Annotated in this window: 51 protein-coding genes and 1 pseudogene; 36 read left to right on the top strand and 16 right to left on the bottom strand. The window is 75.2% G+C overall.

Going from position 1 to position 55,931, the window contains the following annotated elements:
* The first annotated feature begins 65 nt into the window (after positions 1-65).
* A complete protein-coding gene (locus tag ACIQVT_RS25215; protein ID WP_403758227.1) occupies positions 66-830 on the top strand; it encodes a GNAT family N-acetyltransferase in 765 nt (254 codons plus the stop codon).
* Positions 831-942: 112 nt separating this feature from the next.
* Here ACIQVT_RS25215 and ACIQVT_RS25210 read toward each other — a convergent pair whose 3' ends face one another.
* Positions 943-1,377, bottom strand: a complete 435-nt coding sequence (locus ACIQVT_RS25210) for a MarR family winged helix-turn-helix transcriptional regulator (protein ID WP_403758658.1) — start codon at positions 1,375-1,377, stop codon at positions 943-945.
* 125 nt (positions 1,378-1,502) lie between these two features.
* Here ACIQVT_RS25210 and ACIQVT_RS25205 point away from each other — a divergent pair, with 125 nt between their 5' ends.
* Both ACIQVT_RS25205 and ACIQVT_RS25200 read left to right on the top strand, forming a co-directional pair.
* Entirely contained in the window at positions 1,503-2,615 is a 1,113-nt protein-coding gene (locus ACIQVT_RS25205; RefSeq protein ID WP_403758224.1) for a hypothetical protein, read from the top strand.
* Between the two features lie 269 nt (positions 2,616-2,884).
* Positions 2,885-3,670, top strand: a complete 786-nt coding sequence (locus tag ACIQVT_RS25200; RefSeq protein WP_403758221.1) for a putative protein N(5)-glutamine methyltransferase — start codon at positions 2,885-2,887, stop codon at positions 3,668-3,670.
* A gap of 50 nt (positions 3,671-3,720) precedes the next feature.
* Here ACIQVT_RS25200 and ACIQVT_RS25195 read toward each other — a convergent pair whose 3' ends face one another.
* Positions 3,721-5,820: a SpoIIE family protein phosphatase gene (locus ACIQVT_RS25195; RefSeq protein WP_403758218.1), complete on the bottom strand. Its 2,100-nt coding sequence runs from the start codon at positions 5,818-5,820 to the stop codon at positions 3,721-3,723.
* Between the two features lie 310 nt (positions 5,821-6,130).
* Here ACIQVT_RS25195 and ACIQVT_RS25190 point away from each other — a divergent pair, with 310 nt between their 5' ends.
* The gene (locus ACIQVT_RS25190) at positions 6,131-7,009 is read left to right on the top strand and encodes a hypothetical protein (protein WP_403758214.1); all 879 of its coding nucleotides are present in this window, start codon (positions 6,131-6,133) and stop codon (positions 7,007-7,009) included.
* Positions 7,010-7,105: 96 nt separating this feature from the next.
* Positions 7,106-7,474, top strand: coding sequence for a hypothetical protein (locus tag ACIQVT_RS25185; RefSeq protein WP_403758211.1), 369 nt, complete (start codon positions 7,106-7,108; stop codon positions 7,472-7,474).
* A 10-nt stretch (positions 7,475-7,484) separates the two neighbouring features.
* Here ACIQVT_RS25185 and ACIQVT_RS25180 read toward each other — a convergent pair whose 3' ends face one another.
* Complete coding sequence (locus tag ACIQVT_RS25180) at positions 7,485-7,880, bottom strand: tautomerase family protein (RefSeq protein ID WP_403758208.1); 396 nt, start codon at positions 7,878-7,880, stop codon at positions 7,485-7,487.
* Positions 7,881-8,040: 160 nt separating this feature from the next.
* On the opposite strand from ACIQVT_RS25180, the gene ACIQVT_RS25175 reads away from it, so the two are divergent.
* A complete protein-coding gene (locus ACIQVT_RS25175) occupies positions 8,041-10,056 on the top strand; it encodes an FAD-dependent oxidoreductase (protein WP_403758205.1) in 2,016 nt (671 codons plus the stop codon).
* Between the two features lie 110 nt (positions 10,057-10,166).
* Entirely contained in the window at positions 10,167-10,730 is a 564-nt protein-coding gene (locus tag ACIQVT_RS25170; RefSeq protein WP_403758202.1) for a PadR family transcriptional regulator, read from the top strand.
* 16 nt (positions 10,731-10,746) lie between these two features.
* Here the strand turns inward: ACIQVT_RS25170 and ACIQVT_RS25165 are convergent, their stop codons facing one another.
* Positions 10,747-11,382, bottom strand: coding sequence for a MerR family transcriptional regulator (locus tag ACIQVT_RS25165; protein WP_403758199.1), 636 nt, complete (start codon positions 11,380-11,382; stop codon positions 10,747-10,749).
* Positions 11,383-11,465: 83 nt separating this feature from the next.
* On the opposite strand from ACIQVT_RS25165, the gene ACIQVT_RS25160 reads away from it, so the two are divergent.
* On the top strand, positions 11,466-11,987 hold the full coding sequence (locus ACIQVT_RS25160) for a DUF4188 domain-containing protein (RefSeq protein WP_403758194.1): 522 nt from the start codon (positions 11,466-11,468) through the stop codon (positions 11,985-11,987).
* A 132-nt stretch (positions 11,988-12,119) separates the two neighbouring features.
* On the opposite strand, the gene ACIQVT_RS25155 is transcribed toward ACIQVT_RS25160, so the two are convergent.
* Positions 12,120-12,659, bottom strand: a complete 540-nt coding sequence (locus tag ACIQVT_RS25155) for a hypothetical protein (RefSeq protein ID WP_403758191.1) — start codon at positions 12,657-12,659, stop codon at positions 12,120-12,122.
* Positions 12,660-12,834: 175 nt separating this feature from the next.
* Positions 12,835-13,809: a fibronectin type III domain-containing protein gene (locus tag ACIQVT_RS25150; protein WP_403758189.1), complete on the bottom strand. Its 975-nt coding sequence runs from the start codon at positions 13,807-13,809 to the stop codon at positions 12,835-12,837.
* 429 nt (positions 13,810-14,238) lie between these two features.
* On the opposite strand from ACIQVT_RS25150, the gene ACIQVT_RS25145 reads away from it, so the two are divergent.
* Positions 14,239-14,988, top strand: a complete 750-nt coding sequence (locus ACIQVT_RS25145; protein WP_403758186.1) for a glycoside hydrolase family 75 protein — start codon at positions 14,239-14,241, stop codon at positions 14,986-14,988.
* A 220-nt stretch (positions 14,989-15,208) separates the two neighbouring features.
* On the opposite strand, the gene ACIQVT_RS25140 is transcribed toward ACIQVT_RS25145, so the two are convergent.
* The 3 genes from ACIQVT_RS25140 to dhaK form a co-directional block, all read right to left on the bottom strand.
* A complete protein-coding gene (locus tag ACIQVT_RS25140) occupies positions 15,209-15,616 on the bottom strand; it encodes a PTS fructose transporter subunit IIA (RefSeq protein WP_403758184.1) in 408 nt (135 codons plus the stop codon).
* The gene (dhaL, locus tag ACIQVT_RS25135; protein WP_403758181.1) at positions 15,609-16,217 is read right to left on the bottom strand and encodes a dihydroxyacetone kinase subunit DhaL; all 609 of its coding nucleotides are present in this window, start codon (positions 16,215-16,217) and stop codon (positions 15,609-15,611) included. The genes ACIQVT_RS25140 and dhaL overlap by 8 nt, the downstream gene beginning before the upstream one ends.
* 66 nt (positions 16,218-16,283) lie before the next feature.
* On the bottom strand, positions 16,284-17,276 hold the full coding sequence (dhaK, locus tag ACIQVT_RS25130) for a dihydroxyacetone kinase subunit DhaK (protein WP_403758178.1): 993 nt from the start codon (positions 17,274-17,276) through the stop codon (positions 16,284-16,286).
* Between the two features lie 572 nt (positions 17,277-17,848).
* Between dhaK and ACIQVT_RS25125 the strand changes: the two genes are divergently transcribed.
* Positions 17,849-18,187 (top strand): DUF3040 domain-containing protein, encoded by a 339-nt coding sequence (locus tag ACIQVT_RS25125; RefSeq protein ID WP_403758175.1) that lies wholly within the window; start codon positions 17,849-17,851, stop codon positions 18,185-18,187.
* 104 nt (positions 18,188-18,291) lie between these two features.
* On the opposite strand, the gene ACIQVT_RS25120 is transcribed toward ACIQVT_RS25125, so the two are convergent.
* Positions 18,292-18,855 carry a hemerythrin domain-containing protein gene (locus ACIQVT_RS25120; protein WP_403758172.1) on the bottom strand — a complete coding sequence of 188 codons (564 nt, stop codon included), beginning with the start codon at positions 18,853-18,855 and terminating at the stop codon, positions 18,292-18,294.
* A gap of 1,695 nt (positions 18,856-20,550) precedes the next feature.
* Here ACIQVT_RS25120 and ACIQVT_RS25115 point away from each other — a divergent pair.
* The 15 genes from ACIQVT_RS25115 to ACIQVT_RS25045 all read left to right on the top strand — a co-directional run bounded on the left by ACIQVT_RS25115 (position 20,551) and on the right by ACIQVT_RS25045 (position 35,686).
* On the top strand, positions 20,551-21,558 hold the full coding sequence (locus ACIQVT_RS25115) for an NAD-dependent epimerase/dehydratase family protein (protein WP_403758170.1): 1,008 nt from the start codon (positions 20,551-20,553) through the stop codon (positions 21,556-21,558).
* A 28-nt stretch (positions 21,559-21,586) separates the two neighbouring features.
* The gene (locus tag ACIQVT_RS25110; RefSeq protein ID WP_403758167.1) at positions 21,587-23,221 is read left to right on the top strand and encodes a carbamoyltransferase; all 1,635 of its coding nucleotides are present in this window, start codon (positions 21,587-21,589) and stop codon (positions 23,219-23,221) included.
* Complete coding sequence (locus ACIQVT_RS25105) at positions 23,218-24,213, top strand: glycosyltransferase family 2 protein (protein WP_403758164.1); 996 nt, start codon at positions 23,218-23,220, stop codon at positions 24,211-24,213. Before ACIQVT_RS25110 ends, ACIQVT_RS25105 begins: the two co-directional genes overlap by 4 nt.
* The gene (locus ACIQVT_RS25100; protein WP_403758161.1) at positions 24,210-24,857 is read left to right on the top strand and encodes an HAD-IIIA family hydrolase; all 648 of its coding nucleotides are present in this window, start codon (positions 24,210-24,212) and stop codon (positions 24,855-24,857) included. The genes ACIQVT_RS25105 and ACIQVT_RS25100 overlap by 4 nt, the downstream gene beginning before the upstream one ends.
* Positions 24,854-25,864 carry a glycosyltransferase family 9 protein gene (locus tag ACIQVT_RS25095; RefSeq protein ID WP_403758158.1) on the top strand — a complete coding sequence of 337 codons (1,011 nt, stop codon included), beginning with the start codon at positions 24,854-24,856 and terminating at the stop codon, positions 25,862-25,864. Before ACIQVT_RS25100 ends, ACIQVT_RS25095 begins: the two co-directional genes overlap by 4 nt.
* The gene (locus tag ACIQVT_RS25090) at positions 25,861-26,823 is read left to right on the top strand and encodes a glycosyltransferase (RefSeq protein ID WP_403758155.1); all 963 of its coding nucleotides are present in this window, start codon (positions 25,861-25,863) and stop codon (positions 26,821-26,823) included. The genes ACIQVT_RS25095 and ACIQVT_RS25090 overlap by 4 nt, the downstream gene beginning before the upstream one ends.
* Positions 26,820-28,052 (top strand): glycosyltransferase, encoded by a 1,233-nt coding sequence (locus tag ACIQVT_RS25085; RefSeq protein WP_403758152.1) that lies wholly within the window; start codon positions 26,820-26,822, stop codon positions 28,050-28,052. Before ACIQVT_RS25090 ends, ACIQVT_RS25085 begins: the two co-directional genes overlap by 4 nt.
* A complete protein-coding gene (locus ACIQVT_RS25080; RefSeq protein WP_403758149.1) occupies positions 28,049-28,816 on the top strand; it encodes an SIS domain-containing protein in 768 nt (255 codons plus the stop codon). The genes ACIQVT_RS25085 and ACIQVT_RS25080 overlap by 4 nt, the downstream gene beginning before the upstream one ends.
* On the top strand, positions 28,813-30,231 hold the full coding sequence (locus ACIQVT_RS25075) for a PfkB family carbohydrate kinase (RefSeq protein WP_403758146.1): 1,419 nt from the start codon (positions 28,813-28,815) through the stop codon (positions 30,229-30,231). The genes ACIQVT_RS25080 and ACIQVT_RS25075 overlap by 4 nt, the downstream gene beginning before the upstream one ends.
* Positions 30,228-31,232, top strand: coding sequence for a glycosyltransferase family 9 protein (locus ACIQVT_RS25070; RefSeq protein WP_403758143.1), 1,005 nt, complete (start codon positions 30,228-30,230; stop codon positions 31,230-31,232). The genes ACIQVT_RS25075 and ACIQVT_RS25070 overlap by 4 nt, the downstream gene beginning before the upstream one ends.
* Positions 31,222-32,166, top strand: a complete 945-nt coding sequence (locus ACIQVT_RS25065; protein WP_403758140.1) for a glycosyltransferase family 2 protein — start codon at positions 31,222-31,224, stop codon at positions 32,164-32,166. The genes ACIQVT_RS25070 and ACIQVT_RS25065 overlap by 11 nt, the downstream gene beginning before the upstream one ends.
* A complete protein-coding gene (locus tag ACIQVT_RS25060; protein ID WP_403758137.1) occupies positions 32,163-33,098 on the top strand; it encodes a glycosyltransferase family 2 protein in 936 nt (311 codons plus the stop codon). The genes ACIQVT_RS25065 and ACIQVT_RS25060 overlap by 4 nt, the downstream gene beginning before the upstream one ends.
* Before the next feature lie 126 nt (positions 33,099-33,224).
* Positions 33,225-33,686: an STAS domain-containing protein gene (locus ACIQVT_RS25055; protein ID WP_403758134.1), complete on the top strand. Its 462-nt coding sequence runs from the start codon at positions 33,225-33,227 to the stop codon at positions 33,684-33,686.
* 169 nt (positions 33,687-33,855) lie between these two features.
* Positions 33,856-35,166, top strand: coding sequence for an ANTAR domain-containing protein (locus tag ACIQVT_RS25050; RefSeq protein WP_403758130.1), 1,311 nt, complete (start codon positions 33,856-33,858; stop codon positions 35,164-35,166).
* A gap of 64 nt (positions 35,167-35,230) precedes the next feature.
* A complete protein-coding gene (locus ACIQVT_RS25045; protein WP_403758126.1) occupies positions 35,231-35,686 on the top strand; it encodes an RpiB/LacA/LacB family sugar-phosphate isomerase in 456 nt (151 codons plus the stop codon).
* A 124-nt stretch (positions 35,687-35,810) separates the two neighbouring features.
* On the opposite strand, the gene ACIQVT_RS25040 is transcribed toward ACIQVT_RS25045, so the two are convergent.
* A complete protein-coding gene (locus ACIQVT_RS25040; protein ID WP_403758123.1) occupies positions 35,811-36,176 on the bottom strand; it encodes a DUF6479 family protein in 366 nt (121 codons plus the stop codon).
* A gap of 146 nt (positions 36,177-36,322) precedes the next feature.
* Between ACIQVT_RS25040 and ACIQVT_RS25035 the strand changes: the two genes are divergently transcribed.
* From ACIQVT_RS25035 to ACIQVT_RS25025, 3 genes are all read left to right on the top strand, one after another.
* Positions 36,323-36,697 (top strand): ferredoxin, encoded by a 375-nt coding sequence (locus ACIQVT_RS25035; RefSeq protein ID WP_403758120.1) that lies wholly within the window; start codon positions 36,323-36,325, stop codon positions 36,695-36,697.
* Positions 36,698-36,799: 102 nt separating this feature from the next.
* Positions 36,800-38,365 carry a phytoene desaturase family protein gene (locus tag ACIQVT_RS25030; protein ID WP_403758117.1) on the top strand — a complete coding sequence of 522 codons (1,566 nt, stop codon included), beginning with the start codon at positions 36,800-36,802 and terminating at the stop codon, positions 38,363-38,365.
* Between the two features lie 100 nt (positions 38,366-38,465).
* Entirely contained in the window at positions 38,466-40,046 is a 1,581-nt protein-coding gene (locus tag ACIQVT_RS25025; RefSeq protein ID WP_403758114.1) for an acyl-CoA synthetase, read from the top strand.
* 30 nt (positions 40,047-40,076) lie between these two features.
* Here the strand turns inward: ACIQVT_RS25025 and paaK are convergent, their stop codons facing one another.
* Complete coding sequence (gene paaK, locus ACIQVT_RS25020; RefSeq protein ID WP_403758111.1) at positions 40,077-41,393, bottom strand: phenylacetate--CoA ligase PaaK; 1,317 nt, start codon at positions 41,391-41,393, stop codon at positions 40,077-40,079.
* Between the two features lie 187 nt (positions 41,394-41,580).
* Between paaK and ACIQVT_RS25015 the strand changes: the two genes are divergently transcribed.
* The 5 genes from ACIQVT_RS25015 (at position 41,581) to ACIQVT_RS24995 (ending at position 46,836) form a co-directional block, all read left to right on the top strand.
* Positions 41,581-42,447, top strand: coding sequence for an alpha/beta fold hydrolase (locus ACIQVT_RS25015; protein ID WP_403758108.1), 867 nt, complete (start codon positions 41,581-41,583; stop codon positions 42,445-42,447).
* Positions 42,448-42,578: 131 nt separating this feature from the next.
* Positions 42,579-42,824 (top strand): DUF397 domain-containing protein, encoded by a 246-nt coding sequence (locus ACIQVT_RS25010; RefSeq protein ID WP_403758105.1) that lies wholly within the window; start codon positions 42,579-42,581, stop codon positions 42,822-42,824.
* Positions 42,825-43,406: 582 nt separating this feature from the next.
* Positions 43,407-44,678 carry an alpha/beta hydrolase family esterase gene (locus ACIQVT_RS25005; RefSeq protein ID WP_403758102.1) on the top strand — a complete coding sequence of 424 codons (1,272 nt, stop codon included), beginning with the start codon at positions 43,407-43,409 and terminating at the stop codon, positions 44,676-44,678.
* A gap of 154 nt (positions 44,679-44,832) precedes the next feature.
* Positions 44,833-46,263 carry a 3-hydroxybutyrate oligomer hydrolase family protein gene (locus ACIQVT_RS25000; protein WP_403758099.1) on the top strand — a complete coding sequence of 477 codons (1,431 nt, stop codon included), beginning with the start codon at positions 44,833-44,835 and terminating at the stop codon, positions 46,261-46,263.
* A 75-nt stretch (positions 46,264-46,338) separates the two neighbouring features.
* Complete coding sequence (locus ACIQVT_RS24995) at positions 46,339-46,836, top strand: hypothetical protein (protein WP_356819675.1); 498 nt, start codon at positions 46,339-46,341, stop codon at positions 46,834-46,836.
* Positions 46,837-46,851: 15 nt separating this feature from the next.
* Here ACIQVT_RS24995 and ACIQVT_RS24990 read toward each other — a convergent pair whose 3' ends face one another.
* Both ACIQVT_RS24990 and ACIQVT_RS24985 read right to left on the bottom strand, forming a co-directional pair.
* A complete protein-coding gene (locus tag ACIQVT_RS24990) occupies positions 46,852-48,822 on the bottom strand; it encodes an N-acetylmuramoyl-L-alanine amidase (protein ID WP_403758094.1) in 1,971 nt (656 codons plus the stop codon).
* Between the two features lie 260 nt (positions 48,823-49,082).
* A complete protein-coding gene (locus tag ACIQVT_RS24985) occupies positions 49,083-50,228 on the bottom strand; it encodes an aminoglycoside phosphotransferase family protein (protein WP_403758091.1) in 1,146 nt (381 codons plus the stop codon).
* 329 nt (positions 50,229-50,557) lie between these two features.
* On the opposite strand from ACIQVT_RS24985, the gene ACIQVT_RS24980 reads away from it, so the two are divergent.
* Positions 50,558-52,054, top strand: coding sequence for a hypothetical protein (locus ACIQVT_RS24980; RefSeq protein WP_403758086.1), 1,497 nt, complete (start codon positions 50,558-50,560; stop codon positions 52,052-52,054).
* Positions 52,055-52,078: 24 nt separating this feature from the next.
* Here the strand turns inward: ACIQVT_RS24980 and ACIQVT_RS24975 are convergent, their stop codons facing one another.
* Complete coding sequence (locus ACIQVT_RS24975) at positions 52,079-53,509, bottom strand: PP2C family protein-serine/threonine phosphatase (protein ID WP_403758080.1); 1,431 nt, start codon at positions 53,507-53,509, stop codon at positions 52,079-52,081.
* A 338-nt stretch (positions 53,510-53,847) separates the two neighbouring features.
* Between ACIQVT_RS24975 and ACIQVT_RS24970 the strand changes: the two genes are divergently transcribed.
* On the top strand, positions 53,848-54,261 hold the full coding sequence (locus ACIQVT_RS24970) for an SsgA family sporulation/cell division regulator (protein ID WP_403758077.1): 414 nt from the start codon (positions 53,848-53,850) through the stop codon (positions 54,259-54,261).
* 120 nt (positions 54,262-54,381) lie between these two features.
* On the opposite strand, the gene ACIQVT_RS24965 is transcribed toward ACIQVT_RS24970, so the two are convergent.
* Positions 54,382-55,407 (bottom strand): Gfo/Idh/MocA family protein, encoded by a 1,026-nt coding sequence (locus tag ACIQVT_RS24965; protein WP_403758074.1) that lies wholly within the window; start codon positions 55,405-55,407, stop codon positions 54,382-54,384.
* Positions 55,408-55,670: 263 nt separating this feature from the next.
* On the opposite strand from ACIQVT_RS24965, the pseudogene ACIQVT_RS24960 reads away from it, so the two are divergent.
* Positions 55,671-55,857: pseudogene (locus tag ACIQVT_RS24960) on the top strand (hypothetical protein); the annotation flags it as partial.
* Positions 55,858-55,931: the final 74 nt, after the last annotated feature.

The following is a 55,931-nucleotide window of genomic DNA, read 5'->3' as shown; positions in this document are numbered from 1 at the left end:
GAGGAGAGCGAGGAAACGAGGATGTTCCAGCAGTACGTCCCGAGGGCGGCGACCGAGGTGGCCGCGTGAGCATCGTGAGCAGCGGTCCGGGCGGTCCCGGTCAGAGTGCCGCCGAAGTCCCGCACGTCCTCGACAATCCGGCGCTCGCCTCCCTGACCGGCCCGCACGCCCACTTCGCCGAGCGGCGCGGCCGGGTGCTGCGCTACCCCCTCGACGTCTCGCCGTGGCTGGCCCTGCCCGATGTGCCGGACGCCCAGGACTGGGCGGACCTCGCCGAACTGGCGGGGCCGGGCGCCGAGGTCCCGCTGCCCGGCTACCGGGGGGAGGTGCCGGAGGGCTGGGAGATCACCTCCCGGGTGGAGGGCGTGCAGTTGGTCGACGACGGCGTCGCCGCCGCCCCGGACGCCGAAGCGGTGCGCCTGGGCCCGGCGGACGTCCCCGAGATGCTCGACCTCGTGGCCCGCACCGAGCCGGGCCCGTTCCTGCCGCGCACCGTGGAACTCGGCACCTACCTGGGCATCCGGCGCGGCGGCGCGCTCGTCGCCATGGCGGGGGAGCGGCTGCACCCGCCGGGCTGGACCGAGATCAGCGCGGTCTGCACCGATCCGGCCTTCCGCGGCGAGGGGCTGGCCACCCGGCTGGTCCTCGCGGTCGCGCACGGCATCCGGGAGCGCGCCGAGACCCCGTTCCTGCACACCGGCGCGCAGAACACCAGGGCCGTGCGGCTGTACGAGTCGCTGGGCTTCCGGCTGCGCCGCCACACCCTGTTCCTGGCGGCCCGCGCGCCGCAGCGGCTGGTGGACGGGCGGCCGGCGGTTCCGGTGGCGTGACCGCGAGGACCGGCCGGGGCGGTGAGCCGGCCGGAGCCGTGAGCCGGCCGGGCGCCCGGCCGGTGCCCGGTCCGGGTGCGACACCTCCGCGGTGCCGTGTCCGGGCGGGTGCTCAGTCGAGGCCGGTGCCGGTGCCCGGGGCGGAGCCGGTGTCGGTGCTCGTGTCGCCCGGGGCCGCGTTGTACCGCTCCAGGTAGGCCGCGAAGCGCACCAGGTCCTCCTCGGGCCAGTCCGCGAGCCGCTCCCGGAAGGCGGTCCGGCGGCTGCGGGTGACCTGGGCGAGGATGTCCTCGCCGGCCCCGGTCAGGTGCAGCACCTGTACCCGGTGGTCCTCCGGGTCCAGCCGGCGTTCGATCAGCCCGGCCCGCTCCAGCGCGGCCACCTGGCGGCTCACCGTGGACTTGTCCAGGGCGTAGTGGGCCGCCAGGTCGGTGGCCCGGCAGCCGCCGCGCTCCTCCAGGTGGCCCAGCAGGGTGTAGGACACCAGCGACAGCTCGGGGTGCATGCGGCCGGCCGAGGCCCGGGCCCGGCGGGCGAACACGGTCATCTCGCGCTGGATCGTCTCGACGGCCGACTCCGCTGCGCTCACGGGAATACCTCCTCCGGGGTTCTAGTTGTATAGTACAACTAGAAAATGAGTTGTATAAGCCAACCTTTGGAGGGCCGCGCGCGATGAGGTCACCGGCACTGCGCCACGTGCTCACGCACCTGATCACCCCGCTGCTGATGTGCATCGGCATGGGGCTCGCCTACATGGGTGCGTTCGTCACCCCCGAGCCGCACCACCTGCCGGTCGCCGTCGTCGGCACCGCCCCGCAGACCAAGGTCTTCGCGCAGACGGTCAAGGACACCGCGGGGGACGGGCTCGACGTCCGTACCGTCGCCACGCGCGCCGACGCCGTCCGTCTGCTCGACTCCCGAGACGTCACCGGCGCTTATGTGCCCAGCGCGAAGGCCCCCGAGCTGCTGGTCGCCAGTGCCGCCTCCGACATGGGCGCGACCGCCGTGGAGAAGGTCTTCATGCCGGTCGCCGCCGAGCGGGGCCTGCCGCTGAAGGTCACCGACGTGGCCGCGCCCGTCGCCGACGACCCCACCGGACAGGGCCTGTTCTTCCTGCTGGTCGCGGTCAGCATCGGCTCCTACGCCTCGGTCGCCGCGCTCGGCGCCGCGGGTGCCGCGCTCGCGATGCGCGTGCGCGCGCTGCTCGCGCTCGGCGTCTCCGCCGTGGTCGGCGGCATCGGCGCGCTCCTCGCCGGCCCGGTGTTCCACCTCGCCCACCACGACCTCGCGGGCGTGTGGGGCATGGCCTGGCTGTACTCGGCCGGCATCCTCCTCGTCGGCGTCGGCCTGCACACCTTCCTCAAGCGCTGGACGACGCTGGCCATGATGGTGCTGTTCGTGATGCTGAACTTCACCAGCTCCGGCGGACTGTTCCGTCCCGAGCTCCAGAACGGCTTCTTCGGCACCCTGCACGCCTTCTGGAACGGCGCGGGTCTCGTCGAGGGCGCCCGCAGCCTGCTCTACTTCGGTGGCGACGGCCTCGCGCGCGACCTGTGGACCCTCGCGGGCTGGCTGCTGGCCGGTCTGCTGGTGACCGCCGTCGCCGGCCTGTACGAGCGCACCCGCCGCCCGGCGCCGCAGGGGCCTGCCGCCGGGACCGCGACGGAGACCGGGACCGGCGCCGCGTCCGTCGGATCCGCGGTCCGCGCCCGGGACGGGGCGGCGTCCGGGGCGGACGCCGAGGAAGCGGCCGAGGAGGAGATCGAGGAGACGGTCGGGGTCTGACCGACCGCGCCCGAGGCGCCGCCCGCCCGGAGGACGGACTCACGGCCGCGTGACGCACGCGGCCGTTCCCGTTCCCCGGTGCGGTGGGCCGTGGCGGAGCGTTGCGGTAGTGTGACCGTCCGGTCGCGGGGGTCCGCGGCCCCGAGGGCGAGGAGGTGAGTCCCATCACCGCTGTGTCGGCCGGGGTGCTCACCCCTCCTTACGGCGCGGTGCACCGGCAGCGGTGACCGCGGGAGCGCCCTGATGCTTCGCGCTCCCGAAAGGCATCCATGCCCACTCCCGTACCGCCCTCCCCCTCCGCCGTCGTCTCCGCGCTGCGTGCCGCCGGGTGCGTCTTCGCCGAGGACGAGGCGGAACTGATCCTCGCCACCGCCCGCACCCCCGAGGAGACGGCCGCCATGGTGGACCGGCGCGCCGCCGGGCTGCCGCTCGAACAGGTCCTCGGCTGGGCCGGGTTCCACGGGCTGCGCATCGCCGTGGAACCCGGGGTGTTCGTGCCCCGCCGCCGCACCGAGTTCCTGGTCGAGCAGGCGCTCGCCGCGGCGCCGCGCGCCGCCGTCGCCGTGGACCTGTGCTGCGGTTCCGGCGCGCTGGGCGCGGCCCTCGCCGCCCACCTCGGCGGCGCCGAGGTGCACGCCGCCGACATCGACCCGGTCGCCGTACGCTGCGCCCGCCGCAATCTCGGCGCGTTCGGCGGCCGGGCGCACCGGGGCGACCTGTACGACGCCCTGCCGGCCCGCCTGCGTGGCCGGGTCGACGTGCTGATGGCGAACGTGCCGTACGTCCCCACCGCCGACGTGCCCCTGCTGCCGCCGGAGGCCCGCGACCACGAGCCGCTGGTCGCCCTGGACGGCGGCGCGGACGGCCTGGACGTGCTGCGCCGGGTGGCCGCGGGGGCGCCCGGCTGGCTGGCGCCCGGCGGCTGCCTGCTGACGGAGACCAGTGAGCGCCAGGCGGCGGACGCGGTCCGGGTGTTCACCCGGGCGGGTCTGACGACACGTCTGGCGGTGTCGCGGGAGCGGTACGCGCACGTGGTCATCGGCGTGCTCCCCTGACCGCCGCTCCGCCGGCACCGCCCGACGGAGGCCGCACGGCGCGGCGCCGGTCAGGTCCCCGCGGGCGGGCGCTCATCGAGTGACTGCGCGCGGGCGATGAGCAGGGCGACGTCGTCGTGGTTGTCCGGGTGGTGGAGGGTGCGCAGGAGGAGGTCGCAGGTCTCCTCCAGGGGGCGTCCGGGATCGTCGAGCAGGGACAGCAGGAAGTCCAGGCGTTCGTCCAGCGAGTGGCGGCGGGTCTCGACCAGCCCGTCGGTGTAGAAGACCAGCTCGTCACCGGGTTCGAAGTCGACGGTGACCGTGGAGAAGGCGACCCCGCCCACGCCGAGGGGCACGCCCGTGGGCAGGTCGAGCAGCTCCGGCGGGCGGCCGGGCCGGACCCGGGCCGGCGGCAGGTGGCCGGCGTTGGCGATCCGGCAGCGCCGCAGGTGCGGGTCGTGGACGGCGTAGACGCAGGTCGCGATGGAGTGGTCCAGGGCCGACGTGGTCCTGTCCAGCTGTTCCAGCAGCCGGGCCGGGTCGAGGTCGAGCGAGGCGAGGGTGGTGGTCGCGGTGCGCAGCCGGCCCATCGTGGCGGCGGCGCTGATGCCGCTGCCCATCACGTCGCCCACGACGAGCGCCGTCTTGCCCCCGTCCAGCGGGATGACGTCGAACCAGTCGCCGCCGACCTCGCTGGTCGCGCCCGCCGGCTGGTAGCGGGAGGCGACCTCCAGGCCGGTGGTGAGCGGCGGATGGCCGGGCAGCAGACTGCGCTGGAGGGTGAGCGCGGTGTTGCGGGCGTTCTGGTACCAGCGCGCGTTGTCGATCTGCACGGCCGCCCGCGCGGCCAGCTCCCGCGCCAGCAGCACGTCGTCCTCGTCGAACGGCGCGGGATTGCGGGTGCGCTTGAGGTCCAGGGCGCCCAGTACCTCGCCGCGCGCGATCAGCGGCACCGCGAGGTACGAGTGCAGGCCCGCCCGGCCCAGCAGCACGGCCGCCTCGGCGGAGCGGGCGATGCGCGGCAGGTCGTCGTCCTTCACCCGCGGGACCAGGACCGCCTCACCCGTGCGCACGCACTCGGTGACCAGGCGGTCGGACTCGTAGTGGGCGATCTGGCCGGGCGGGTCGGCGGCCCGGACCGCCTCGGTGTCGTCGTCCGGGCGGACCGCGAGCGCCCGGATCACCGCGGACTCCGACGGTCCCAGGGTGCTGGGACGCCCCTCCACCACCGCGTCCAGCAGGTCGACGGCGGCCACGTCCGCCAGCTCGGGCACGGCGACGTCGGCCAGTTCGCGAGCGGTCCGCTCCAGTTCGAGCGTCGTGCCGATGCGCGCGGAGGCGTCGGCGACGACCGCGAGCCGGCGGCGGGCCGCCTCCGCCTCCACGGAGGCCTGGTGCTGTTCGGTGATGTCGACCAGGGAGACCGCCACACCGAGCACGTTGCCCATGGCGTCCTCCAGCCGGTACAGCGAGTGGGACCAGGTGTGGTCCCGGTCCGGGTCCGCCGCGGTACGGCCGACGAGGGTGTCGTCCACCAGCGGCACGCCCGTCTCCAGGACCCGCCGGGTGGCGGCCTCCAGCGCGTCGGCGTCCACCCGGGGGAGTACCTCGCGCAGGGTGCGGCCCACGTGCTCGGCGGCGGGGATGCCGTTGATCCGCTCCAGGGCCGGGTTGACCGAGACGAACCGCAGCCGGGTGTCGAGGACGCCGTAGCCGATGGGGGACTGCTGCACCATCCGCTCGGACAGCGCCACGTCCTGCTCCAGCCGCCGGACGGTCGACTGGTCGGCGGCGAGCCCGAGCGCGTACACGTCCCCGCGGTCGTCCGTCAGGCGCATGTTGCGGAACTCCACCAGACGGGTGCTGCCGTCCTTGTGCTTCACCGGGAAGCCGCCGGCCCAGCTCTGCCCGGTGCGCATCACGTCGGCGAAGAGGTCGCCGACCAGCCGCGTGTGCCGTTCGTGCACCATCAGCCGGGCGGCGTACTGCCCGAGGGCCTCCGGCGCGGTGTACCCGAACAGCTCCTCGGCCTGCGGACTCCACAGGACGATGCGGCCGTCCGTGTCCAGGACCACCGACGCCACCCCCAGCACGTCGAGCAGCCCGCCGGGCCGCAACGGCCCGCGCACGGGTCCGTCGCCCTCGGCCGCCGGAGCCTCGGCTGCACTCATGCCACGCACCGCCTTCGCCCGTCCGCACGGCACGTCGTCCCCCGTGCCGACTCCCCTGGTTCCACCGTGCTCACACCGAGTCTCCGCCGCCTTCGCCGTCCACCTCCACCATCCCTCAACACGGCGCCGGGTGTCCGCCCCGTCGTCGCCGGCGCTCCGCGCGGTGCGGGCCGCTGCCGGGACCGTACCGCGCGGTCCCGCGGCCCGTGAGAGTTCACGCTCATGTTGCTGCATTGGCCTGTACATGACTATCGCGCCACGCCAGACTGTCCGCCGACCGAGTGCCTCCACCCCCCGCCCAGGAGCCCCTATGCCCGCGTCCGTCCGGGAACGCCGTCACGCAGCCCTCGCCGGTCTCATCGCCCTCGCCACCGCCGCCGTCGTCTCCCTCGCCGTGCCCACGCCCGCCGCCGCGGCCGGCACCTGGACCGAGACCGGCTCCGACCGCGCCGACCCGCTGACCGAGAGCCAGGGCCTGGCCTCGGTGGAGGTGCCCGCGAACAGCCCCAACCGCTACACCGGCATCGGCACCGTCCCCGTCGGCCTCTCCGCCCGGGGCTGGAACCACGTGGGCGACCCCGACGCCACCTACGGCGGCTACTACATCGAGCCCTACCAGCGGGACTCCGGCAACTCGAAGATGTTCCGCGTACAGGCCCCCGACGGCACCTGGTCGGAGTACGTCCACACGCTGGGCCCCGACGAGGCCCTGAACAACTCTTGGGCGGCCGTCTCGCCCGACAGCCGGTGGATGCTGTCCGGCGAGTGGGGCACGATGACCCGGCTGCTGGTCTTCCCCACCCCGGGCGCCAACCCGTCCACCTCGCCCTCGGCGAACCTCCCGCAGACCGGCACCGTCCGGCTGGACCACGCCGTCCGCGACGTCCAGGGCTGCGACTTCTCCGGGCCGACCACCCTGCTGTGCTCCTCCGACGACCCGGACGGCTCGCTCTTCGGCTACACCAAGCCGCTGCTGCGCATCGACCTGTCCGCCGCCCCGGACGGCACGGACGTCTCCGGCCACGTCACCGCACTGCGCCAGCTGCCGCTGCGCAGCTCCTGCGCCGGGAACTTCGAGGCGGAGGGCATCGACTACGACCGCCGCAGCGGCGTCCTGCGCGTCATCGTCGTCTCGCCCGGCTTCTGCGTGCTGACGGACAGCAAGACGTACAAGTTCGCCCAGAGCTGAGGTGTGCGCGGCGGCCTGTGATGTTTTCCTGAGGATGGACGCGGTTCGGCGGGATACCCGTTCCACCGCAGCGCGGCTACGAAAGGACTGGCATCAATGACAGACACGGAGCGGTCGAACGCGGAAACCGTCACGGTGGAGCTCAGCGGCTCCGCGGAGGACGCCCGCATCGTCTTCGACGCGCTGGGGTCGTGCTTCGCCTCCGACCGGGGCGCGGACGAGCCGCCTCAGCAGCTGCACGAGTCACGCCCGATGGTGTGGTCCGGCACCTACGACGTCGCGGACAGCCGTGAGGGCGACTGCCCCGAGGTCCGCCTGGGCTCGGCGGTCGAGGCGGACGTCCAGGGCGGCCCCTGGGCCATCAACCGGTTCCGCACCACCCTGGACTCGATGTTCAGCGTGCGGGAGACCTCCGCCTCCGGCGACCAGGAACGGGACCTCCACCTGCGCCTGGAGAGCCGCTGACCCCACGCCCCTACGCCCCGGCCGGTGCTCCACCGGCCGGGGCGTAGTGCGCCAGGCCGTGGCCGAAGGACCAGTCGGCGCAGCCGTTCTCGGTCAGGGTGACGAGCACGTTGCGCGGCTCGGTGCCGGTGCGTTCGTGCACCCGCCGGTACAGCGCCCGCTTGACGTCCGCGTCGCGTCCGGCGCGCAGGGTGATCGCGACGAACACCACCGAGTCGTCGCGGCGCACGCCCGGGTGGTCACCGTGGCGCAGGACGCTGTGGACGCCGTCGTGGCCGGTCAGCACCTGAAAGCGGTCCCCGGACGGCACACCGAGCGCGTCGACCACGGCTTCGTGGACGGCCTCGCCGAGCGCGGCCAGGCGGGCCGGGTCGGTGCCGAGGGTGTCTATACGGACGAGGGGCACGGCGGCGTCCTTCCGGTGGGCGCTGTGATGGCGATCTTCTGTACATACAAGTAGGTACAGAGTGGCTGGTGTCACGTGCGAGTGGTTGTGCAACTAGTTGCATAAAGCGTGGGGCTTCCTCTACAACAGGGAGTGACGACACCGCGCACGGAGGGCCCCGATGAGCCGTTACCCGCACCTGATGACCCCGCTCGACCTGGGGTTCACCACCCTGCCCAACCGCGTGCTCATGGGCTCGATGCACGTCGGCCTGGAGGAGGCGGAGAACGGCTTCGAGCGGATGGCGGCGTTCTACGCGGCCCGCGCGCGCGGGGGAGTGGGACTCATCGTCACCGGCGGCATCGCGCCCAACGACGAGGGACGGCCGTACGAGGGCGGAGCCAAGCTCGTCACCGAGGCGGAGGCCGGACAGCACCGGGTGATCACCGAGGCCGTGCACCGCGAGGGCGGCCGGATCGCCATGCAGATCCTGCACTTCGGCCGGTACGCCTACCACCGGGACCTCGTCGCGCCGAGCCCGCTCCAGGCGCCGATCAGCCCCTTCGTGCCGCGCGAGCTGACCGACGCCGACATCGAGCGGACCATCGGGGACTACGTCCGCGCCGCCCGCCTGGCCCGTGAGGCCGGTTACGACGGCGTGGAGATCATGGGCTCCGAGGGCTACCTGATCAACGAGTTCATCGCCGCGCAGACCAACCGGCGCACCGACCGCTGGGGTGGCTCGTACGAGAACCGCATGCGGTTCCCCGTCGAGATCGTCCGGCGGGTGCGCGAGGCCGTCGGTGAGGACTTCATCGTCATCTACCGGCTGTCCATGCTGGACCTCGTCCCGGGCGGCTCCTCGCTGGCGGAGGTCGTCACCCTCGGCCGGGCCGTGGAGGCCGCCGGGGCGACACTCATCAACACCGGCATCGGCTGGCACGAGGCCCGCATCCCCACCATCGCCACCTCCGTGCCGCGCGGCGCCTACACCTGGGTCACCAAGAAGCTGATGGGCCAGGTGTCGGTGCCGCTGATCACCACCAACCGGATCAACACCCCGGAGCTGGCCGAGGAACTGCTGGCCGGCGGCTGCGCCGACATGGTGTCCATGGCCCGCCCGATGCTCGCCGACCCCGACTTCGTCGCCAAGGCCGCCGCCGGGACCCCGGAGGCCATCAACACCTGCATCGGCTGCAACCAGGCCTGCCTGGACCACACGTTCAGCGGGCAGATCACCTCCTGCCTGGTCAACCCGCGCGCCTGCCACGAGACCGAGCTGGTGCTCTCGCCGACCCGGTTGAAGAAGCGCGTCGCCGTCGTCGGCGCCGGTCCGGCCGGACTGGCCTGCGCGGTCGCCGCCGCCGGACGGGGCCACGCCGTCACCCTGTTCGACGCCGGGAGCGAGATCGGCGGACAGCTCAACGTCGCCCGCAAGGTCCCCGGCAAGCAGGAGTTCGACGAGACCCTGCGCTACTTCGGCCACCAGCTCCGGGCCCACGGCGTCGACGTACGCCTCGACACCTGGGTCACCGCCGACACCGTGGCCGGCTACGACGAGGTCGTCGTCGCCACCGGCGTCACCCCGCGCACCCCGGACCTCCCGGGCGTCGACCACCCCCGCGTCCTCGGCTACCTCGACGTGCTGCGCGACGGCGCCCCCGTCGGCGAGCGCGTCGCCGTGCTGGGCGCCGGCGGCATCGGCTTCGACGTCGCCGAGTACCTCACCGACGGCGGCGACAAGGCGCACGAGGACCCGGAGACCTACTTCCGCCAGTGGGGCGTCGACACCGCCTACCAGGCGCCCGGCGGCCTCGCCGCGCCGGTGCGGCCCGCGCCGCCCCGCCAGGTCCACCTGCTCCAGCGCAAGACCAGCAAGGTCGGCGCCGGGCTCGGCAAGACCACCGGCTGGATCCACCGCACCGAGCTGAAGCAGCGGGGCGTCACCATGGTGCCGGGCGTGCGCTACGACCGGATCGACGACGCCGGACTGCACATCACCGTCGGTGAGGAGAGCACCGTCCTGGAGGTCGACACCGTGGTGCTCTGCACCGGCCAGGACCCGCGCCGCGACCTGTACGACGAGCTGGTCGCCGCCGGGCGGAGCGCGCACCTCATCGGCGGCGCCGACGTCGCGGCCGAACTCGACGCCAAGCGGGCCATCAAGCAGGGCACCGAACTGGCGGCGGCCCTCTGAGGCATTCCACCCCCGGGCGCGCGGTCCCCGGTCCGGTCCCGGCGTCAGCCCCGGGCCCGGCCCGGGAGCGCGCGCCCGGCCCGCCCGCCGCCCGTCCCTAGGATGAGCCCATGTCACTCCCGCACGCGATCCTCACCGCCCTGCTGGAAAAACCCTCGTCGGGGCTGGAGCTGACCCGCCGGTTCGACAAGTCGATCGGCTACTTCTGGTCCGCGACGCACCAGCAGATCTACCGCGAGCTGGGCAGACTGGAGGCGGACGGCCTCATCCGCGCGCTGCCGGCCGAACAGCCGGCCCGCGGCCAGAAGAAGAGCTACGAGGTGCTCCCGGCGGGCCGCGCGGAACTGGCCCGCTGGACCGCCGCCGCGCAGGACCCGAAGCCCCAGCGGGACGTGCTCCTGCTGCGGCTGCGCGCGGCGGCCGTGGTCGGCACGGAGGGCATCGAGCCCGATCTGCGCCGCCATCTGGACTTGCACCGCACGCAGTTGGCGGAATACCAGGAGATCGAGCGGCGCGACTTCCCGCCGGACCGGGACACTCCCGGGGACCGGCTGCGCCACCTGGTGCTGCGGGCGGGCATCGACCTGGAGACCTTCTGGACCCAGTGGCTCACCCGCGCCCTCGCGGAGTTCGCGGAACCGCCCGGCGAGGAGCCCGGCGCCGGGGCACGCTGACCCGCGTACCGCGTCTTCAGAACCGGCGGGCCGACTCCCGCGCGTGGGCCATGCGCCGCAGGCTCAGCAGCACCGGTTCGTACAGCACCGTCAGGGCGACGGCCGCCTCGATCTGCCCGGTCGCGGTGGGCTGCTCCTCGACCATGTCCAGGTCCGTGACCGCCAGTCGCGCCGCCAGCGTCCCGTAGGGCAGCAGGTGCTCGGTGTCGCAGGGGTAGCCGAGCCGGACCAGCGCGGCGACCGAGTCGACGAGCCGCCGGTGGGCGGGGTCGGGCACGTCCGCGCCGGCCTCGCAGGACCAGCCCAGCCGTGCCAGCAGCCCCTCCACCGAGCGGCGGGCGGTCTCCACCGCCGGATCGTCGTCGGCCGGGGCCTGCGCGCAAGGCAGCGCCCGGGTGGCCGCGCCCAGCCGCAGGTGGTGGTCGAGCGACTCGTCCTCCGCGGCGGCGATCACCTCGCGCGCGGCGGCCACCGGGACCCCGCCGATCTGGATCAGCGCCCGCACCAGCCGCAGCCGCCGCAGGTGGTCCTCGCCGTACTCGGCCTGGGTGGCGGAGACCCGGCGCCCGGGCTGGAGGAGTCCTTCCCGCAGGTAGTACTTGATCGTGGCGGCCGACACCCCGCTGCGCTCCCTCAACTCCGCCAGCCGCATCTCTTGCGCCCTCCCTTGGACAGTGGCACTATCCAAGCATGGATAGCGTCGCTATCCAACAATCAGGGGGAACGGAGCACGCCATGGGCAGGGCACCGACAGCCGGGAACCGGGTCACGGCCGCCGCGGAGGGCGACGTGGTCGTCTTCCTCATCGGGATGCGGATCAACCGCTGGCGCGCGGTGCGCCACTGGCTCCCCGTCCTCACCGCGATGCCGCGCATGCTGGCGGAACTCGCGGGGGACGACGACAGCGGTCTGCTGGGCCCCCGGGGGCTGGGCGGCGGTCCCCGCACGTTCACCGTCGTCCAGTACTGGGAGTCCCGCGAGAAGCTGCTCGCCTACGCCTCCGACCGGAACGGGCAGCACCGCCCCGCCTGGGCGGCGTTCAACCGCCGCGTGCGGGCCGGCGGGGGCGCGGTGGGGATCTGGCACGAGACGTACATCGTCCCGGCCGGTTCCTACGAGTCGGTCTACGTCGACATGCCGCCCGCCGGACTCGGCGCGGCCTGGGGTGTCGAGCCCGTCGGCCGGCGCGGGGAGCGGGCGGCGCAGCGACTGGCGGACGGGACCGGCCGCGGCGACGCGGAGCACGCTCCGGCCTAGGGGACCGGCCGGCGGCCTCAGGAGGCGGTCCGGGCCGCCGGGGCGAGCAGCCGGCCGGGGGCATACCCGCGGCCCGGACCACCGGCCGGCGGTCCGGGCCCGGGCCGGCCGGCGGCACGCCGTGCCGGGTGCTCAGAGCCGGTACGGCTTCGCGCGGCGGCGCAGCACCCAGCCCGCGGCGACGACCCCGGCGCCGACCAGGGCCGCGCCGACCCCGAGGGTCAGCGGGCCGTAGTCACGGGCGGCACCGCCGAGGCCGCCCATCACCCCGCGGGAGGGTGCCGCGGTGGACGTCGCCGAGATCGTCGGCGCGGTGCGTCCGGAGACGATCACCGACTGGCTGCCCGCGGTGCTGCCGCTGGAGCAGACCACCACCACGGTGAAGGTGCCCGGGCTCACCCCCGTCCAGGCCGCGGACTGGCTGACGGACGTGCCCGACAGGGCCACCTGCCGGCCCTGGCCGAAGCTGGCCTGGCGGCTGGAGAGCAGGGCCGCCGTGCCCCAACCGCCGTTGATCTGGGTGCACGCGCTGGTGACCACCGAGACGGTGGAGCCGGTGGTGCTGACCGAGATGCCCGAGGCGGCGGCGGACGGCCCGGCGAGAACGACCGGGAGCGCGACGGCGGCCGCCAGGGTCGATCCGGAGCGGAGCAGGAGTCGTGAGGTGTGCATGGGCTGGCCTCCGGCGGCACGGTTGGCGGTACGTCCCATGCGCCGCCTGGGGTCGGGAAGCGTCCGTGCGCCTCAACCGCAGCCAACGTCGCCCCCGGCGGCCCCGCACGCCGGGGACGCCCGGCCGGGTGACCGGTTGCGCCGCCCGGGTGACGGGGCGTGCCGGGCGCGCCCGTCACCCGCCGGTCGTCACCGTGCGTTGTGCCGAGTAGCCGCCCCAGGTGCCGTCGGGCAGCCGGGCCCGCAGCCGCACCCGGTGCCTCTCGCCGGCCGCCGTGCCCGTGTAGAAGCTGTGGTGCGCCCGGCCGCGCGGCGGCGTGCCGCCCCACACGAGGGAGGTCGCCTCGGCGCCGTCCAGCTGGATCTGGTACTCGGTGACCACGCCGTCCGTGCGCGGCGGGTCCCAGGCCAGGTCGATGTAGTAGGCCCCGCCGGACCGGTGGGTGGCGGCGGTGAACCGGGTGGGCGCGGTGTCCCGGCCGTCGTCCCTGCCCGGGGTGGTCAGGCGGATCCGGGTGCCGGCGGGGGAGAGGTTGTCGGCGGCGTCCCGGGCCCGCACCGTGAAGACGTAGCGGCTGCCGGGGCGCAGACCCGTGACCACCGTGGCGGTCTGGGTGCCGCCCACGCTGTGGATCTTCACGCCGCCCTGGTAGACCTCGTACGACACCACCCCCCGGTCGTCGCGGGACGCGCCCCAGGACAGCTGGACCGCGCGGCTGCCGACGGCCCGCCCGACGGTGTCCCGCGGCCGGGTGGGCGCCGAGTGGTCCGCCGCCACCACGGCCGGCGTCCGCGCCCGTACCGCCCGGCTCGGCGGGCTCAGCCGGCCCGAGGTGTCCCGGGCGCGCACGGTGAACGCGTACATGGTGGACGGCCTGAGCCTGACGACGTCCACCATGTGCTCCGAATCCGGCACGTCCGCCACTTTCGTGGTGCCGCGGTATATCTCGTAGGAGCGGACCCCGGATCCGGCCGGCAGGGCGTTCCACATGACGTGCACGCTGGTGGCGCTGCCCGCGGCGGCGGTGACCCCCACCGGAGCACCCGGCGCCCGCCCCTCGTCGGCCTCTCCGGTACCGCCCCAGCCGCAGGACACGGTCAGCAGCAGGGCCGCGCAGGCCGGCACGAGCGGAACGGGAACGCGTCGCACGGCTGTTCCTCCCCTGGAGCGGTGAGCACGGGCGCGGTCAAAGGTCCGGACCAATATGGACCGGTGGGTGTGGTCACAGCAAGGGGGCCGCCGGTCCGGCCTCCGCCGGCCGTCGCGTAGACTGAGCGGTCCAGGGCCGAACTGCCTTATGCACAGGCGGAGTTCGGCCCGACGGCGCGGACACGCTGTCGTCGCCGGTCCCGCGCCGACGTGGTTGGCCGGGGGTCCCGGGCGGAGACGGCCCGGACCCCCGGCCCCTGGACGCCGCGCCGTACGACCCCTTCGGCGTCCGCCCCGGGCGTCCCCTCACGGGGTGTCAGATACGTGCTCCATCCGGCCCTTTCGGAGCGGCCCCGACGTGCGCGCGCCCGGTCCCGCACCACAGTGGGCTGGATGCCCGTCATGTCCCCGAGGAGAGGGTCCCTCATCGTGCGTGTCCCGTCGCTGACGCTGGCCGCCGCCGGCGCCGCCCTGCTCGCCCCCGCGGCCCTGCCCGTCCCGGCCACCGCCGTACCGCCGCGCGAGCGGCCTGCGGCCACCGACGAGGGCCGGGTCACCGCCGCCGAGCTGCTGGCCCGCACCGACACGTGCGCCCAGGTCTCCCGGGGCCGCTACCGCACCGACGCCGACACCGCCGCGACCGTCCCCGTCTGCGGCACCCGCGAGGCCGTGTTCTGGAAGGCCGACCTGGACATCGACTGCGACGGGCGGCCCACCGCGCGGTGCAACCGCCGCACGGACCCGCTGTTCGCCCCCGCCACCGCCTTCCAGCAGTCCGACGGCCGGCACCTGAACGCCGAACGCCTGCCGTACATCGTCGTCCCCGGGCCCAGCAGACGCTGGAACCAGCGCGCGCACGGCGTCCGGGGCGGCTCCGTGGCCGCCGTCGTCTACCGGGACCGGGTGCGGTACGCGGTCGTCGGCGACACCGGCCCGCGCGACCTCATCGGCGAGGCCTCCTACGCCACCGCCCGCAGCCTCGGCATCCCGCCCGACCCCCGCTCCGGCGGCGCGCCCTCCGGCGTCACCTACATCGTCTTCCGCCACTCCCGCGTGACCCCGATCGAGGACCACGCCGCGGCGGTGGCCGAGGGCCGTCGTCTGGCCGGCCGCTTCATCACCGCCGCCGTGGCCGATCTGCCCTGGCGAGCGGTCCTGGGCCACCCCATCCCCCGGTGAACACGGCTCGTCGAGCCCGCCACCGGACCACCGCGCCACCGCCGTCGGGGCACGACCGGCCCCCGGGCCGCGTTCCACGGGGCCCGGCGGCCGGACTGGCCCCGGCGGCCCGCTCCCGCCGCTCCCGCGCCGGGGAGGGCGGCACCCGGTCGAGCACCCTCACGGGCGACGGGCACCGGCCGGCGCGGTACCGGCCGGCTCCCCGGGCGCCGCGCGGTCGTCACACCTTGCGGTAGTCGTACGCCTCCGCCGCCGCCGCCTCGACGGCGTCCAGGTCGCCCCCCGCGGCCGCCGTGACCACCGCGGCCACCGCGCCCTCCACGAACGGAGCGTCCACCAGGCGGGTGCCCTCCGGCAGTTCGTCGCCCTCGGCGAGCAGCGCCTTCACGGTGAGCACCGCGCTGCCCAGGTCGGTGAGGACGGCCACCCCGGCCCCGCGGTCCACCGAGGCCGCCGCGGCGGCGATCAGGTCGGCGCTGGTGCCCAGCCCACCCCCCTCGGTGCCGCCCGCCGCGGCCACCCGGACCTCCGCGCCGCCCGTCAGACCCTCGGCCAGTGCCGCCACGGAAGCGGCCACATCCGCGCTGTGCGACACCAGTACGATCCCGACCGCCCTGTCCTCACTCACCGTCCGCCTCCGCCGTGTCGGCCAGCGCGGCGATGAGCAGCGCCGACGAGGTCGCCCCCGGGTCCTGGTGGCCGACGCTGCGCTCGCCGAGGTAACTCGCCCGGCCCTTGCGCGCCCGCAGCGGCGTCGTGGCCCGTGCGCCCTCCTCGGCGGCGGCCCGCGCGGCCGCGAAACCCGTGGCCAGGGCGTCCACGGCCGGCACCAGCGCGTCGATCATGGTCTTGTCGCCCGGTGCCGCCCCGCCGAGCGTCATCACCCCGTCGACGCCCGCGCGCAGCGCCTGTGCCAGCTGCTCCGCGTCGACCTCGGCGCCGTCACCGAGCGCCTTCCCGGTCCGGCGCAGCAGGGTGCCGTACAGCGGCCCGGACGCACCGCCGACGGTCGAGATCAACTGGCGGCCGGCCAGGGTCAGTACGGCCCCCGGAGTCCCCGGGTCCTCCTTCTCCAGGGTGGCCGTGACCGCGGTGAACCCGCGCTGGAGGTTGCTGCCGTGGTCGGCGTCCCCGATGGCGGAGTCGAGGGCGGTGAGCCGCTCCGCCTCACGGTCGACGGACGCGGCGGTCGCCGTCATCCAACGGCGGAAGAAGTCGGCGTCGAGCACGGGATCTCCTTGTTCGTAGGACTGCCGGCCGGTGCGGCCGGGACGGTGATCGTCTCCTTGCGGGGCTCACATGCCCCAGCGCAGCGCCGGGGTGCGCACCGGCGCGTCCCACAACCGCAGCAGTTCCTCGTCGGCCTGGCACAGGGTCACCGAGGCGCCCGCCATGTCCAGCGAGGTGACGTAGTTGCCGACCAGGGTGCGGGCCACGGCGACCCCCCGCTCGCGCAGCACCCGCTGCACCTCGGCGTGGAAGCCGTACAGCTCCAGCAGCGGGGTGGCGCCCATGCCGTTGACCAGCAGCAGGACCGGGCTGCGCGGCGGCATGTCCGTCAGGACGGCGTCGACCGCGAAGTCGGCTATCTCCCCGGACGTCATCATGGGCCGCCGCTCCCGGCCCGGCTCGCCGTGGATGCCGACGCCCAGCTCCAGCTCGCCGTCGGGCAGGTCGAAGGTCGGGCTCCCCTTGGCGGGCGTCGTGCAGGCGCTCAGGGCGACGCCGAAGCTGCGCGAGTTCTCGTTGACCTGACGGCCGATGGCCTCGACCCGCTCCAGGGGCAGGCCCTCGGCCGCGGCGGCGCCCGCGATCTTCTCCACGAACAGCGTCGCCCCGGTGCCGCGCCGTCCGGCCGTGTAGAGGCTGTCGGTGACCGCCACGTCGTCGTCGACGAGCACCTTGGCGACCTGGATGCCCTCGTCCTCGGCCAGCTCGGCCGCCATGTCGAAGTTCAGCACGTCGCCGGTGTAGTTCTTCACCACGAACAGCACACCCGCCCCGCTGTCCACGGCCGCCGCGGCGCGCGCCATCTGGTCCGGCACCGGCGAGGTGAACACCTCACCCGGACAGGCGGCGGACAGCATGCCCGGCCCGACGAACCCGCCGTGCAGCGGCTCGTGCCCCGATCCGCCGCCCGAGACCAGCGCGACCTGCCCGGCCACGGGGGAGTCCCGGCGGACGATGACCCGGTTCTCCACGTCGACGGTGAGGTCGGGATACGCGGCCGCGAAGCCGCGCAGCGCGTCCGCCACGACGGTCTCCGGCACGTTGATCAGCATCCTCATGGGTGTCTCCTCGTGAGCTTGGCGCTAGGGCTCAGGACTGCGTTCTGGCAGGTCACCGGCGCGGAGGTGGATACTCTGATCTTGGCGGAAGTCAACTCCCGACCGTTCCTGACCACTCCCTCTTCTGGTTCGTCTCATTGGCAGTATCGACCTTGTGCCAGCCGAGGTCACCTCTAGCCCGGATTGTTTACCTTCCGTGGCGATGGGTGACCACCCTCGGGGAGCCCCACGCTCACCCCGGTACCAGGACGTTGAGGAGGACGATCAGGACGCAGACCGTGACGGCCGCCAGCACCACCCAGGGCCACATGGGGTGTTCCTCGACCGGTTGCGCCTCGGCGGGCTCGGACACGGTGGCTCCCTGTGGACGGACGGCGGGACTGGACCCCCTCCATCGTGCCCGCGCGCGAGCGTCCTTCCAGTCGGGGTGGCCACCGACCCGGGGGTGGACTTTTCTCCACCCCCGGCCCACCCACCGGGGCCCCCGGGACGCCCGGCATCGCCCGCGCCGTCCGGGGAACTCGGCGTCCGGAACACGGGGACCGCCGCCCGGCGCAGGAGGTGCCGTTGCCGTGGACGACTGGGAGAGGTGGGAGATGCACGACGAGGTACAGCTGTCACCGCGTGAGCGGCTCGCGCTGGTGCAGATGGAGGCGAGGCTCCGGCAGGACCGCCGGTTCGCGCGCCGGATGGGCTGCCCGAGCGGTCCTGGCTGGCTCCCGGCCGCCGTCGGGCTGCTGACGGCCGCGTCCGTGTTCGTGGCCGTCATGGGCATCCGCACCTCGGACCCGGCGCTGCTGTGGTGCTTCGCGGCGCTCTGGCCGCTGACCCTCTTGCAGGTGTTCCGGCTGCTGTGCCGGGCCACCGGCCCCCGCGCCCGCTCCGGCGCGCGGGTCACCCCCTGGCTGTGAGCCCCGCCGCGACGGGCAGGGGGCCGACCGGAAGGGGGGCCACTACGGGAGGCGGGGCCGGGCGACGTGCCCGGCCCCGCCCCGCCGCTCCGGGTGGTGTCGTGTCAGCTCTCCTTGCCCCGCCCCGACAGCGCGTCGCGCATCCGGTCGACCAGACCGGCACCCGGGGCCAGCAGCTTGTTGGCCGGGGGCTTGTCCGGCGCCGCCGGGTGCGGACGGGTGGGCGCCGTCTTCTTCGCCCGGCGCACCTTGTCGCCGAGGGTCATCAGCGCGTCGGCGGAACAGGCCGACTCCAGCTGCGGGAAAAGGTTCTGCTCCTCGTCGGCCACATGGGAGCGGATCTCGGTCATCAGCTGGGCCATGAGCGTGTCGAACCGGGGGTCGTCCGCCTGACAGCCCTCCAGGTCCTTCATGATCTGCTCGGCCTTGGCGTGGTCCTCCAGCTCCTTGTCGGCCAGGGCGTCCCCGCCCGTCAGGTGTTCGCGCACCGCCGGGTACAGATAGGCCTCCTCCGCCACCGAGTGGCGGACCAGCTCGATCGTGGCCTGGTCGGCCAGGTCCTTGCGCTCGCTGGAACCGGGCGGCAGCGCCTCGATCCGGCCGAAGATCTCCTCGACCTCACGGTGGTCGGTGGTCAGCTCCTGGATGACGTTTCCGCCGTGACCCATCGTCGTACCTCCTGAATGACACGCGGCGGCCCGTGAGCGGCCGGCCGTCGTCCGGCCGGGTGCCCCGGGGACGCCGCGGTACACGGTCCCCGCCGCCCGGTCAGCACATCGGGTGGCGGAGGGCGACCGTCCGGCCCGCTCCCGGCGGCGCCCCTGCCGACGCTGGCCCACCATGTGGCCGCCATGGGCACGCCCGCGACCCGTCCGCCGTCGGCACCCGCCCGACACCGCTCACCGTCGGTCCCCGTGCGATCCCGCTCGCCGTGGGCACGGGAACGACACCGCCCGCGTCGGCCCGCGCGCGGCCCAGCTCGCCGTGGGCACGCGCACGACCCCGCTCGGCTTGGGCGTGCGAGCGACACCGTTCGCCGTGGGCACGCGCGCGACACCGCCCGCGTCGGCCCGCCCGCCGTCGGCACGCGCCTGACACCGCTCACCGTCGGCCCCCTGCGCAACCCCGCTCGGCTTGGGCGTGCGAGCGACACCGCCCGCCGTGGGCACGCGGGCCACACCACGCGCGTCGGCCCGCGAGCCTTGCTTGCCGTCGGCACGCGCGCGACACCGCCTGCGTCGGCCCGCCCGCCGTCGGCCCCCCGCGCGACCCCGCTCGGCTTGGGCGTGCGAGCGACACCGCCCGCCGTCGGCACGCGGGCCACACCACGCGCGTCGGCACGCGAGCCTTGCTTGCCGTCGGCACGCGCGCGACACCGCCTGCGTCGGCCCGCCCGCCGTCGGCACGCGCCTGACACCGGTCACCGTCGGCCCCCCGCACGATCCCGCTCGGCTTGGGCGTGCGAGCGACACCGCCCGCCGTCGGCACGGGGCCACACCACCCGTGTCGGCCCGCGCGCCTCGCTTGCCGTCGCCCCCGCGCGATACCGCCTGCCGTGGGGACGCGGGCGACACCGCCTGCGTCGGCCCCTGCGCGACTCCGGCGGGGAGCCTGCTTGCCGTGGGCACAACGCGCGGCCCCGCTCGCCGTGGCCCCCCGCGCGCCCCCGCTCGCCGTCGACCCCCGCTCGATACCGACCGCCGTGGGCATGGAGGCGACGCCGCCCGCGTCGGCCCCCCGCGCGACTTCGGCGGGGAGCCCGCGGGCCGCTCCGGCGCCCCGCGGCCGGTCCGTCCCGGGCGCGCCCTGACCGTCAGCCGACCGCTGAACCGGATGCGGAGCCGGCCGCGGCGAGAACCGACCCGCCTCCTCGCACCCACTCTCGCTCCCTACCGGGCCACCGCCAGTTGTGTGCAGTACCTGAACCCGGCTCGCCCGGCGGTGAGTTGTCCCGGGTCACGTCGGGTGCGCGGGGCGGGGCGCGCCGTGCGGTCCGGGCGGAGCGCCTCCGTCGTGGCGGGCCCCGCCACGACCCGCTCCACGCGCGTCAGCCGGCCCGCACAACGCGTGACCAGGGCCGCCCGGCGTGGGTGCGCGGGGCGCCTTAAGTCGCGCGAGCGGCACTGATCCCGGAGAATCAGAATCCAAGGTGTGAACCCAACTGGCAGGGGAACCCAGCTGCCAGTGCCGTCCAGCAAGCGGCGGCCGGCCAGGGCGGTCCTCCGGATGCGCGGGGACCCGGCCCTCTCCCTCCCCTTCTCTCCCAGCGGGCCCGACGACGTCGGTCCCGGCGACGCAGTACGCGCCCGTGCCCGGCCAGGGCATCTCCGGGGCGCGAACGACGTGGACGAAGGAACAGTCCCATGACTGCTGAGACACCGTTCTCCTGGCGGCGCGCCCTCGTGACCGGCGGTGCCGGCTTCCTCGGCTCCCATCTGTGCGAACGGCTGCTGGATTCGGGCGTCGAAGTCGACTGTGCCGACAACCTGGCCTGCGGGCGGCGCGAGAACGTCGCGCACCTGGAGGACCGGTCCGGCTTCCGGTACGTGCACTGCGACGTCTCCACGGCCGAGTGCACCGGACTGCTGCCCGGCCCCTACGACCTGGTCCTGCACTTCGCCTGCCCCGCCTCACCCGCCGACTACCTGCGGATGCCCCTGGAGACACTGGACGTCGGCAGCCTCGGCACCCGCAACGCGCTGACGATCGCCGAACGCGACGGCGCCCGCTTCCTGCTGGCCTCCACCTCCGAGGTGTACGGCGATCCGCTGGTGCACCCGCAGCACGAGGGCTACTGGGGCAACGTCAACCCGGTCGGCCCGCGCAGCGTGTACGACGAGTCCAAGCGGTTCGGCGAGGCCCTGGTGACCGCGCACGCGGGCACCCGGGGGACGAACGCCGGGATAGTGCGGCTGTTCAACACCTACGGGCCGCGCATGCGGGCCCACGACGGCCGCGCGGTACCGACGTTCATCTCCCAGGCCCTGGCCGGCGAACCCCTCACGGTGACCGGCGACGGCAGCCAGACCCGCTCGCTGTGCTACGTCGACGACACCGTCGACGGCATCCTGCGGGTGGCCGCCAGCCGTTCCGTACGGCCCGTCAACATCGGTGGCAGCGACGAGATCACCGTCGCCGACCTGGCCCGACGGGTGGTCGCCCTGACCGGTTCCCGCTCGCCCATCGCGTTCATAGACCGGCCCGTGGACGACCCCGGCCGGCGCCGCCCCGACACCACCCTGGCGCGCGAACTGCTCGGCTGGTCCCCGCAGGTCCCCTGGGAGGAAGGCCTGAAGCAGACCATCGCCTACTTCTCCGCCCTGCCCCCGGAACCGGCCCCGCGCGCGGAGGTCCCGGCCCCGCAGTCCTGACCCCCGCCCCCGGCCCTGGAGACAGCGCATGCACGTCCTCGGAATCAACGCACTCTTCCACGACCCCGCCGCGGCCCTGATCACCGACGGCAAGGTCGTGGCGGCAGCGGAGGAGGAACGGTTCTCCCGCCGCAAGCACGGCAAGCGGCCCCTGCCCTTCTCCGCCTGGGAGCTGCCCGAGCGGTCGGCCCGCTGGTGCCTGGCACAGGCCGGCCTCACCCCGGCCGACCTGGACGCCGTCGCCTACTCCTACGACCCCGCGCTCGCCCGCCCCGCCGAACGGCTGGGACTGCGCGATCCGTGGGACCACCTGCGCCAGGAGTACGCCCGCCAGGCCCCCGGCTTCCTCGCCGAGGCCCTGCCCGGACTCGACCCGAACAAGGTCAGGTTCGTCCCGCACCACGTGGCCCACGCCGCCTCCGCCGGGGCCGTCTCGCCCTACCCGGACTGCGCCGTCCTCGTCCTGGACGGCCGCGGCGAGTGCGGCTCCCACCTGGCCGGCCGCTACACCGGCCGCGAGCTGACCGTCCTCGGCACCCAGGAACTGCCCGACTCCCTCGGCCTGTTCTACGAGGACCTCACCCAGCACCTCGGATTCCTGCGCAGCAGCGACGAGTTCAAGGTCATGGCCCTCGCCTCCCACGGCACCCCGCGCTTCGCCGGCCGGCTGCGCGAGTACGTCCACGCCGAGGAGGAGGGCCGCTTCCGGGCCCGCCCGGTGCCCTGGGCCGAGTTCGTCCCGGCGCGCCCCGCCGGCGGCGCCTGGGACCAGGACCACGCCGACCTCGCCGCCAGCGCCCAGCTGTGCCTGGAGGAGGCCATGCTGGCCCTCGCCCGGTGGCTGCGCGAACGCACCGGTGAGGACGTGCTCACCCTGGCCGGCGGCGTCGCCCTCAACTGCGTGGCCAACACCCGGCTGTGGCGCGAGAGCGGCTTCTCGCACCTGTGGGTGCAGCCGGCCGCCGGCGACGCGGGCACCGCCCTGGGCGCGGCGGCGCACGTCGCCGGACAGAAGGACGCCCTGGAGCCGATGCCGACCGCCGCGCTCGGCCGGGGCTGGAGCGACGCGGAGCTGCGGGACTGGCTCGAACGAGCCGCCGTACCGTACGAGGAACCCGCCGACATCGCCGAGACGGCCGCCGAGACGCTGGCCGCCGACGGGATCGTGGCCTGGTTCCAGGGCCGCAGCGAGTACGGGCCGCGCGCGCTCGGGCACCGCTCCCTGCTCGCCCACCCCGGCCGGGCCGCGAACCTGGAACGGCTCAACGCCGTCAAGGGACGCGAGGAGTTCCGGCCGGTCGCGCCCATGGTCCTCGCCGAGCGCGCCGCCGAGATATTCGACGGGCCGCTGCCCAGCCCGCACATGCTGTTCGTGCACGACGTGGCGCCCGAGTGGCGGGCCCGCATCCCGGCCGTGGTCCACGTCGACGGCACCGCCCGCATCCAGACCGTCGACCGCGCCCAGGAACCGCTGGTGGCCCGCATGATCGAGGGCTTCGAACGGCGCACCGGGCTGCCGGTGGTGGTCAACACCAGCCTGAACACCGCCGGCCGGCCCATGGTCGACGACCCCAGGGACGCGCTGGAGTGCTTCGGCTCGGCCCCCGTGGACCTGCTGGTGCTCGGGCCGTTCGCGGTCCGCCGCGGAAGGGCGTTCGCATGACCGACGCACCCGCCTACACCGTCGTCGTCCCCACGATCGGCCGGCCCTGCCTCGCCGAGTGCCTGCGCGCGCTCGCCGCCGCCGCGGACCACCCGCCGCACGAGGTGGTCGTCGTGGACGACCGGCCCGCCCCCGACGGCGGCCTGCCGCTGGAGACGGCCGGGCAGCTCCTCGACCGCGTGCGCACCCTGCGCACCGGCGGCCGGGGCCCGGCCGCCGCCCGCAACGCCGGCTGGCAGACCGTCCGCACGCCCTGGACGGTCTTCCTGGACGACGACGTCCAGGTGCTGCCCGACTGGTCCCGGCGGCTCGCCGAGGACCTGCGCGAGGCCGGACCCGACGTCGGCGGCATCCAGGGGCGGCTGCGCGTCCCCCTGCCCCCGGACCGGCGGCCCACCGACTGGGAACGCACCACCAAGGGCCTGGAGAACGCCGCCTGGGCCACGGCCGACATGGCCTACCGCACCGAGGCCCTCAAACGGACCGGCGGCTTCGACGAGCGCTTCCCGCGGGCCTTCCGCGAGGACGCCGACCTCGCCCTGCGCGTGCGCCGGGGCGGCTGGTCCCTCGTCCGGGGCGCCCGGGTCACCCGGCACCCGGTCCGCCCGGCCCACTGGTGGGCGTCACTGCCCGCGCAGCGCGGCAACGCCGACGACGCCCTGATGAACCGGCTGCACGGCCGCGACTGGTGGGACCGCGCGCAGGCGCCCCGCGGCCGGCTGCCCCGCCACCTCGCGGTCACCGCGACCGCGCTCGCCGCCGCCTCCTGCGCCCTCACCGGGCGGCGCCGGGCCGCGACCGCCTGGGCCGCGCTGTGGACGCTGGGCACCACCGAGTTCGCCCTCGCCCGCATCCTGCCCGGCCCGCGCACCGCCCGCGAGATCGCCGGGATGCTCGGCACCAGCGTGCTCATCCCGCCGCTCGCCGTCCGGCACTGGGTGCGCGGCGTCGTCCGCCACCGGCACGCCGAACCCCTCGGAGGCGCCGAGTGAACAGGCTGACCGCCGTCCTCTTCGACCGCGACGGCACCCTCGTGCGGGACGTGCCCTACAACGGCGACCCCGGCCGGGTCCGGCTGCTGCCCGGCGCCGCCGCGGCCGTCGCGCTGGCGCGGTCCGCCGGGCTGCCCACCGGGGTCGTCAGCAACCAGTCCGGCATCGGCCGCGGCCTGCTCACCGTCGACCAGGTCCTCCGCGTCGACGAGCGCGCCGACGAACTGCTGGGCGGGGTGGACACCTGGGTGTTCTGCCCGCACGCCCCCGACGCGGGCTGCGCCTGCCGCAAGCCCCGGCCCGGCCTGATCCGCACCGCCGCCGCCCGGCTGGGCGTCGAGCCCGCCGGATGCCTGGTGATCGGCGACATCGCCGCGGACGTGCTGGCCGCCCGCGCGGCCGGCGCCCGGGGCGTGCTCGTACCGAACGCGGCCACCGCGCCGGCCGAGGTCGCCCGGTTCGCCATGGACAGCGCCCCCGACGTGCTCACCGCCGTCCGCGCCGCGCTGGCGGAGGCCGGCCTCCTCGCCGGGGGACGGACCCCCGTGCGGGACGCGGCCGACGGCCGCCCCGGCGCGCGGCCCCCCGGCGTGCGACCCCCCGGGCACGGCACCCCGGCACCCGCGGGGAGGCGGTCACGGTGAGGGCCCTCGTCGTCCGCCTCGACAGCTTCGGCGACGTCCTGCTCGCCGGCCCCGCCGTGCGCGCCGTCGCCGCCCACGCCTCCCACGTCACGATGGTCTGCGGCCCGCGCGGCGCGGACGCCGCCCGGCTGCTGCCCGGCGTCGACGAGGTGCTGGAATGGGCGGCGCCCTGGGAGGGCTTCGACCCGCCCCCGGTCGTCCCGGCGGACGTCGACGCCCTGCTGGGCCGGCTGCGCGCCGGGGCCTACGACACCGCGCTGGTCCTCACCTCCTTCCACCAGAGCCCGCTGCCCACCGCCCTGCTGCTGCGCCTCGCGGGCGTCGGCCGGATCGGCGCCGACAGCGTCGACCACCCCGGCCGGCTGCTCGACGTACGCCACCGGCGCCAGAGCGGCCGGCACGAGGCCGAGGCGGCCCTGGAGACGGCCGCAGCCCTGGGCTTCCCGCTCCCGGGCGGGGACGACGGCCGGCTGCGCGTGCTGCCGCCCCCGGACACCGGCGACCTCACCGGCCACGGCCCCTACGTCGTCCTGCACCCCGGCGCCAGCGCCCCCGCCCGCGCCTGGAGCCCCCACCGCTGCGCGGAGGCCGTCGCCCTGCTCACCGACGCCGGGCACCGCGTCGTCGTCACCGGCGGCCCCGGCGAGACGGCCCTGACCCGGCAGGTGAGCGGCGACCTCGCCGTGGACCTCGGCGGCCGGACCTCCCCCCGCACCCTCGCCGGGGTACTGCGCGCGGCCGACGCCGTGATCAGCGCCAACACCGGCCCCGCCCACCTCGCCGCCGCCGTCGGCACCCCCGTCGTCTCCCTGTTCGCACCCGTCGTACCGGCCGGGCGCTGGGCGCCGTACGGCGTCCCCGTCATCCTGCTCGGCGACCAGTCGGCGCCCTGCGCGGACACCCGGGCCCTCACCTGCCCCGTGCCCGGCCACCCCTGCCTGGACGAGGTCACCGGGCAGGACGTGGTGCGCGCGGTGCACAAGCTCATCCAGGAGCGGCACTCATGAACATCCTCGTCTGGCACGTGCACGGATCCTGGCTCACCGCCTTCGTGCAGGGTCCGCACACCTACCTGGTCCCGGTCACCGGGGACCGCGGCCCCGACGGGCTCGGCCGGGCCGTCACCTGGGACTGGCCCGCCACCGTGCGGGAACGCGCCCCCGGCGAACTGCGGGGCGACGACATCGACCTGATGGTCCTCCAGCGCCCCCACGAGATCGAGCTGGCCGCGCGCTGGACCGGCCGCACCCCCGGCGTCGACGTGCCCGCCGTGTACGTCGAGCACAACAGCCCCGACGCCTCGCCCGAACGCCAGCTCCACCCGCTGGCCGGACAGTCCCGCGTCCCCGTCGTGCACGTCACCCACTTCAACCGGCTGATGTGGGACAACGGCCGGGCCCCGACCGAGGTCGTCGAACACGGCATCATCGACCCCGGCCCGCTGTGGACCGGCACCGAGCGGCGCGCGGCCGTCGTGGTCAACGAACCCGTCCGCCGGGGCCGTACCACCGGCACCGACCTGCTGGCCCGGTTCGCCCGCTCCGCGCCGCTGGACGTCTTCGGCATGCGCACCGACGGACTCGCCGAACACCTCGGCCTGCCGCCGGCGCGCTGCCGCACCCGGGACCTGCCCCAGCACGAACTGCACCGCGCGATGGCCCGCTGCCGCCTCTACCTGCACCCCGTGCGCTGGACCTCGCTCGGCCTGTCCCTGCTGGAGGCCATGTTCCTCGGCATGCCCGTGGTCGCCCTGGACACCACGGAGATCCGCGAAGCCGTACCCGACGGCGCCGGAGTGGTCTCGAACCGCCTCGACGTACTGGAGGACGCCGTACGGGCCTTCCTCGCCGACCCCGAGCTGGCCCGCCGCACCGGCGCGGCGGCCCGGGCGGCGGCACAGGCCCGCTACGGGGAGCGGCGCTTCCTGGAGGACTGGGAGCGCCTGATCAAGGAGGTCACCCGATGAGCCGCATTCCGCACACGGCCGGGCGCGTCGCCATGGTCTCCGAGCACGCCAGCCCGCTGGCCGCGCTCGGCGGACCGGACGCGGGCGGCCAGAACGTGTACGTGGCGCAGGTCGCCCGGCAGCTCGCCAGGAAGGGATACCGGGTCACGGTGTACACCCGGCGGGACTCCGCGGGCCTGCCCGACCGGGTGACCCTCATCGACGGCGTCCAGGTCGTGCACGTGCCCGCCGGACCGCCCACCCCCGTCCCGAAGGACGAACTCCTGCCGCACATGGCCGAGTTCGGGGATTTCCTGGCCCGCCAGTGGGCACAGAGCCCGCCCGACGTGGTCCACGCCCACTTCTGGATGTCGGGGCTCGCCGCCCTGGCCGGCGCCCGCGGCCGCGGCATCCCCGTCGTGCAGACCTACCACGCGCTCGGCACGGTCAAGCGGCGCTACCAGGGCACCGCCGACACCAGCCCGCCGCAGCGCCTCGCCATCGAGGAGGCCATCGGCCACGAGTGCACCCGGATCATCGCCACGTGCAGTGACGAGGTCGCGGAACTGAAGGCGATGGGGCTGCCCGAGGACCGGATCAGCGTCGTGCCCTGCGGAGTGGACCCCGACCAGTTCGCGCCGGTCGGCCGCCCCCGCCGGGCCGCCGCCCGCCGGCGGCTGCTGGCCGTCGGCCGGCTCGTCCCCCGCAAGGGCTACGACCGCGCCGTCCGCGCCCTCGCCGGCGTCCCCGACGCCGAACTCCTCATCGCCGGCGGCCCGGAGGCCGACTTGCTCGGCACCGAACCCGAGGCGGCCCGCCTCTACGCGGCAGCCGCCGAACACGGCGTCGCCGACCGGGTCACCCTGCTCGGCGGGGTCAGCCGGGCCCGCATGCCCCGCCTGATGTCCAGCGCCGACCTGGTGCTCTCGCTGCCCCGGTACGAGCCGTTCGGCATCGTCCCGCTGGAGGCCATGGCCTGCGCCACGCCGGTCGTCGCCACCGCCGTCGGCGGCCAGCTCGACACCGTCGTGGACGGCACCACCGGCGTCCTCGTCCCGGCCGACGACGACCACGACCTCGGCGCGGTCGTCCGCACCCTCCTCGCCGACCCCGACCGGCTCGCCCGGTACGGGGCCGCCGGCCGCGAACGGGTCCTAGGCCACTACACCTGGGACCGGGTCGCCGACGGCGTGGCCGGGGTGTACGGCGCCGTCTCCTCCGTCCGCTCGCTCTCGGGAGTCGTCCGATGAAGACCGCCACCGGCACCACCCACGGGACCGCCGTCACCGACACCACCCACTGCGACGACCTGATGAAGGCCCTGGAGACGTTCCGCGACCGCGGTCCGCTCCTCGAACGCTGGGGCGCCGACCTGGCCCGCCGGCTGGGCTCCGGCGCCCGGCTGCTCGTCGCGGGCAACGGCGGCAGCGCCGCGCAGGCCCAGCACCTCACCGCCGAACTCGTGGGCCGCTACCGCGACGACCGGCCGCCGTTCTCCGCGGTCGCCCTGCACGCCGACACCTCCTCCACCACCGCCATCGCCAACGACTACGGCGTCCAGGAGGTGTTCGCCCGCCAGACCGCCGCCCACGGCCGCCCCGGCGACGTCCTGCTCCTGCTGTCCACCAGCGGCGCCAGCGCCAACCTGCTGGCCGCCGCCGAGCGCGCCCACCGCATGGGCATGACCGTGTGGGCGCTGACCGGACGCGCCCCCAACCCGCTGCACGTCGGCGCCGACGAGGCCCTGTGCGTCGACGCGCCCGTCGCCGCCACCGTCCAGGAACTGCACCTGGTCGCCGTGCACATGCTGTGCGAGGCCTTCGACCGGGCCGTCGAACGCGGCGAGGCCGACCACCGCGCCGACGCCGACGGCGACGGCGACGGCGACGGCGTCGACGGAAAGCCCGGAGCCGACGGCAGACCGGGCGTCGTCGGCCGCCTCGTGGGCCGCGCCCGCACCGTCGGCCGTGCCGCGTCCGGCACGCCCGTCACCCCCACGGAGGGACCCGCGTGAACACCTCCCGCACCCCCCTGGTCGTGGTCGGCGACGCCCTCCTCGACCACGACCTGTGCGGCCGGGCCGAACGCCTGGCCCCGGACGCCCCCGTGCCCGTCGTCCACGGCACCCGGCGCAGCTCCCGCCCCGGCGGGGCCGCCCTCGCCGCCTGCCTCGCCGCGGGCGACGGCCGCCCCGTCACCCTGGTCACCGCCCTCGGCACGGACCCCGCCAGCGACACCCTGCGTGAACTGCTCGCCGGCCGGGTCGACCTGGTGGAGGTACCGCTGGAGGGCACCCTCAGCAGCAAGACCCGGGTCCTCGCCGGTGACCGGCCGCTGCTGCGCCTCGACGACGGCGAGGGACACGCCCGCGAGGCGACCCGGGAGGCGGTGTCCACGGTCGCGGCGGCCGCCGGCGTCCTCGTCGCCGACTACGGCCGCGGCACCGCAGACGTCCTGCGGGAGGCGCTCACGCACACCACGGCACCCGTCGTCTGGGACCCCCACGTGCGCGGCCGGCCCCCCGTGCCCGGCGTCCGCCTGGTCACCCCCTCCGCGCAGGAGGCCCGCGCCTTCGCCCGGCGGCTCGCCGACGCCGGGGACACCTCCGACGCGCCCGGACTGCGCACCGCCGCCCGCGACGCCCGCACCCTGGTCGCCGCCTGGCGGGCCCAGGCCGTCGCCGTCACCCTCGGCGCCCGCGGCGCCCTCCTCTCCCACGGCGAGACCCCGCTGCTCGTCCCGACCCCGGCCGCCGCCTCCGGCGACCCCTGCGGCGCCGGCGACCGGTTCGCCTCCGCCGCCGCCGGCCTGCTCGCCGACGGCGCCCTCACCGAGGCCGCCGTCCAGGCCGCCGTGCACGCCGCCACCCGCTACGTCGCCGAGGGCGGCGCCCGCGCGGTCACCGGCCCCGACGGGGACGAACCGGTCCCCGAGACCCCGGCCGACGGCGACACGACCGCCGACGCCGTGCGCACCGCCGCCCGGGTCCGGGCCGCCCGCGGCACCGTCGTCGCCGCGGGCGGCTGCTTCGACCTGCTGCACGCCGGACACGTCGCCCTGCTCCAGGCCGCCCGCCGCGCCGGGGACTGCCTGATCGTCTGCGTCAACTCCGACGACTCGGTACGCCGCCGCAAGGGCAGCGGTCGGCCCCTCGTCCCGGCCGCCGACCGGGTGCGGGTGCTGCGCGCCCTGGAGTGCGTCGACGCGGTCGCCGTCTTCGACGAGGACACCCCCGAACGCATCCTCGGCGAACTCCGCCCGCACATCTGGGCCAAGGGCGGCGACTACGCCCGCACCGATCTGCCCGAACAGCCCCTCGTCGAGAGCTGGGGCGGCCAGGTCCTGCTCCTGCCCTACCTCGACGGCCGCTCCACCACCGGCCTGGCCCGCCGCGCCGCCCGCACCCCCGCCCCGGACCACCCGCGGTGACCCCCGCCACCCCCTCCCGCGCCCCCGGCGCGCCGAGCGTCCTGGTCCTGCGCGCGCTGGGCCTCGGCGACCTACTGGCCGGCGTGCCCGCGCTGCGCGGGCTGCGCCGGGCCTTCCCCGGGCACCGCCTCGTCCTCGCCCAACCGCCCGGCCTGACCGAACTCGCCCTGGCCACCGGCGCGGTCGACGCCGTCCTCCCGGCCGAGGCACCGGACCGGGCGGTCCCGGCCCTCACCCACTGGCCGGACCCACCCCCCGACGTGGCCGTCGACCTGCACGGCAACGGCCCCGAGAGCCGCGACGCCCTGGCCGCCCTGCGCCCGCGCCGGCTCCTCGCCCACGCCTGCCCCGACGGGCCGCCGTGGCGGGCACAGCTCAACGAACGCGACCGCTGGTGCGCCTTCCTGCACGGTTACGGCATCCCGGCCGACCCCCTCGACCTGCGGCTGCCCCGGCCCACCACGCCGTCCCCGGCCCCGGGCGCCGTCGTCGTGCACCCGGGCGCCGCCTCGGGCTCGCGCCGCTGGCCGGGGGAGCGGTTCGCCGCGGTCGTACGGTGTCTGCGGGCGGCCGGCCACCACGTGGTCCTCACCGGCGGCCCCGGCGAGGACGCCCTGGTCCGCTCGGTCGCCGAACGCGGCGGCCAGCGCGCCGCCGACGTGCTGACCGGCGGCCTGCCGTTCGCCCGGCTGTCCGCACTGGTCGCCGAGGCCTCCCTGGTGCTCAGCGGCGACACCGGCCTCGCCCACCTCGCGGTCGCCCACGGCACCCGCTCGGTCACCCTGTTCGGGCCGCTCTCCCCGCGCCTGTGGGGCCCGCCGTCCCACCCCGACCACGTGGCCCTGTGGAAACCCGGGCCGCCCGGCGACCCGCACGGCCGCACCCCCGACGCCCGCCTGCTGCGCATCCCCACCGGCGAGGTCGCCGCGGCCTGTCTGACGCTGCTGCGGGACGTCCGCGGCCGGCACCGGCAGCACGCGGAGGTGGCACATGTCCACTGAACGGACGGCCGGGCGGACCGCCCCCGGGACACCCGCCGGGGGCGATCCGCGCGTCACCGTGGCCGTCATCACCCGGGACCGCAGCGCCAGCCTGCTGCGCACCCTGGACGCCCTCGCCGCGCTCCCCGAGCGGCCCCCGGTCGTCGTCGTGGACAACTCCCGCGACGACACCACCTCCCGGGCCGTCTCCGGCCACCCGGCCCTCACCCGCCTGCTGCGGCCCACCGCCAACACCGGCGCCCTCGGCCGCAACCTGGCCGCCCGGCACGCCCGCACCCCCTACGTCGCCTTCGCCGACGACGACTCCTGGTGGGAACCGGGCAGCCTCGCCCGGGCCGCCGACCTCCTGGACCGGCACCCCCGGCTCGGCCTGCTCGCCGCCCGCACCCTCGTCGGCCCGCAGGCCGCCGAGGACCCCCTCAACGACGTACTCGCCGCCTCGCCCCTGCCGCCCGAACCGGACCTGCCCGGCCGCCCGGTCCTCGGCTTCCTCGGCTGCGCCTGCGTGGTCCGCCGGGAGGCCTTCCTCGGCGTCGGCGGCTACCACCCGCTGCTCTTCTTCGGCGGCGAGGAGACCCTCCTCGCCTACGACCTCGCCACCGCCGGCTGGGGCGTCACCTACCAACCCTCCCTCGTCGCCCGCCACCACCCCGAGGACCACGGCCGCACCGGCCGCTCCTCCCTCGTACGGCGCAACCACGTGCTCACCACCTGTCTGCGCCGCCCCTGGCCCGTCGCCCTGCGCGCCGTCACCGACCTGGCGCTGGCCGCGGCGGCCGGCCGCCCCGGCGCGCGCGACGCCCTGAAGGAGACCCTCACCCGGTTCCCGGCGACCCTCGCCCGCCGCCGGACCCTGCCCCCGCACGTCGAACGCGCCGCCCGCCTCCTCGACCGGCAGCCGGCCGGCGGCCCCAGGAAAGGCGCCCCGCGATGACCGGCACCACCGCGCCCGCCGCCCCCGCCCGTACCCTCCCCGACGACCGCACGACCGTCGTCCTGATCACCCACAACCGCCGCGACGAACTCCTGCGCACCCTGGACCTGCTGCGCCGGCTGCCCGAGCGCCCACCGGTGATCGTCACCGACAACGGCTCCACCGACGGCACCGCCGCCGCCGTCGCCCGCGACTTCCCCGACATGACCCTGCTGCGCCCCGGCCGCAACCTCGGCGCCATCGGCCGCAACCTGGCCGTGCAGCGGGTGCGCACGCCCTACGTCGCCTTCTGCGACGACGACACCTGGTGGGAACCGGGCAGCCTCGCCCGCGCCGCCGACCTGCTGGACACCCGGCCCCGACTCGCGGCCGTCACCGCCCGGATCGTCGTCGAACCCGCCGGCACCGAGGACCCGGTCGTCCGCGAACTGCGCGAGTCCCCGCTGTCCGGCCCCGACTGGCTGCCCGGCCCCGCCCTCGGCTCCTTCCTCGCCGCCGCCACCGTGCTGCGCACCGAGGCCTTCCGCGCGGGCGGCGGCTTCCACCCCGGGCTGTGGCTCGGCGGCGAGGAGGAACTCCTCGCCTGCGATCTGCTGCGCCAGGGCTGGTGGCTGGCCTACGCCGAGGACCTCACCGTCCACCACCACGCCTCCGTGCTGCGCGACAGCACCGCCCGGCGCGTCGTCGGGCTGCGCAACACGCTGTGGTTCACCTGGCTGCGCCGCCCCCTGCTGCCGGCACTGCGCCGCACCGGGCACCTCGCGCGCACCGTGCCCCGGGACGTTCCCTCCGTCCGCGCGTTCGCGCACGCCGCCGCGGGGCTGCCGTGGGTGCTGCGCCACCGCGACCCCGTACCGCCCGACCTGGAGGACCGGTTGGCCGCACTGGAACGGGCGCGCAAGGACTCACCCGCCCGGCGGTACGTCGGCTGAGACGGGTGACGGCACGACACGCCAGGGTGACGTCGTTGCGCCCGCCGACGGGCGCGGGCACAGTGAAGCCCCCGGTCAGGACGCGGCCGGCCGATCCGTCCGCCCCGCCCAGGAAGCCCGGTCCCCATGGAAACCCGATCACCCACGGACAGCGGACAGCCGTCCCCGGCCCGCGTCCGCCCCGGCGGCCCCGCGCCGCTGCTCCTCCAGACCGTCCACGAGTACCGCGCCGGGCCCGGCGCCATCAGCGTCCTCAAGGCCCGGGGCACGGTGGACGACTCCAACGCCCGGCAGTTCGCCGAGGCCCTCACCGACCACGTCGGCCAGGCCGGCCAGTGCGGGGAACACCCCCTGCTGGACCTCACCGAGGTGTACTTCGCCTGCGCCGCCGCCATGCGCTCCCTGGACCGGGCCACCGCGCCCCTCGCCCGCGCCGGGCGCGCGCTGGCCGTCGTACAGCCCCGCCCGCACGTGCGCCAGGCCCTGACCAGCGCCGCCCTGCCCGGCGTCCGCGTGCACGCCACGCTGGCCGCCGCCCTGGACACCCTGCGCGCCCCGCAACCGGCGCGGCCCCTGCCGGAGCGGTAGCCCGACCCGTACGCGGACCCCCGGACCCGCCCGGCACGGGCGCGCGGGCCGGTGCGCGTCCCCCGGGCGCAGGCGGTGCGGTTGTGGGCCGGGGGCCCGCCGTGCAAGGTGGTGCAACGGTCAGGAAGAGGCCGATCGACCCCGAGTGACGTCCTTTCTGGGGGATGCCATGAAACCCTCTTCCGTCCGGCCGGCCACCGTCCCGGCCCCCTTCGTGATCGACTCCTGCACAGTGGAGGAGCCGCCCGGCGAGGGCGCCCTGGTGCTGCGCATGTCCGGCACGCTGGACGCCGACGCGGTCCAGGCCTGGTCGGACGCGTTGCGCGGCCACCTGGAACGGGCGGACCGCGCCGGGCTGCGCCCCGTCCTCGACATGGCCCACGTCCAGCTCGGCGGCGCCGCCGTGCTGCGCACGCTCAGCGAGACGGCCCGCACCCGCACCGGGCGCCCGGAGCTGATCGTGGTCCGCGCCCGGCCCGGCGTGCGCGAAGCCGTGCACCTGGCCCGGCTGGACGGCGTCCGGCTGTACGCCACCCTCGACGAGGCCCTGCGCGAACTGGCCCGCGCCGTCCCCGGGACGGACGAGCTGCCCGCCTGGCGTTCACAGCTCACGGACCCACTGCGGCCCTCCTACGAGGATCTGCACCAGGAGGTCCGCGCGCTCCGGGCCCGGGTGCGCACCGCGCCCGTGATCGGCATGGCACAGGGCGCCCTCATGGTCCGCTACGGCCTGCCGGACCCCGGTAGCGCCTTCCGGGTGCTGCGGGAGGCCTCCCAGCGGTTCAACGTGCCGCTGCGCGTCCTGGCCTCCGCGGTGATGGTGGCCCGGCCCCCGGACGGCGAGGTGTGGTTCCCCGGCCGTCGCCCGCTGCCCGCCCCGCAGCCGCGGATCCTGGCCCGCGGCGGACGCGATCCGCGCTACCGCCGGCGGATGATCGACGCCGTACTGCGCGCGGCGCTGACCGTCGGACGGGCGCCCGCCGGGTACGTGCGGTGCGTGGACCCGGCCGTCAACGCGCTGACCCTGGAGGCCCACCACGGCTGTGCGGAGACGTTCCTGGACCACCTGGTGCGCGGCGGCGGCGCCGACGTCGACACCGACACGGCCGTCCGGAGGGCGGGCCGAGCCGTCGGCGTGCCCGACGTCGCCACCGAGCCCCTGCTCCCCGACGACTTCCGGCGCGCTCTGCTGACCTCCGGCGTCCGGGCCCTGCACACCGTCCCGGTGGTGTCTCCCGCCGGCCCGTGCACCGGAGTGATCACCGTGCACTGGCCGGAGGCCGGGCACCGGCTGTCCGCCGCCCGGACCGAGGACCTCGCCCTGCTGGCCGCCGACGCCTCGGACTGGCTCAGCTGGTACCACCGCACGGTGCTCCTGGACGCGCTGGAACACCTGCACACGGCGCTCACCGGCGCCGCGCCGGCCGTCCGGCACCCGCGCCCGCGCCCGCGGCCCCGCGCGACCCCGCAGCCGACCTGACGGGTCTGCCGGCCGGTGCCCGGAGGCCGTCGCGTCCCGCGGGGCGGGCGCTACCCTGCGGGGTATGCGGATCTCCGTCTCCTCCGACATGGACGAACCCGTGGCCCGCCTCCTGGTGGCCGAACTCCGGCGCCGTGGCCACGACGTACGCGAGCACGGCGCCCTGCGGCCCGGGGCCGACCCGCGGTGGGCCGTCTGCTCGGAGGCGGCCGCCCGGGACGTGGCCGACGCCGCCGCCGACCAGGCGGTCGTCTGCTGCTGGACCGGCACCGGCGCCTCCATCGCGGCCAACAAGGTGCCCGGGGTCCGGGCGGCCCTGTGCACGGACGCCGTGACCGCGGACGGCGCGCGCCGCTGGAACGACGCCAACGTCCTCGCCCTGAGCCTGCGCCTGACCTCGGAGCCGGTGCTGAAGGAGATCCTGGACGCCTGGTTCGCCGCGGAGCCGAGCCAGGACACGGAGGACCGGCAGAACGTGGCCCACGTCGGCCGCCTGGACGCCGCCGGGAGGGATTCCTAGCGGCGCGGGCGGTCCGGCGCGGGCCGGGGCCTGCGGCGGAGACGGCTCACGGAGGAGTGTTCCGGTGGGCGGGGCGCGGGTCTCGGGTCGTGGGTCTCAGGTAGGGGGTCCCAGGTCGTGGGTCTCAGTGCGCGCCGAGTCCGCCGCCGCCGAACGAACCGCTGGACCCCCTGCTCCAGCGCGGGCGGTCCTCCGAATCGCTCGGCTGGGAGTCCATGTTGGTCAGCTCGTACGGTGTGAGCGGGCGACCGCCCTTCGGGCACTGCGGCACCTCGGCGGACTCCCGGTTCTGCCGGACCTCGTGGACCGCGCCCTCCGGCGGCAGCTTGGGCTGCTCCTCGGGACGCGGGCGCGGCGGCTCGCGGTACTTGACGCGGGAGGTCATCCAGAAGCCGCCGCCGAGCAGCGCCAGGAGGGCCACGGCCACGATGAACAGGAAGAGGCTCATCAGGCCGCTCGCCGCGGCCAACTGCATCGATGCGGTGTTCATAGAACGGACGTACCCGTCCCGGACAGGTACCAACCCGGACAAGGCGCATGAGTAGGGACAAGTAAGGGATGAACGCCGTCCTCGGTTCCGTCCGCGTCGGTCCCGGAACGTGGTTTGCGCCCGTCCCGCCCGGCTACCCGAACGGTGTGACACCGCCGACCTCGCAGCAGCAGCTCTACCGGTTCCTGGAGGACCGCTTCACCTGTGCGCAGGCGTGCACGGAGTGCGCCCGGACCTGCGCGGTACGGGCGAGCCTCGTCGAACCGGACGGCACCGAGCGCCAGGAGCGCGTGCGGCGGCTCGGCATCATGTGCGCCGAGGTGTGCGACGCCACCTGCCGGGTGCTGTGCGAGGAGAACCGCCAGGACGAGGAGGCGCTCCGCGTCCGGGTGGAGTGGTGCCGCTCGGTGTGTCTGGAGTGCGCGCAGGCCTTCGACGCCCACCCCGGGGCCGGCCCGGCCGCCGCCGTCTGCCGGGTCTGCGCCGACGCCTGCGCGGGTTTCCTGGAGATGCTCAGCTGAGACCGCCCCGCCCCGCCCGGCCCCCGCACGCCCGACGCCGGCACGATCGGCGCGGTGTGCGAAACGCGTTCCGCCGTCCGCGTGCGCGTGTTACGAAGGACCATGTCCGCGAACGAGGGAACCCGCGCGTACGACGCCGTGATCGTCGGCGGTGGCCACAACGGCCTGGTCGCCGCCGCCTATCTGGCCCGGGCCGGCCGCTCCGTCCTGCTGCTCGAGCGGCTTGACCACACCGGCGGCGCCGCCGTCTCCACCCGCCCCTTCGCCGGGCTCGACGCCCGCCTGTCGCGCTACTCCTACCTGGTCAGCCTGCTCCCGCCCAAGATCGTGCGCGACCTCGGGCTCGACTTCCGCGTCCGCACCCGCGCCATCTCCTCGTACACCCCCACCGAGCGTGACGGACGGCCCACCGGACTCCTCGTCGGCGGCGGCGAACGGCGCACCCGGGAAGCCTTCGCCCGGCTGACCGGCGGCGACCGCGAGTACGAGGCCTGGCAGCGCTTCTACGCCATGACCGGCCGGGTCGCCCGACGCGTCTTCCCCACCCTCACCGAACCCCTGCCCACCCGCGACGAACTGCGCCGCCGCGTCGACGACGAGATCGCCTGGCGGGCCCTGTTCGAGGAGCCGATCGGCGTCGCCGTCGAGGACACCTTCCACGACGACCTGGTGCGCGGTGTCGTTCTCACCGACGCCCTGATCGGCACCTTCGCCGACGCCCACGACCCCGGCCTGGCCCAGAACCGCTGCTTCCTCTACCACGTCATCGGCGGCGGCACCGGTGCCTGGGACGTACCCGTCGGCGGCATGGGCGCGCTCACCGACGCACTGGCCGCCGCCGCCCGCGCCGCCGGTGCCGAGATCGCCACCGGCCACGAGGCGGTCCGCATCCACTCCGACGGACACACCGCCGAGGTCGCCTACCGCACCCGGGACGGCGAGGGCGTCGCCGCCGCCCGGCACGTCCTGGTCAACGCCTCGCCGCGGGAGCTGGCCGCGCTCACCGGCGACCCCGCGCCCGAACCCGCCGAAGGCGCCCAGCTCAAGGTCAACATGCTGCTCACCCGGCTCCCCGCCCTGCGCGACCCCGGCGTCGACCCCCGCGAGGCATTCGCCGGTACCTTCCACATCGCCGAGGGGTACCGCCAACTGGCCGCCGCCCACACCCGGGCCGCCGCCGGTGAACTCCCCGCCACGCCGCCCTCCGAGATCTACTGCCACTCCCTGACCGACCCCACCATCCTTGGCCCCGGTCTGGCGGAGCGCGGTTACCAGACCCTCACCCTGTTCGGCCTGCACACCCCGGCCCGCCTCTTCGACCGGGACAACGACGCCGTGCGCGAGGAACTGCTGAGGTCCACCCTCGCCCAGCTCGACACCCACCTCGCCGAACCGCTCGCCGACTGCCTGGCCACCGACGCCGACGGCCGCCCCTGCATCGAGGCGAAGACCCCGCTCGACCTGGAACGGGACCTGCGGCTGCCCGGCGGCAACATCTTCCACCGCGCCCTGTCGTGGCCCTACGCCCAGGAGGGGACGGGCCGTTGGGGCGTGGAGACCGGGCGACCCGGGGTCCTGCTGTGCGGGGCGGGCGCCGTGCGCGGCGGCGGGGTGAGCGGCGTACCGGGGCACAACGCGGCGATGGCGGTGCTGGAGGCGAGCCGCTGAGGGACGGCGGGACCCGGGGCCGCGCGAGTGTCCGCCGGCCCCGTGACGCCGCCCCCCGGATGCTTGACCGGCGCGGTCGGCGGCCCGAGGATCGGCTGTCATGACGCAGGGACAGGGACACGACAGCACGGTCGACGGCGTGCTGCGGCGCAGCGCCCGCCGCACCCCGGCGCGCACCGCGGTGGAGTACGGCGAGCGCGGCTGGACGTACCGGGAACTCGACGACGCCGTCTCCCGCGCGGCCTCCCTCCTGCGCGCCGAGGGCCTCGCCCCCGGTGACCGGGTCGCCGCCTACGGCCACAACTCCGACGCCTACCTGATCGCCTTCCTCGCCTGCGCCCGCGCGGGCCTGGTCCACGTGCCGGTCAACCATGGCCTCACCGGAACCGACCTGGCCCACATCCTCGGCCAGTCGGGCAGCGCACTCGTGCTCGCCGACCCGGACCTCATGGACAGGCTCCCGCGGGACACGCGGACGCTCGCCCTGCGGGACACCGACGACTCGCTGCTCGCCCGACTCCCGCGGGCCCGGCCGTACGACGGCCCCGGCCCCCGCACCGAGGACCTGGTCCAGCTGCTGTACACCTCCGGGACGACCGCCCTGCCCAAGGGCGCGATGATGACCCACCGGGCCCTGGTCCACGAGTACCTCAGCGCGATCACGGCCCTCGACCTCAGCGCCGGCGACCGCCCGGCGCACGCCCTGCCGCTCTACCATTCCGCGCAGCTGCACGTCTTCCTGCTGCCCTACCTCGCCGTCGGCGCCACCAACGTCATCCTGGACGCGCCCGACGGGGACCGGCTGTTCGACCTGATCGAGACCGGCCGCGTCGACAGCCTGTTCGCGCCACCCACGGTGTGGATCGGCCTGGCCGGCCGGCCCGACTTCGCCACCCGCGACCTCGGCGGCCTGCGCAAGGCGTACTACGGCGCCTCCGTCATGCCGGTGCCCGTGCTGGAGCGGCTGCGACGGCGCCTGCCGGGACTCGCCTTCTACAACTGCTTCGGGCAGAGCGAGATCGGCCCGCTGGCCACCGTCCTCGGACCCGACGAGCACGAGGGCCGGCTGGAGTCCTGCGGCCGGACCGTGCTGTTCGTCGACGCCCGTGTCGTGGACGAGGACGGCGGGGACGTGCCGGACGGCACGCCCGGGGAGATCGTCTACCGGTCGCCGCAGCTCTGCGAGGGCTACTGGAACATGCCCGAGGAGACGGCCGAGGCGTTCCGCGGCGGCTGGTTCCACTCCGGGGACCTCGCCGTGCGCGACCCCGACGGCTACCTCACCGTCGTGGACCGGGTGAAGGACGTCATCAACTCCGGTGGCGTACTGGTGGCCTCCCGTCAGGTCGAGGACGCGCTGCACACCCACGACGCGGTCGCCGAGGCCGCCGTGATCGGCCTGCCCGACGAGCGGTGGGTCGAGGCCGTCACCGCGGTCGTCGTCCGCTGCGGCGAAGTGACCGGGGACCAGCTCATCGCGCACGTGAAGCAGCGGCTGACGCCGTTCAAGGCGCCCAAGCGCGTGCTGTTCGTGGAAGCGCTGCCGCGCAACGCCAGCGGCAAGATCCTCAAACGCGAACTCCGCGACCGCTTCGGCGCCCGGCCGGCCCCCGAACGGCCCGGCGACGGCGGCGGGCCCGTCACCGGCGACCCCGCCGTCATGATCCCGCCGCCGTCCTGACCGTCCGCCGGGCCGCGCCGTCCTCCCCGGTCACGTCGACACCGGGCCCGCCTCCCGCGGCCGCAGGTCCACGATCCGGCGGATCTTCCCCACCGACCGCTCCAGCGACTCCGGCTCCACGATCTCCACGTCTACCGACACCCCGACGCCGTCCCTGACCGCCGCGGCGATCGACCGCACCGCCGCGTCCCGCACCTCGGGCGTCGCGCCCGGGCGGGCCTCGGCCCGGACGGTGAGCGCGTCCAGCCGGCCCTCCCGGGTGAGACGCAGCTGGAAGTGCGGCGCCACACCGGGCGTGCGCAGCACGATCTCCTCGATCTGGGTCGGGAACAGGTTCACCCCGCGCAGGATCACCATGTCGTCACTGCGCCCGGTGACCTTCTCCATCCGCCGGAACGCCCGGGCCGTCCCCGGCAGCAGCCGCGTCAGGTCCCGCGTCCGGTACCGCACGACCGGCATCGCCTCCTTGGTCAGCGAGGTGAACACCAGCTCGCCCCGCTCACCCTCCGGCAGCACCTCGCCGGTCACCGGATCGACGATCTCCGGATAGAAGTGGTCCTCCCACACGTGGAGACCGTCCTTGGTCTCCACGCACTCCTGCGCCACGCCGGGTCCGATCACCTCGGACAGCCCGTAGATGTCGACCGCGTCGATCGCGAACCGCTCCTCGATCTCCCGCCGCATCCGCTCGGTCCACGGCTCGGCCCCGAAGACACCCACCCGCAGGGAGGTGCCGCGCGGGTCCACGCCCTGGCGCTCGAACTCGTCCAGCAGGGTGAGCATGTACGACGGGGTCACCATGACGACCGACGGTTCCAGGTCACGGATCAGCTGTACCTGCCGGGTCGTCATACCACCGGACGCGGGGACGACCGTGCAGCCCAGGCGCTCTGCACCATAGTGGGCGCCCAGTCCACCGGTGAACAGCCCATAGCCGTAGGCCACATGCACGACGTCACCGGGCCGACCGCCCGCCGCGCGGATGGACCGCGCCACCATGTCCGCCCACATGGAAAGGTCGTTGTCGGTGTAGCCGACCACCGTGGGGAGGCCCGTGGTGCCGCTGGAGGCGTGCAGCCGGCGGATCCGCTCGCGCGGCACCGCGAACATGCCGAAGGGGTAGTTCGCCCGCAGGTCGCACTTGGTGGTGAAGGGGAAGTGGGCCAGATCGGCGAGCGAGCGGCAGTCCTCCGGGCGGACACCGGCCCTGTCGAACGACTCCCGGTAGAACGGCACGTGCGCGTAGGCGTGCCGCAGCGAGGCGCGCAGCCGCTCCAGCTGAAGGGCCCGCAGCTCCTCGGGCCCGAGCCGTTCGCCCGCGTCGAGCAGGTCCGCCGCATCCGCCATCGGGACGCCTCCCTCACAGCCTCACATTTCGGACGACCGATCATTCGGTCGCTCTCTCGGGGATCAGTAATTCAGGCCGCCCGGACGTCAGGCAAGAGGCCTGCGGAAATTTCCCGGCCGGGGCACCGGCCGGCCCGGCCGACGAAAGGCGTTGCGTCCGGACCCGGGGCGCCGGGAAGATCACCGCATGCCCACCTTCACCGCGGCCGACGGCACCCGGCTCGCCTACCACCTGCGCGGCACCGGCGACCCGCTCGCCGTCCTGCCCGGTGGCCCCATGCGCGCCTCCGCCTACCTCGCGGACCTCGGCGGCCTGACCGCGGACCGGCGGCTGGCCCTGCTGGACCTCCGCGGCACCGGGGACTCGGCCGTGCCGGCCGACCCGGCGACGTACCGCTGCGACCGGATGGTCGACGACGTGGAAGTGTGGCGGACACACATGGGGCTGGAACACATGGATCTGCTCGCGCACTCGGCCGGAGCAGCCCTGGCGCTGCTCTACGCCGCCCGCCATCCGCACCGGATACGCCGGCTGGTGCTGGTCACCCCCAACCCGTCCCCGCTCGGCATGCGCGCCACCCCCGAGGACCGGCTGGCCGCCGCCCGGCTGCGCGCGGACGAGCCGTGGTTCGCCCGGGCACACCCCGTCTTCCGGTCCTGGCTCACGGACGGCGCGGACTTCGACGAGGTGTTCCTGCCGTTCTTCTACGGCCGCTGGGACGACACCGCCCGGGCACACGCGGACGCCGAACCGGGACAGACCAACGACGAGGCGGGCGAACGCTACTTCGCCGAGGGCGCGTTCACCCCGGACGCCACCCGGACCGCCCTCGCCGCGCTGACCGCACCGGTCCTCGTGCACGCCGGTGAGGTCGACGGCGGCCCGCGCCCCGACCTCGCCCGCCGCGCCGCCCGGGTCTTCCCCGCCGCGGAGGTCGCCGTGCAGCCCGGCGCCGGGCACTTCCCCTGGCTCGACGACCCGCGCTGGTTCCGGGAGCGCGTCGCCGCCTTCCTCCGCGCCCCCACGGACGCCGTGCCTCCTCCGGCCGGGTGAGCGGCCGGCTCCCGGCGCGCCGGACGGACGAGTCCGGGGCCCGCCCGCCGAAGTACTCCCCGCGTGCCCTGTCCGCCGTAGCGGCCGGTCGCTAGGCTGACCGCGGACGACGAACCGGGAGGAGCAGGTACGTGGCCGAGACCATCACCCAGCAGCAGCAGCGGCCGGCGGGCTGGGACAAGCCGGAGCTGGACCTCAGCGGGGCCGAGTGGCGGTCCAGCAGCCAGGGCAGGGGCGATGTGCAGATCGCCTTCGTCGAGGGCTTCATCGCGATGCGCAACAGCGGCCGGCCGGAGAGCCCCTCCCTGATCTTCACCCCCGCGGAATGGGGCGCCTTCGTCTGCGGCGCGCGGGAAGGGGAGTTCGACCTCACCTGACCGCAGCGCGGCACCGCACCGGTCACCGGCCCGACCGAGCGCCGCTCGGCCCCCCGGACCCGGACGACGCGAGCCCGCCCGCCGGCCGTCCCACCGGGCCGGGCTGCCGGGCGGGCCGCCCGGGTGCGCGCGCTCGGCGTCCGACCGGGGTCGACTCGCACGGACCTGCCCGACGACGCGCCGCGTTCAGCCACCCTGCGCCGTGGCGCGCCGCGCTGCCCCGCGCACGTGGGGACCGCCCGCCCGGTGGTCGTCCCACCGCGCCGGGCCGGGCCGCCGGGCGAAGCCCCCGGGTGCGCGCGCTCGCCGTCCGGCTGGAGCGGACTCGTACGCACCTGCCCCAACGACGCGGCCGTGCCCTGCCGCGCTGCGCCGCGCCCAGCCGTGCGGTGGCCGCCCCGCCTAGCAGGCCGGGCGGCGCTTCGCAATCCGTACGGTGCCGACTGACGGCCCGATGGTTGTGGTGCCCGACGCCATGGTGGCCGGACACACCCGAACCTAAGGTTCCGCAACACCCGGCGCTCCGGAGCCCGTCCCGCGCGGAGCCGGCCGGGACACGTGTGTCCACCCGAGGAGCCGCCCATGCCCACGCCCAGGCCCACGCCCTTGTCCCCGTTCGGCGAGGCACCCCCGACACCACCACGTGCCCGCCCACCGCACCGCCTGCTGTCCCGGCTGTTCGCGGTGCTCGCCATGGTCCTCGGCACCGCGCTCGCCGGCCCCGCGCCCCAAGCCCGCGCCGCCGTCACGCTCACCAGGGTGAGCGACTTCGGCACCAACCCGGGCGCCCTCACCATGTACGTCTACCGGCCCGCCGCCCTCCCCGCCCACCCACCGGTCGTCGTGGCCCTGCACGGCTGCACGCAGAACGCCCAGACCTACGCCGACAACTCCGGGCTGCCCCGGCTGGCCGACCGCGACGGCTTCCTGCTGGTGCTCGCGGAGACCGGCACCGCCAACAACCCGAACCGCTGCTTCAACTGGTTCCAGTCGACCGACAACCGTCGCGGCCAGGGCGAGGCCGCCTCCGTCCGACAGATGGCCGACCGGGCGGTCACCGCCTACGGCGCCGACCCGGGGCGGGTCTACGTCACCGGCCTGTCCGCGGGAGGCGCCATGACCGCGGTCATGCTCGCCTCATACCCCGACGTCTTCTCCGCCGGCGCGGTCGTCGCGGGCCTGCCCTACGACTGCACCCGGGACAACAGCCCGTACACCTGCATGAACCCCGGCGTCGACCTCGGCCCGGCCGACTGGGCCCAGCGGGTGCGTGACGCCTACCCGTCGTACACCGGGCCGTGGCCGCGCACCGCCATCTGGTACGGCGACCAGGACACCACCGTCGTACCGCGCAATGCCACCGAGCTGCGCGACCAGTGGACGGCCCTGCACGGGCTGTCCCAGACGCCCACGCGCACCACGACGATCGGACCGGACGCCACCCGGCAGGACCAGTACCTCGCCCCGGACGGCACGGTCGCCGTCGAGGTCGACCGCGTGCCGGGCATCGGCCACGGCACCCCGGTCGACCCGGGCACCGGCGGCGAACAGTGCGGCAGCACCGGTGCGCCGTACTTCCTGGCCTCGATCTGCTCCAGCCGCTGGATCGCCCGGTTCTTCGGCCTGGACACCTCCGACCCGGGTGGTCCGGACCCCGGTGGCGATGACCCGGCCGCCTGCTGGACGGCGAGCAACTACGCCCAGGTACAGGCCGGACGGGCCACCACCAGCGGCGGCACCACCTACGCCTACGGGTCCCACCAGAACATGGGCCTGTACAACACGTTCGTCACCCACACCCTGAAGGAGTCGCCCCCCGGCTACTTCACCCTCGCCGACACCGGCTGCCCCTGATCCGCGGTCAGGCGCCCCGACAGGCCGCCATGGTGGCCGACGACCCCCTACGGGCCGTCATCATGGCGGCCCCACACATGTCGGGGAACACCACACCACCCCTAGCCTCCAGCGCGTCCCCAATCCGCTTTCTCCAACGCGCCGGAGGAACCGCATGTTGCGCCACCCCACGCCACCACCGGCCCGGCCCGCCCGGCGCACCGCGCTGGGCGCGTCGGCGCTCGCCGCCGTCTGCTCGCTCCTCGTCACCCCCGCCACGGCCGCGCCCGCTCACCCCGGCGCACCGGGCGGCCCGTGCGCCGGCCTCGCCCGGCTGCACGTGCCCGGCGCCGCCCGCCAGCAGGCCGACTGCCTGGACGAACTGACCACCGCCGGCACCGTGTCCTCCGGTCACACCGACCCGGCCGACTACGCCGGCCTCACCCCCGCCGGCCTGCCCACCCCCTCCGGCGTGCCCGGCATCCAGATCGACGGCTACTTCCCGGACACCTCCACCACCAACACGAACCACGGCTGGCACCACGACTCCCAGTTCGTCATCCGGCTGCCCGACCACTGGAACGGCGGCCTGGTGGTCACCGGAACGCCCGGCAACCGCGAGCAGTACGCCAACGACCGGGCCATCGCCGACTGGGTGCTCGCCCGCGGCTACGCCTACGCCGCCACCGACAAGGGCAACACCGGCACCGCGTTCTACCGCGACGGCCACCGCCCCGGCGACGCCATCGCCGAATGGAACACCCGCTTCACCCAGCTCACCCGTGCCGCCCGCGCCGTCGTCACCCAGCGCTACCGCCGGCCCCCGGCCCGCACCCTCGCCACCGGCCTGTCCAACGGCGGCTACCTGGTGCGCTGGCAACTGGAGAACCACCCCGGGCTGTACGACGGCGGAGTCGACTGGGAGGGCACCCTCTGGCGTGCCGACGGGCCCAACCCGCTCACCTCCCTGCCCACCGCGCTGCGCCGGTACCCCGTCTACGCCGCGGGCGGCCCCGGAGCCGCCGGGGCGGCGAGGGCGCTGCACCGGGCGGGCTTCCCGTCCGGCTCCGAGTTCCTGTGGCCGTACCACCACCAGGTCTACTGGGACCTCACCCAGCGGATCTACCGCGAGGAGGTCGACCCCGGCTACGACGGCGCCACCGAGGCCGGCACCCCGTTCTGCGCCTCCGGCACCCCCGCCTGCGACGCCGACTACGCCTACCCGTCCCGCCCCGCCGCCGTCCACCGGGCGGTCGCCCGCATCGCCCTCACCGGACGCATCGGCAAGCCCCTGATCACCCTTCAGGGCACCCTCGACGTGCTGCTGCCGATCAGCGAGGACTCCGACGTCTACGCCCGCATGGTCCACCGGGCCGGCCGGGGCGCCCTGCTGCGCTACTACCGCATCGAGGACGGCACCCACACCGACTCCCTCGCCGACGCCTTCCCCGGCAGAGTCCGCCCGATGGTGCCCTGCCACCGCGCCGCGTTCACCGCCCTGGAACGCTGGCTCGCCGGTGCCGGGACACCGCCCGCGGACCACACGGTGGCACACCCGGCCGGCGCGGACCCGGCGGCCCTGCTCACCGGCTGTCCGCTCGCCTGACACCCGTGGGCCGCCGGTGCGCCGCCCGGCGGCCCACGGGTCACCCGGCGGGGCACGGACACGTACCATGGCCGCATGTCGTTCCTCCGCCGCCGCAGCGCCACCCCTGCCGGACCCGACTTCGACGTGCTGGCCATGGACCCGGGCGACTGGCCGGGCAACCTCGGCGCGGGCCTGCTGCCCGCCCCCGACGGCACCTGCCAGGGCGTGTTCCTGCGCTACGACCTGTTCGGCGGCCGCGGCCCCGCGATGATCATCGGCAATCTGCCGGAGGGCTCCCCGGCCCGCGACGTCGCCGAGGGCGAGATCCCCTTCGAGGTGGGGCAGCTGCTGCTGGCGCTGGAGAACGACGAGGAGGTCACCGTCGTCGAGACCGAGGACACTCCGGTCCTCCAGGGCGACAACCTGCTCATCGTGCGCCGTCTGAAGCTCTCCGAGAGCCGGGTCTCCTGCGTCCAGTTCGACCGCAGCGACGGCGTCCTCGTCACCATCGCCGCCTGGGACCGCCCCATCACCGACGACCTGTACGCCCTGCTGAAGCCGCTCCCGGCGGAGCTTTTCCAGCAGGGCTGAGACCGTTGGCCGTGGCTAGCGGTCGGCACCGGCGAGCGTCACGTCCGCGGCACGGACGAACGCCACCCGGTGGCCGTACTGGATCTCGTAGTACAGGTCCTTGCCCACGACGACCCGGTGCGAGTCGGTGGTGAAGGTGACCGCGTAGTAGTACTCGCCCGGCACCTCGTCACCGGCCACGTAGGCCTGACCGGCCGGGATCGTGTACGGCAGCGGGACCACCGACTGGGCCGGGACGTCCGCCGGATAGGCCTCCTTCTCCGGATAGGCGCGCCCGTACACCGGGACGCTCGCCAGGCCGTCCCGCGGCGTCACCACGACGCCCCTCGCCGGGACCGCCGCCGGTTCCTCGCGCGGGTTGCGGAACCATGCCTTCTGCCCCAGGTACCAGATGGCCGTCCAGTCGCCCCAGCGGTCGGCCACCGCGTACTGCTGGCCGGTGGAGACCCGCGAGGACAGGTCGTTGACCCCGGTGGTCGGGTCCGTCTTCAGGCCGATGTCCCTGACCAGCGGGGCGGTGACGTCGTGGTCGGTGTAGAGCCGCACCTCGCCGGAGCCGTGCGCCGTGCAGGGCTCGCCCCGGGTGGTGCAGCCGGTGTACGTGGGCCGGTTGGCGTCGTAGTCCGGCAGGATCGTCACGACGGGGGAGTGCCGGCCGGCCGTGCGCCGGAACGGGTGGCCCAGCAGCTGGAAGTAGTGCCGCCAGTCCCAGTAGGGGCCGGGGTCGGTGTGCATGCCCGGGATGCCGGAGGCGGTCGGCCCGGGCACGTTGTCGTGTCCCAGGATGTGCTGCCGGTCCAGCGGGATGTCGTACGTCCTGGACAGGTACCTGACCAGCCGGGCCGAGGCGCGGTACATCGCCTCCGTGTACCAGGCGTCCGGGCTGGCGAGGAAGCCCTCGTGCTCGATGCCGATCGACTTCTCGTTGATGTACCAGTTCCCCGCGTGCCAGGCGACGTCCTTCGCCTTCACGTGCTGGGCGATCAGACCGTCGGTCGAGCGGATCGTGTAGTTCCAGGACACATAGGTCGGGTCCTGGATCAGGTTCATGACCCCGTCCCAGGCACCCTCCGTGTCATGGATGACGATGTACTTGATGCTCTGTGAGGCCGGGCGGTCGCCCAGGTCGTGATTGCCGTAGTCGCCGTCCCCGAACTCGGCGTACGGCGCCGGGACCGACTCGCACGACACCGACCTCGGGCACTCGGTGCCGTCCGTGGGCAGCGTGCGCAGGCCGGCCCGCCGCAGCGCGGCCCTGTCCGGCGCAAGCCGGGGCTGCGCGGCCAGGACCACGCGCTGGCCGTCGTCGGTGGTGCGCTCCTCGCCCGTGCGCAGCACGTCGTACACGTCGTCGGCGTACGCCGCCGCGGTGGCCTCGTCGTCGGCGCCCGAGAACCGGGCCACCGCGCCGTACCAGTGGGCCGGATCGGCGTCGGCCGGCCGGCCCAGCTCCTTCTGCGCGGCCGCGAGCAGGGCGGCGCCGCCCGCCACGTTCGCCGCGGGGTCGGTGCGCAGCTCGCCCGCGGGGACACCGGTCAGCTCCGCCGCCCTCGGCAGGGTCCGCAGCCGGGCCGGGACCGCGGTGGCGGCCGGCTTCCCCGCGGCCGGGTGCAGCGCGGCCCGTGCCGCGTCGCCCCGCGGGTCCTCCGCCCCCTCGGCGAAGTGTTCCGAGGCGGCGATCGCGGCCCGGGCGTCGGTGAGGTGCATAGGGCCGTAGCCGCCGGTCACACTCGGCGCACCGCCGTGCCCGTCCCAGCGGGACTGGAGGTAGGAGACGGCCAGCAGGACGCTCTGCGGCACGTGGTAGTCGGCCGCCGCTGCGGCGAACGCGTGCTGGAGCCGGTTCGCCGAGGAGTCCGTGGCGCGGTCGGCGGGGGCCATGCCGAGCAGGGGCAGCAGCAGGGCGGCGGAGGCGAGCGGGACGGCGGTCCGGCGCAGATGTCTGTGACCGGGTGTGGACGTGGGGTCGGTGGCGGATCCTCGCAATGCGGCCTCCTGGGACGGGCGGGGCGTGGCGGGGCGTGCGGCGCCGAGCTGGGACAGTGGTACCGGCTGGCCGACGATCCGTCAATGATGCCCGTCCGACGGGGATTTCCCACGTCACGGAGGGTTTACGGCGAGTTTCGCGATGGTGGTGCCCGGGCCTGCGGCGCGTCAGTGGCGTAGACCAGCGGTGGCCACGCCCGGACATGCGGACGTCCGCGGCGCGCCGCCGTTCCGGGGCGCGCCGCGGGCCTCCGCCCGGGTCAGCGGGTGCCGACGGCCGCCCGGACGGCCTTCCGGGCCATCTGACAGTCGTCGTGCAGCCGCCTGAGCAACAGCCGCTGCTCCTCGCCGGACGTCATGGCACCGGGGTGGGCCGCGCCCGGTGCCACCGGCGCCGGGTCCTGCATCGAACGCTGCACGGCCGTCTCGTAGGTCCGGATCTCCCGGGTCAGCAGGAGCATCAGGTTCACCAGGAAGGCGTCCCGGGAGGCCGGCCCCGCCGACTGGGCGATCTGCGCGATCTGCCGCCGGGCCACCGGCGCGTCCCCGAGGACGAGCCACAACGTCGCCAGGTCGTACCCCGGCAGGTACCAGCCCGCGTGCTCCCAGTCCACCAGCACCGGGCCGGCGGGGGAGAGCAGGACGTTGGACAGCAGGGCGTCGCCGTGGCAGAACTGGAGCATCCCGTGCCGGCCCACCTCGTGCGCGATGCCGTGCAGCAGTTTCTGGAGGTCACCGAGATCACGGTCGGTGAGCAGGCCCAGTTCGTGGTAGCGGGAGATCCGGGCCGCGTAGTCCAACGGCATGTCGAAGGTGCCGGCCGGGGGCCGCCAGGCGTTGACCCGGCAGATCGCGCCGAGCGCCGCCCGGATGTCCGCACGGGGCGGAGCCTCCACGGGGTGCCGCTGGAACGCCGCCGTCCGGCCCGGCATGCGCTCGATCACCAGGGTGCAGTTGTCCGGGTCCGCCGCGATCAGCCTCGGCACCCGGACCGGCGGCCGGTGCCGGACGAACGAGCGGTATGCGGCTATTTCCTGACGGCTCCGCTCCGCCCACGCCGGCGAGTGGTCCAGCAGGCACTTGGCGACGGCCGTGCTGCGCCCCGTCGTCCCCACGAGGAGGACGGACCGTCCGCTGCGCCGCAGGATCTGCACCGGGGCGAACTCCGGGCAGATCCGGTGCACCGCGGCGATCGCGGCGCGCAACTGCGTGCCCTGGGGGCCGGACAGGTCGAGCCTTCCGCTGAGCGGTTGCGCCCCGGGCTGCCCCGGGACCCGCCGTGGCCGGCCCGCGCCCAGCACGGGGACGCCCGGACGGGCCGTCGGGTCGAGGTAGGGTCCGCCGCCCGCCGGGCGGGTGCGCAGCGGCCGGGGCGGTGCGGACACGGAGGACGACGCTGCGTACATGGGAGATACAGATCCCTTCGTGTGCCTGCGGTGCCTGCCAGTGGGTCCGTGTTCCGGACCCGTGCTCCTGAGCCGTACCCGAGAGCGTGGGTCGGAGAGCGTGCGCCCACCCGCCCGGCCGTCCGGGCACACCCTGGGGAGTGGGCCCGTCATATGGCGCAATGGGGCCGCCATATGGGGGTGGCGACCGGTCGGGGTGGCGCTTTCCTACCTGACACCCGGCGCCCACTGGCACACCATCTGGCGGACCCTGGCGAACCCTGGCGAATAGTCGCCCGGCAACCTGCACGGGGCTACTGTCAACTCAGCCGAGAACCTGGGGGCTTGACGTGAGCGGACAACCCAACACCCGCCTTGCGGACCTGTTCGGCCTGGCCGGCTGGTCGAAGGGCGAACTCGCGAGGCTGGTCAACCGGCAGGCGGCGGCCATGGGCCACCCCCAGCTGGCGACCGACACCTCCCGGGTGCGGCGGTGGATCGACGTGGGGGAGATCCCGCGCGATCCGGTGCCGCGGGTGCTGGCGGCCCTGTTCACCGAGCGTCTCGGCCGTGTCGTGACCATGGAGGACCTCGGTCTGGTCCGGCACGGGCGTGCGGGAAGACGGCAGGGCGACGGGAACGAGGAACATCCCGACGGTGTGCCGTGGCCGCCCGAGCGGACCGCCGCGGTCCTCACCGAATTCACGGGAATGGACCTCATGCTCAACCGACGCGGCTTGGTGGGCGCGGGTGCCGCGCTCGCCGCGGGATCCACACTCAGCAGCGCCATGCACGACTGGCTGCACACCGATCCGGCCCTGCGGGCCGACGCCCCTGTCCTCGACGACCCCCTGCACGCCGACCCCGCCGGATTCGACCGCTACGAGGCCGCCCCCATCGGGTGGCAGGAGATCGAGGCGCTGGAGCACTCGGTGGGGGTGTTCCGCGCCTGGGACGCGGCCCGCGGCGGCGGGCTCCAGCGCAAGGCGGTGGTGGGACAGCTCAACGAGGTGGGCGGCATGCTCGCCTACCGTCATCCTCCGCACCTCCAGCGGCGCCTGTGGGGCGTCGCCGCCAACCTCGCCGTCCTCGCGGGCTGGATGTCGCACGACGTCGGCCTGGAACCCACGGCGCAGAAGTACTTCGTCATCGCCGCCCACGCCGCCCGGGAGGGCGGGGACCGGCCGCGCGCCGGTGAGGCGCTGTCGCGGGCGGCCCGGCAGATGGTGCACCTGGGCCGGCCGGACGACGCGATGGACCTCATGAAGCTCGCCCAGTCCGGCGCGGGCGACCGTCTCCAGCCGCGCACGAAGGCCATGTTCCACACCATCGAGGCCTGGGCGCAGGCGTCGATGGGCAAGGGCCAGGCGATGCGCCGCACCCTTGGGCGGGCGGAGGACCTCTTCGTCTCCGAGCGGCAGGACGCGGAGCAGCCGGAGTGGATGCAGACCTTCAAGGACGAGGACCTGTACGGCATGCAGGCGCTCGCCTACCGCACGCTGGCGGAGTTCGACCCGGCAGCGGCCACGCACGCCCGGTACTACGCGGAGAAGGCCCTCGCCCTGCGCGTCGACGGACGCGAGCGGTCGAAGATCTTCGACCACCTGTCGATGGCGTCGGCCTGTTTCATCGGCGACGACCCCGAACAGGCCGACCGTTACGCCCGGCTGGCCCTGATGTCGATGGGCTCGAACTCCTCACGGCGCACCTGGGACCGGCTGCGGGAGATGTACCGGCTCACCGCGCAGTACGCCGAGTACCCGAGGATCCAGGAACTGCGGGAGGAGATCAGGCTGGCGCTGCCCAAGCCGAGGGCCAGGTCGGACGGCGACGCCGCACCCGCCTGAAGCGCCCGGCCGCGGGCCGGCCGGTCAGCCGACGACCTTGGCGACGAGGACACAGGCGTCGTCCTCGCGACCCGTGCCGCCGAACTCCTCGACGACCGTGCGCACACAGTCCCGCGCGGTGCGCGCGGCGGCGAAGCGCGGGGCGAGGGCGAGCAGGGGCTCCGTGGCCGCCGTCCCGCTGTGGCCCGGCAGCAGTGTGCCGGTGTGCAGCAGGAGGAGGTCGCCCGGACACAGGGTCACGGTGGACTGCTCGTACCCGGCGCTCGGGGAGGCGCCGAGGAGGCCGCCGTCCGGTCCGTCCAGCGTGCTCCCCGTCCCGTCGCGGTACAGCAGCGGGGCGGGGTGGCCGGCCCGGGCCCAGGTCAGGGTGCGCGTCTCGGGCCGGTAGCGGCAACAGACGGCGCTGCCGAGGGCGGGTTGCACGGCGGTGTCGATTAACCGGCCCAGCAGGGTGAGGAGTTGACCCGGCTCGGTACCGGCCATGGCCAGACCCCGGACCGCACCGAGCAGCATCGCCATGCCCGAGGTGACGGCCACGCCGTGTCCGACCAGGCCGCCGACGCCGAGCAGCGTCCGGCCGTCGGACAGTTCCAGCGCGTCGTACCAGTCCGCGCCGATCGGTGTGCCGGCCGCGGCCGGCAGCCGGTGTGCGGCGAGATCGAGGGTCTGCGGTCCCCGGTGCGGCAACCGCAGGGAGCCGCGCCAGGGCGGCAGCACGGCCTCCTGGAGTTCGGCCGCGATCCGGTGTTCGGTCTGCTCGCGTCGGCGGTGGCGGTGCAGCGAGTCACGGGTCTCGCGCACCGTCCGCTGCTCGCGGCGCAGTTCGCTGACGTCCCGCAGCACGGCCCACATCGATACGGTGCCGCCGTCGGAGCCGAGGACGGGTTCGCCCATCATGTGCACGGTCCGCACGGTGGTGTCGGGGCGTACGACGCGGAACTCGCCGTCGATCGGCCTGGCGTCGACCAGGCAGTCCGTCACCATCGCGGTGAGTTTCGGCCGGTCCTCCTCCAGCACCAGGGCGGGCAGTTCGTCCAGGGTGGGCGCGGGACGGGCCGGGTCGAGGCCGAGGATCCGGTACAGCTCCCCGGACCAGTTCGCCTCGTCCGTCAGCAGGTTCCACTCGGCGCTGCCGACGCGGCTGAGCAGGGAGCCGCGCGAGGCGGTGGTCGGCGTCGGCCGCGGGGCCGGCGCCTCGGCGGGCCCGGCCGGTGCGGGGCCCGGGCCGTCCCGCAGCTGGGCCAGATGGGTGCCCAGGTCGTCCAGCTGGTGGAGCGCGAGGTCGTACAGGGCGCGCTGCCAGCGCTCCTCCGGGTGTGTCCCGTCGCTCCGGGTGTCCCGGCGTACGGCGTCCACGTCGCCCTTGAGTCGTCGCGTCTGCCGGATCAGCGCCTCGACCGAGCCGGGCCCGGGTGGCTGGGCGGCCGGGCGGTCCGCGGAGACTGGGGACGGCATGACGCACTCCGATGACGGGGACGGTACGGCGGGGGACCGATACGACTGTGACACAGCCCGCGACGCCCTGTAAGGGATTCGGCGACACACGATACGGTGGTGCTTCCGGCATATGTCAGAGTCTTCCCGGGGCATTCCGGGCCGACGAACGGCGTACCCGCAGCGCCGGTCAAGTCGTAGGCGGCGTACGCGGATCGAAGCAGACGGCCCGCGAGAAACCCCGCTGACGTACGTGTTCGACGCTTCTCTGTTCTCCTTAGTCACGCCGGGGCCTGTACCCACCCAACTCTGACCGGATTTGGCGCCATGCGACAGGCCCCGGCCGACTCCTTAATGGCATGGACATCATCGTCGAACAGTTCGCCCACGCCCGGCTCATCACCGCCGAGGACCGGGAGGTGCCGGTGTCGGCCACGCTCCGCTACTCCCCGGACGACCCCCTCGCCGTCTTCGTGGACTTCCCGGCCGAGGCGGCGCTGAACGGCGAGGAGGTCACCTGGACCTTCGCCCGCTCCCTGCTCGACCAGGGGCTGCGGGCCCCGGCCGGCCACGGGGACGTGCAGATCTGGCCGTACGGCCGCACCCGGACCGTCGTGGAGTTCCACTCGCCGCACGGCATGGCGCTGCTCCAGTTCCAGGCCTCGGCACTGCGCCGCTTCCTGCTGCGCACCTACGCGGTGGTCCCCGGCGGACAGGAGGACCTGGCCGGCGTGGTGGAGCGGGGGCTGAGCGCGTTGTTCGGCGGGGTGTGAGCCGGTGGCGGGGTGCCGCGGGGGCGCTCCGGACCGGCCGTACCCCACCTCGTCACGGCGCGCTGCCGCTCCGGGGGCGCGCCCGGCGTCGGCACCCCTGGACGGGCGCCGACGGCCGGCTCAGCTGCCGGCGCCGGCGTACAGGGCCGGGCGCGGGGCGAGCTCGACGGCCACCCTCCCGCCGGTCTCCAGTGCCCGGACGCCCGCCTCGGCGACGACGGAGGCCGCGTAACCGTCCCAGGCGTCCGGCCCGGTGACCTCCCCGCGCCGGGTCGCGTCGATCCAGGCCTGCACCTCGCGGTCGTAGGCGTCGGCGAACCGGACGAGGTAGTCCTGGGCCACTTCCTCACGGGCGCCGTCCACGGCGGTGACCACCATGCTGTGCTCGTCGCCGATCCGGGCGCTGCCCGCCTCGCACACGGCCTCGCAGCGCACCTGGTAACCGAAGCCGCAGTTCACGAAGACCTCGACGTCCACCAGGGCGCCCCGCTCTGTCTCGAAGAGCACGAACTGCGGGTCCAGCAGCCCCGAGGGCGCGCCCGTGGACGGCGTGGGCCGCAGCACGGTGACGGCCGTCAGCTCCTGTCCGAGCAGCCAGCGGGCCGCGTCGATCTCGTGCGAGACGGAGCTGTTGATCAGCATCGCGCTGGTGAAGCCGGCCGGGGAGGAGACGTTGCGGTGGGTGCAGTGCAGCATCAGGGGCCGGCCCAGGCGGCCGCCGTCCAGCAGCGCCTTCAGCCGCAGGTACTCCCTGTCGTAACGGCGCATGAAGCCGATCTGCGCGAGCCGGCGGCCCAGCCGGGCCTCGGCCTCCACGACCCGCAGCGCACCGGTGGAGTCCGGCACCATGGGTTTCTCGCACAGCACCGGCAGCCCGCGGGCGAAGGCGCCGAGCAGCGCCTCCTCGTGCGCCGGCCCGGGGGAGGCGATGAGGACCGCCCGTACGCCCGGCGCGTCGAGCGCGGCGAGCGGATCCGCGTGCACGGTCACGCCGGTGAGGCCGGCCGCCGCCTCTCCGGCCCGGGCGAGGTCGGGATCGGCCACGGCCGCCACCCTGGCTCCGTTGACCACCCGGTCGAGACGCCTTATGTGATCGGCCCCCATGTGTCCGGCACCCAGTACCGCCACCCCCAGCAGGTCACCCACGTGCACGCTCCTCCCGACGGTCGATGATCACGCCGTAGCGTACGCCGACGTGGGAGGCGCCTCCGAGGGCGCCGCTGTCCCCGGTGGCGGCCGGATCCCACGCGGCCGGTACCCCGGCACACCGACGATGCCGTCCCCGTGACCGGCGCGCCGCCGGGGACGAGGCGGACCTCGTCCACGACGCCCTCGCGGACGCCGGGACCGCCGGGCTCGGCCGGTGGTCCCGGCGTCCGCCCGAGCGGCGGCGGCGGCCACCGGAGGGTCAGGAACTGCGGGAGAAGCGTGACCTGATCTTCGGGCTCGCGGTGGGCGGCGGCATCGTCGCGGCGGGGCCTGGCGACCAGCTGCGCGACGGCCGAGCACGCCTCCACCGGCCTCCAGCCGGGCATCGCCATGCCGGTCGACGTCCTCCACCTGCTGGCCGTCGCCGCCTGGCTGGGCGGTCTCACCTTCACTGTCAGCAGCCGACTGGCGGGCGCTTGATCCATGGCCGGCAGCCCCCGGGGTCTCCCGCCACGACCGCC

Origin of the sequence: Streptomyces sp. NPDC100445, assembly GCF_044759735.1 — a bacterium.
In the GTDB taxonomy this organism is placed as follows: Bacteria; Actinomycetota; Actinomycetes; order Streptomycetales; family Streptomycetaceae; genus Streptomyces.
This window is presented reverse-complemented; position numbering and strand designations above follow the sequence as displayed.

Excerpts from the sequence above, each read along its gene's own strand:
- ACIQVT_RS25210 (WP_403758658.1), bottom strand. The coding sequence starts at position 1,377 with ATGACCGTGTTCGCCCGCCGGGCCCGGGCCTCGGCCGGCCGCATGCAC.
- ACIQVT_RS25205 (WP_403758224.1), top strand. The coding sequence starts at position 1,503 with ATGAGGTCACCGGCACTGCGCCACGTGCTCACGCACCTGATCACCCCG.
- ACIQVT_RS25200 (WP_403758221.1), top strand. The coding sequence starts at position 2,885 with ATGCCCACTCCCGTACCGCCCTCCCCCTCCGCCGTCGTCTCCGCGCTG.
- ACIQVT_RS25195 (WP_403758218.1), bottom strand. The coding sequence starts at position 5,820 with ATGAGTGCAGCCGAGGCTCCGGCGGCCGAGGGCGACGGACCCGTGCGC.
- ACIQVT_RS25190 (WP_403758214.1), top strand. The coding sequence starts at position 6,131 with ATGCCCGCGTCCGTCCGGGAACGCCGTCACGCAGCCCTCGCCGGTCTC.
- ACIQVT_RS25185 (WP_403758211.1), top strand. The coding sequence starts at position 7,106 with ATGACAGACACGGAGCGGTCGAACGCGGAAACCGTCACGGTGGAGCTC.
- ACIQVT_RS25175 (WP_403758205.1), top strand. The coding sequence starts at position 8,041 with ATGAGCCGTTACCCGCACCTGATGACCCCGCTCGACCTGGGGTTCACC.
- ACIQVT_RS25170 (WP_403758202.1), top strand. The coding sequence starts at position 10,167 with ATGTCACTCCCGCACGCGATCCTCACCGCCCTGCTGGAAAAACCCTCG.
- ACIQVT_RS25165 (WP_403758199.1), bottom strand. The coding sequence starts at position 11,382 with ATGCGGCTGGCGGAGTTGAGGGAGCGCAGCGGGGTGTCGGCCGCCACG.
- ACIQVT_RS25160 (WP_403758194.1), top strand. The coding sequence starts at position 11,466 with ATGGGCAGGGCACCGACAGCCGGGAACCGGGTCACGGCCGCCGCGGAG.
- ACIQVT_RS25155 (WP_403758191.1), bottom strand. The coding sequence starts at position 12,659 with ATGCACACCTCACGACTCCTGCTCCGCTCCGGATCGACCCTGGCGGCC.
- dhaK (WP_403758178.1), bottom strand. The coding sequence starts at position 17,276 with ATGAGGATGCTGATCAACGTGCCGGAGACCGTCGTGGCGGACGCGCTG.
- ACIQVT_RS25120 (WP_403758172.1), bottom strand. The coding sequence starts at position 18,855 with ATGGGTCACGGCGGAAACGTCATCCAGGAGCTGACCACCGACCACCGT.
- ACIQVT_RS25115 (WP_403758170.1), top strand. The coding sequence starts at position 20,551 with ATGACTGCTGAGACACCGTTCTCCTGGCGGCGCGCCCTCGTGACCGGC.
- ACIQVT_RS25110 (WP_403758167.1), top strand. The coding sequence starts at position 21,587 with ATGCACGTCCTCGGAATCAACGCACTCTTCCACGACCCCGCCGCGGCC.
- ACIQVT_RS25105 (WP_403758164.1), top strand. The coding sequence starts at position 23,218 with ATGACCGACGCACCCGCCTACACCGTCGTCGTCCCCACGATCGGCCGG.
- ACIQVT_RS25090 (WP_403758155.1), top strand. The coding sequence starts at position 25,861 with ATGAACATCCTCGTCTGGCACGTGCACGGATCCTGGCTCACCGCCTTC.
- ACIQVT_RS25085 (WP_403758152.1), top strand. The coding sequence starts at position 26,820 with ATGAGCCGCATTCCGCACACGGCCGGGCGCGTCGCCATGGTCTCCGAG.
- ACIQVT_RS25080 (WP_403758149.1), top strand. The coding sequence starts at position 28,049 with ATGAAGACCGCCACCGGCACCACCCACGGGACCGCCGTCACCGACACC.
- ACIQVT_RS25065 (WP_403758140.1), top strand. The coding sequence starts at position 31,222 with ATGTCCACTGAACGGACGGCCGGGCGGACCGCCCCCGGGACACCCGCC.
- ACIQVT_RS25060 (WP_403758137.1), top strand. The coding sequence starts at position 32,163 with ATGACCGGCACCACCGCGCCCGCCGCCCCCGCCCGTACCCTCCCCGAC.
- ACIQVT_RS25055 (WP_403758134.1), top strand. The coding sequence starts at position 33,225 with ATGGAAACCCGATCACCCACGGACAGCGGACAGCCGTCCCCGGCCCGC.
- ACIQVT_RS25050 (WP_403758130.1), top strand. The coding sequence starts at position 33,856 with ATGAAACCCTCTTCCGTCCGGCCGGCCACCGTCCCGGCCCCCTTCGTG.
- ACIQVT_RS25045 (WP_403758126.1), top strand. The coding sequence starts at position 35,231 with ATGCGGATCTCCGTCTCCTCCGACATGGACGAACCCGTGGCCCGCCTC.
- ACIQVT_RS25040 (WP_403758123.1), bottom strand. The coding sequence starts at position 36,176 with ATGAACACCGCATCGATGCAGTTGGCCGCGGCGAGCGGCCTGATGAGC.
- ACIQVT_RS25030 (WP_403758117.1), top strand. The coding sequence starts at position 36,800 with ATGTCCGCGAACGAGGGAACCCGCGCGTACGACGCCGTGATCGTCGGC.
- ACIQVT_RS25025 (WP_403758114.1), top strand. The coding sequence starts at position 38,466 with ATGACGCAGGGACAGGGACACGACAGCACGGTCGACGGCGTGCTGCGG.
- paaK (WP_403758111.1), bottom strand. The coding sequence starts at position 41,393 with ATGGCGGATGCGGCGGACCTGCTCGACGCGGGCGAACGGCTCGGGCCC.
- ACIQVT_RS25015 (WP_403758108.1), top strand. The coding sequence starts at position 41,581 with ATGCCCACCTTCACCGCGGCCGACGGCACCCGGCTCGCCTACCACCTG.
- ACIQVT_RS25005 (WP_403758102.1), top strand. The coding sequence starts at position 43,407 with ATGCCCACGCCCAGGCCCACGCCCTTGTCCCCGTTCGGCGAGGCACCC.
- ACIQVT_RS25000 (WP_403758099.1), top strand. The coding sequence starts at position 44,833 with ATGTTGCGCCACCCCACGCCACCACCGGCCCGGCCCGCCCGGCGCACC.
- ACIQVT_RS24995 (WP_356819675.1), top strand. The coding sequence starts at position 46,339 with ATGTCGTTCCTCCGCCGCCGCAGCGCCACCCCTGCCGGACCCGACTTC.
- ACIQVT_RS24985 (WP_403758091.1), bottom strand. The coding sequence starts at position 50,228 with ATGTACGCAGCGTCGTCCTCCGTGTCCGCACCGCCCCGGCCGCTGCGC.
- ACIQVT_RS24975 (WP_403758080.1), bottom strand. The coding sequence starts at position 53,509 with ATGCCGTCCCCAGTCTCCGCGGACCGCCCGGCCGCCCAGCCACCCGGG.
- ACIQVT_RS24970 (WP_403758077.1), top strand. The coding sequence starts at position 53,848 with ATGGACATCATCGTCGAACAGTTCGCCCACGCCCGGCTCATCACCGCC.